This window comes from Arthrobacter sp. MYb221 (assembly GCF_002979835.1).
Taxonomy (GTDB): Bacteria; Actinomycetota; Actinomycetes; order Actinomycetales; family Micrococcaceae; genus Glutamicibacter.
This window is the reverse complement of record NZ_PCPW01000009.1, coordinates 1-57507: the sequence shown is the minus strand read 5'-3', so window position 1 is coordinate 57507 and position 57507 is coordinate 1. Positions and strand designations below refer to the sequence as shown.

Annotated in this window: 52 protein-coding genes, 3 tRNA genes, 1 pseudogene and 3 riboswitches (1 of these 59 only partly in view); of the genes and pseudogenes, 23 read left to right on the top strand and 33 right to left on the bottom strand. The window is 57.7% G+C overall.

The window, feature by feature from the left end; translation table 11 throughout:
- The 5 genes from CQ015_RS12110 to CQ015_RS12090 form a co-directional block, all read right to left on the bottom strand.
- On the bottom strand, positions 1-841 hold the 5' portion of the coding sequence (locus CQ015_RS12110) for a 3-hydroxyacyl-CoA dehydrogenase family protein (protein ID WP_096289149.1). The gene continues 20 nt to the left of window position 1, outside the view; 841 of the gene's 861 nt are visible here — the first part of the coding sequence; the start codon lies at positions 839-841; its stop codon lies off the left edge, out of view.
- A gap of 12 nt (positions 842-853) precedes the next feature.
- Positions 854-2311 (bottom strand): aldehyde dehydrogenase family protein, encoded by a 1458-nt coding sequence (locus tag CQ015_RS12105; RefSeq protein WP_105554188.1) that lies wholly within the window; start codon positions 2309-2311, stop codon positions 854-856.
- Positions 2312-2338: 27 nt separating this feature from the next.
- Positions 2339-3523 (bottom strand): acyl-CoA dehydrogenase family protein, encoded by a 1185-nt coding sequence (locus CQ015_RS12100; protein ID WP_105650209.1) that lies wholly within the window; start codon positions 3521-3523, stop codon positions 2339-2341.
- 14 nt (positions 3524-3537) lie between these two features.
- Positions 3538-4683: a CaiB/BaiF CoA-transferase family protein gene (locus CQ015_RS12095; RefSeq protein ID WP_105650208.1), complete on the bottom strand. Its 1146-nt coding sequence runs from the start codon at positions 4681-4683 to the stop codon at positions 3538-3540.
- A 105-nt stretch (positions 4684-4788) separates the two neighbouring features.
- Positions 4789-5508: a GntR family transcriptional regulator gene (locus CQ015_RS12090; protein ID WP_105650207.1), complete on the bottom strand. Its 720-nt coding sequence runs from the start codon at positions 5506-5508 to the stop codon at positions 4789-4791.
- 273 nt (positions 5509-5781) lie between these two features.
- On the opposite strand from CQ015_RS12090, the gene CQ015_RS12080 reads away from it, so the two are divergent.
- Positions 5782-6657 (top strand): inositol monophosphatase family protein, encoded by an 876-nt coding sequence (locus CQ015_RS12080; RefSeq protein ID WP_258138374.1) that lies wholly within the window; start codon positions 5782-5784, stop codon positions 6655-6657.
- A gap of 62 nt (positions 6658-6719) precedes the next feature.
- Positions 6720-6932 carry a hypothetical protein gene (locus CQ015_RS18765; protein ID WP_146112495.1) on the top strand — a complete coding sequence of 71 codons (213 nt, stop codon included), beginning with the start codon at positions 6720-6722 and terminating at the stop codon, positions 6930-6932.
- Between the two features lie 46 nt (positions 6933-6978).
- Here the strand turns inward: CQ015_RS18765 and CQ015_RS12075 are convergent, their stop codons facing one another.
- The 5 genes from CQ015_RS12075 to CQ015_RS12055 form a co-directional block, all read right to left on the bottom strand.
- On the bottom strand, positions 6979-8652 hold the full coding sequence (locus tag CQ015_RS12075; protein WP_105650204.1) for a thiamine pyrophosphate-binding protein: 1674 nt from the start codon (positions 8650-8652) through the stop codon (positions 6979-6981).
- Positions 8652-9638, bottom strand: a complete 987-nt coding sequence (gene speB, locus CQ015_RS12070) for an agmatinase (RefSeq protein ID WP_105554195.1) — start codon at positions 9636-9638, stop codon at positions 8652-8654. The genes CQ015_RS12075 and speB overlap by 1 nt, the downstream gene beginning before the upstream one ends.
- 236 nt (positions 9639-9874) lie before the next feature.
- On the bottom strand, positions 9875-10831 hold the full coding sequence (locus tag CQ015_RS12065) for an ROK family protein (protein WP_105650203.1): 957 nt from the start codon (positions 10829-10831) through the stop codon (positions 9875-9877).
- Between the two features lie 34 nt (positions 10832-10865).
- Positions 10866-11279, bottom strand: a complete 414-nt coding sequence (locus tag CQ015_RS12060; protein WP_105554197.1) for a hypothetical protein — start codon at positions 11277-11279, stop codon at positions 10866-10868.
- Between the two features lie 138 nt (positions 11280-11417).
- A complete protein-coding gene (locus tag CQ015_RS12055) occupies positions 11418-11981 on the bottom strand; it encodes a helix-turn-helix domain-containing protein (protein WP_105650202.1) in 564 nt (187 codons plus the stop codon).
- A 215-nt stretch (positions 11982-12196) separates the two neighbouring features.
- Between CQ015_RS12055 and CQ015_RS12050 the strand changes: the two genes are divergently transcribed.
- The 4 genes from CQ015_RS12050 to CQ015_RS12030 all read left to right on the top strand — a co-directional run bounded on the left by CQ015_RS12050 (position 12197) and on the right by CQ015_RS12030 (position 15242).
- The gene (locus CQ015_RS12050; protein ID WP_105570029.1) at positions 12197-12784 is read left to right on the top strand and encodes a DinB family protein; all 588 of its coding nucleotides are present in this window, start codon (positions 12197-12199) and stop codon (positions 12782-12784) included.
- Between the two features lie 355 nt (positions 12785-13139).
- Positions 13140-13523: a hypothetical protein gene (locus tag CQ015_RS19010; RefSeq protein ID WP_181150410.1), complete on the top strand. Its 384-nt coding sequence runs from the start codon at positions 13140-13142 to the stop codon at positions 13521-13523.
- Positions 13524-13677: 154 nt separating this feature from the next.
- A riboswitch (SAM riboswitch) is annotated at positions 13678-13790 on the top strand.
- An 18-nt stretch (positions 13791-13808) separates the two neighbouring features.
- Complete coding sequence (locus CQ015_RS12035) at positions 13809-14075, top strand: hypothetical protein (RefSeq protein WP_105554201.1); 267 nt, start codon at positions 13809-13811, stop codon at positions 14073-14075.
- Between the two features lie 63 nt (positions 14076-14138).
- Positions 14139-15242, top strand: coding sequence for a VIT1/CCC1 family protein (locus tag CQ015_RS12030; RefSeq protein ID WP_105650200.1), 1104 nt, complete (start codon positions 14139-14141; stop codon positions 15240-15242).
- A 68-nt stretch (positions 15243-15310) separates the two neighbouring features.
- On the opposite strand, the gene CQ015_RS12025 is transcribed toward CQ015_RS12030, so the two are convergent.
- Positions 15311-16438 carry an LOG family protein gene (locus CQ015_RS12025; protein ID WP_258138370.1) on the bottom strand — a complete coding sequence of 376 codons (1128 nt, stop codon included), beginning with the start codon at positions 16436-16438 and terminating at the stop codon, positions 15311-15313.
- 138 nt (positions 16439-16576) lie between these two features.
- On the opposite strand from CQ015_RS12025, the gene CQ015_RS12020 reads away from it, so the two are divergent.
- Positions 16577-19927 (top strand): DEAD/DEAH box helicase, encoded by a 3351-nt coding sequence (locus CQ015_RS12020; protein ID WP_105570028.1) that lies wholly within the window; start codon positions 16577-16579, stop codon positions 19925-19927.
- Positions 19928-20056: 129 nt separating this feature from the next.
- Positions 20057-20374, top strand: coding sequence for a hypothetical protein (locus CQ015_RS12015; RefSeq protein ID WP_105554205.1), 318 nt, complete (start codon positions 20057-20059; stop codon positions 20372-20374).
- Positions 20375-20458: 84 nt separating this feature from the next.
- Here CQ015_RS12015 and sucD read toward each other — a convergent pair whose 3' ends face one another.
- The 3 genes from sucD to pcrA all read right to left on the bottom strand — a co-directional run bounded on the left by sucD (position 20459) and on the right by pcrA (position 25166).
- Complete coding sequence (gene sucD, locus CQ015_RS12010) at positions 20459-21361, bottom strand: succinate--CoA ligase subunit alpha (RefSeq protein WP_105650198.1); 903 nt, start codon at positions 21359-21361, stop codon at positions 20459-20461.
- A 16-nt stretch (positions 21362-21377) separates the two neighbouring features.
- Positions 21378-22550, bottom strand: coding sequence for an ADP-forming succinate--CoA ligase subunit beta (sucC, locus tag CQ015_RS12005; RefSeq protein ID WP_105650197.1), 1173 nt, complete (start codon positions 22548-22550; stop codon positions 21378-21380).
- A 240-nt stretch (positions 22551-22790) separates the two neighbouring features.
- Positions 22791-25166: a DNA helicase PcrA gene (gene pcrA, locus CQ015_RS12000; protein WP_105650196.1), complete on the bottom strand. Its 2376-nt coding sequence runs from the start codon at positions 25164-25166 to the stop codon at positions 22791-22793.
- A gap of 63 nt (positions 25167-25229) precedes the next feature.
- Between pcrA and CQ015_RS11995 the strand changes: the two genes are divergently transcribed.
- Together CQ015_RS11995 and CQ015_RS11990 are read left to right on the top strand one after the other, a co-directional pair.
- A complete protein-coding gene (locus CQ015_RS11995) occupies positions 25230-25883 on the top strand; it encodes a hypothetical protein (protein WP_105554209.1) in 654 nt (217 codons plus the stop codon).
- Between the two features lie 56 nt (positions 25884-25939).
- A tRNA-Arg gene (locus CQ015_RS11990) sits at positions 25940-26016 on the top strand.
- 68 nt (positions 26017-26084) lie between these two features.
- Here the strand turns inward: CQ015_RS11990 and CQ015_RS11985 are convergent.
- Together CQ015_RS11985 and CQ015_RS19385 are read right to left on the bottom strand one after the other, a co-directional pair.
- Positions 26085-27068: an ROK family protein gene (locus CQ015_RS11985; RefSeq protein ID WP_258138404.1), complete on the bottom strand. Its 984-nt coding sequence runs from the start codon at positions 27066-27068 to the stop codon at positions 26085-26087.
- 81 nt (positions 27069-27149) lie between these two features.
- Positions 27150-27314, bottom strand: a pseudogene (locus CQ015_RS19385) (winged helix-turn-helix transcriptional regulator); the annotation flags it as partial.
- Positions 27315-27502: 188 nt separating this feature from the next.
- Here CQ015_RS19385 and CQ015_RS11980 point away from each other — a divergent pair.
- A complete protein-coding gene (locus CQ015_RS11980) occupies positions 27503-27916 on the top strand; it encodes an NUDIX domain-containing protein (RefSeq protein WP_181148547.1) in 414 nt (137 codons plus the stop codon).
- Between the two features lie 134 nt (positions 27917-28050).
- Here CQ015_RS11980 and CQ015_RS11975 read toward each other — a convergent pair whose 3' ends face one another.
- The 5 genes from CQ015_RS11975 to CQ015_RS11955 all read right to left on the bottom strand — a co-directional run bounded on the left by CQ015_RS11975 (position 28051) and on the right by CQ015_RS11955 (position 33855).
- A complete protein-coding gene (locus CQ015_RS11975; RefSeq protein ID WP_105650194.1) occupies positions 28051-29928 on the bottom strand; it encodes an ABC transporter ATP-binding protein in 1878 nt (625 codons plus the stop codon).
- A gap of 67 nt (positions 29929-29995) precedes the next feature.
- Positions 29996-30490 carry an HNH endonuclease gene (locus CQ015_RS11970; protein ID WP_105554213.1) on the bottom strand — a complete coding sequence of 165 codons (495 nt, stop codon included), beginning with the start codon at positions 30488-30490 and terminating at the stop codon, positions 29996-29998.
- A 225-nt stretch (positions 30491-30715) separates the two neighbouring features.
- Positions 30716-31567 carry a C40 family peptidase gene (locus tag CQ015_RS11965; protein WP_258133673.1) on the bottom strand — a complete coding sequence of 284 codons (852 nt, stop codon included), beginning with the start codon at positions 31565-31567 and terminating at the stop codon, positions 30716-30718.
- A 3-nt stretch (positions 31568-31570) separates the two neighbouring features.
- Positions 31571-31740, bottom strand: a riboswitch (cyclic di-AMP (ydaO/yuaA leader).
- 124 nt (positions 31741-31864) lie between these two features.
- Positions 31865-32896 carry a M23 family metallopeptidase gene (locus CQ015_RS11960; protein WP_105650193.1) on the bottom strand — a complete coding sequence of 344 codons (1032 nt, stop codon included), beginning with the start codon at positions 32894-32896 and terminating at the stop codon, positions 31865-31867.
- 2 nt (positions 32897-32898) lie between these two features.
- Positions 32899-33084: riboswitch (cyclic di-AMP (ydaO/yuaA leader) on the bottom strand.
- 78 nt (positions 33085-33162) lie between these two features.
- On the bottom strand, positions 33163-33855 hold the full coding sequence (locus CQ015_RS11955; protein ID WP_096289201.1) for a metal-dependent transcriptional regulator: 693 nt from the start codon (positions 33853-33855) through the stop codon (positions 33163-33165).
- A 261-nt stretch (positions 33856-34116) separates the two neighbouring features.
- Between CQ015_RS11955 and serC the strand changes: the two genes are divergently transcribed.
- Positions 34117-35238, top strand: a complete 1122-nt coding sequence (serC, locus tag CQ015_RS11950) for a phosphoserine transaminase (RefSeq protein ID WP_105650192.1) — start codon at positions 34117-34119, stop codon at positions 35236-35238.
- Positions 35239-35324: 86 nt separating this feature from the next.
- On the opposite strand, the gene CQ015_RS11945 is transcribed toward serC, so the two are convergent.
- Together CQ015_RS11945 and CQ015_RS11940 are read right to left on the bottom strand one after the other, a co-directional pair.
- The gene (locus tag CQ015_RS11945; RefSeq protein ID WP_105554217.1) at positions 35325-35945 is read right to left on the bottom strand and encodes a DUF3027 domain-containing protein; all 621 of its coding nucleotides are present in this window, start codon (positions 35943-35945) and stop codon (positions 35325-35327) included.
- A gap of 3 nt (positions 35946-35948) precedes the next feature.
- Complete coding sequence (locus CQ015_RS11940) at positions 35949-36332, bottom strand: cold-shock protein (protein WP_096289207.1); 384 nt, start codon at positions 36330-36332, stop codon at positions 35949-35951.
- A 244-nt stretch (positions 36333-36576) separates the two neighbouring features.
- Here CQ015_RS11940 and CQ015_RS18755 point away from each other — a divergent pair, with 244 nt between their 5' ends.
- The 5 genes from CQ015_RS18755 to CQ015_RS11920 all read left to right on the top strand — a co-directional run bounded on the left by CQ015_RS18755 (position 36577) and on the right by CQ015_RS11920 (position 40461).
- The gene (locus tag CQ015_RS18755) at positions 36577-36795 is read left to right on the top strand and encodes a hypothetical protein (RefSeq protein ID WP_146112497.1); all 219 of its coding nucleotides are present in this window, start codon (positions 36577-36579) and stop codon (positions 36793-36795) included.
- A 57-nt stretch (positions 36796-36852) separates the two neighbouring features.
- The gene (locus CQ015_RS11935; RefSeq protein WP_096289209.1) at positions 36853-37560 is read left to right on the top strand and encodes a response regulator transcription factor; all 708 of its coding nucleotides are present in this window, start codon (positions 36853-36855) and stop codon (positions 37558-37560) included.
- Between the two features lie 43 nt (positions 37561-37603).
- The gene (locus tag CQ015_RS11930; RefSeq protein ID WP_105554218.1) at positions 37604-39136 is read left to right on the top strand and encodes a cell wall metabolism sensor histidine kinase WalK; all 1533 of its coding nucleotides are present in this window, start codon (positions 37604-37606) and stop codon (positions 39134-39136) included.
- Between the two features lie 109 nt (positions 39137-39245).
- Positions 39246-39536 (top strand): WXG100 family type VII secretion target, encoded by a 291-nt coding sequence (locus CQ015_RS11925; protein ID WP_096289213.1) that lies wholly within the window; start codon positions 39246-39248, stop codon positions 39534-39536.
- A 34-nt stretch (positions 39537-39570) separates the two neighbouring features.
- Positions 39571-40461 carry a DUF4031 domain-containing protein gene (locus CQ015_RS11920; RefSeq protein WP_096289215.1) on the top strand — a complete coding sequence of 297 codons (891 nt, stop codon included), beginning with the start codon at positions 39571-39573 and terminating at the stop codon, positions 40459-40461.
- Between the two features lie 115 nt (positions 40462-40576).
- Here CQ015_RS11920 and groL read toward each other — a convergent pair whose 3' ends face one another.
- The 3 genes from groL to CQ015_RS11905 form a co-directional block, all read right to left on the bottom strand.
- The gene (gene groL, locus CQ015_RS11915) at positions 40577-42214 is read right to left on the bottom strand and encodes a chaperonin GroEL (RefSeq protein ID WP_096289217.1); all 1638 of its coding nucleotides are present in this window, start codon (positions 42212-42214) and stop codon (positions 40577-40579) included.
- Between the two features lie 289 nt (positions 42215-42503).
- Positions 42504-43106: a LytR C-terminal domain-containing protein gene (locus CQ015_RS11910; protein ID WP_096289219.1), complete on the bottom strand. Its 603-nt coding sequence runs from the start codon at positions 43104-43106 to the stop codon at positions 42504-42506.
- A gap of 45 nt (positions 43107-43151) precedes the next feature.
- The gene (locus CQ015_RS11905) at positions 43152-43442 is read right to left on the bottom strand and encodes a DUF3263 domain-containing protein (RefSeq protein ID WP_096256066.1); all 291 of its coding nucleotides are present in this window, start codon (positions 43440-43442) and stop codon (positions 43152-43154) included.
- A gap of 154 nt (positions 43443-43596) precedes the next feature.
- On the opposite strand from CQ015_RS11905, the gene CQ015_RS11900 reads away from it, so the two are divergent.
- The gene (locus tag CQ015_RS11900) at positions 43597-44370 is read left to right on the top strand and encodes a uracil-DNA glycosylase (protein ID WP_255248544.1); all 774 of its coding nucleotides are present in this window, start codon (positions 43597-43599) and stop codon (positions 44368-44370) included.
- Here CQ015_RS11900 and CQ015_RS11895 read toward each other — a convergent pair.
- Positions 44367-46037 carry a threonine/serine exporter ThrE family protein gene (locus CQ015_RS11895; protein ID WP_255248545.1) on the bottom strand — a complete coding sequence of 557 codons (1671 nt, stop codon included), beginning with the start codon at positions 46035-46037 and terminating at the stop codon, positions 44367-44369. The genes CQ015_RS11900 and CQ015_RS11895 overlap by 4 nt on opposite strands.
- A 198-nt stretch (positions 46038-46235) precedes the next feature.
- On the opposite strand from CQ015_RS11895, the gene CQ015_RS11890 reads away from it, so the two are divergent.
- The gene (locus CQ015_RS11890; RefSeq protein ID WP_255248546.1) at positions 46236-47291 is read left to right on the top strand and encodes an LLM class flavin-dependent oxidoreductase; all 1056 of its coding nucleotides are present in this window, start codon (positions 46236-46238) and stop codon (positions 47289-47291) included.
- Between the two features lie 76 nt (positions 47292-47367).
- Here the strand turns inward: CQ015_RS11890 and CQ015_RS11885 are convergent.
- A tRNA-Val gene (locus CQ015_RS11885) sits at positions 47368-47444 on the bottom strand.
- Between the two features lie 403 nt (positions 47445-47847).
- Here CQ015_RS11885 and CQ015_RS18750 point away from each other — a divergent pair.
- Positions 47848-48414, top strand: a complete 567-nt coding sequence (locus tag CQ015_RS18750; protein WP_141393627.1) for a GNAT family N-acetyltransferase — start codon at positions 47848-47850, stop codon at positions 48412-48414.
- A gap of 1 nt (position 48415) precedes the next feature.
- On the opposite strand, the gene CQ015_RS11880 is transcribed toward CQ015_RS18750, so the two are convergent.
- The 5 genes from CQ015_RS11880 to CQ015_RS11860 form a co-directional block, all read right to left on the bottom strand.
- Entirely contained in the window at positions 48416-49342 is a 927-nt protein-coding gene (locus tag CQ015_RS11880; protein ID WP_096289223.1) for a hypothetical protein, read from the bottom strand.
- A gap of 2 nt (positions 49343-49344) precedes the next feature.
- Positions 49345-50997 (bottom strand): class I SAM-dependent DNA methyltransferase, encoded by a 1653-nt coding sequence (locus CQ015_RS11875; RefSeq protein ID WP_105554223.1) that lies wholly within the window; start codon positions 50995-50997, stop codon positions 49345-49347.
- A 153-nt stretch (positions 50998-51150) separates the two neighbouring features.
- Positions 51151-52083 carry a DUF808 domain-containing protein gene (locus CQ015_RS11870; protein WP_105650191.1) on the bottom strand — a complete coding sequence of 311 codons (933 nt, stop codon included), beginning with the start codon at positions 52081-52083 and terminating at the stop codon, positions 51151-51153.
- A gap of 226 nt (positions 52084-52309) precedes the next feature.
- Positions 52310-52383 (bottom strand) — tRNA-Thr (locus CQ015_RS11865).
- A 161-nt stretch (positions 52384-52544) separates the two neighbouring features.
- On the bottom strand, positions 52545-53411 hold the full coding sequence (locus CQ015_RS11860) for a thioredoxin domain-containing protein (protein WP_096289229.1): 867 nt from the start codon (positions 53409-53411) through the stop codon (positions 52545-52547).
- A 399-nt stretch (positions 53412-53810) separates the two neighbouring features.
- Here CQ015_RS11860 and CQ015_RS11855 point away from each other — a divergent pair, with 399 nt between their 5' ends.
- The 3 genes from CQ015_RS11855 (at position 53811) to CQ015_RS11845 (ending at position 57222) form a co-directional block, all read left to right on the top strand.
- Positions 53811-55280 carry a trehalose-6-phosphate synthase gene (locus CQ015_RS11855; protein WP_105650190.1) on the top strand — a complete coding sequence of 490 codons (1470 nt, stop codon included), beginning with the start codon at positions 53811-53813 and terminating at the stop codon, positions 55278-55280.
- Positions 55281-55309: 29 nt separating this feature from the next.
- Positions 55310-56092 carry a trehalose-phosphatase gene (gene otsB / locus CQ015_RS11850; RefSeq protein ID WP_176484316.1) on the top strand — a complete coding sequence of 261 codons (783 nt, stop codon included), beginning with the start codon at positions 55310-55312 and terminating at the stop codon, positions 56090-56092.
- A 65-nt stretch (positions 56093-56157) separates the two neighbouring features.
- Positions 56158-57222 carry an ABC transporter ATP-binding protein gene (locus tag CQ015_RS11845; RefSeq protein WP_105650189.1) on the top strand — a complete coding sequence of 355 codons (1065 nt, stop codon included), beginning with the start codon at positions 56158-56160 and terminating at the stop codon, positions 57220-57222.
- The last annotated feature ends 285 nt before the right edge of the window (positions 57223-57507 follow it).

Genomic DNA, 57507 nt, shown 5'->3' with positions numbered 1-57507 from the left:
ATCCTTCACCGCTCTTACGGCCTAGTTTCCCCTCGGTCACTTTCTGCGTGATCAACGGGTGCGGTTGGTCCACCTCTTCACCGGTCTCTGCGTAGGTCGCTTGGGCAATGAAATCGATAACGTCCAGACCCACGAGGTCCATCAGCTCAAAAGGCCCCATCGGGTGCCCCAGCGCGGTACGCGCCGTGGTGTCTATATCTTTGATGCTGGCAACCTCCGCAGAAGCCAGATTGAGCGCTTCACGCTGTATTGCCCCCATCATGCGGTTAGCAATGAAACCCGGGATTTCTTTATTCACCAGCACCGGCTCTTTCCCTAGCGCGCGGGCGACCGCCGTCACCGCCTGGATGGTCTCATCACTGGTTTGCTCGTTGCGCACAATTTCTACGCACTTCATGACCAAGGCGGGGTTGAAAAAGTGCATATTGCAGACCTGGCTCGCGCGCCCGCTGGCCTCAGCCACTTGGGACGAAGCCAAGGTCGAGGAATTGGTTACCAAGATGGCATGAGCTGGAGCGTTTTTGCCCAGTTCGGCGAAGATTGAGCGTTTAATGTCTAAACGTTCGACTGCCGCTTCGATCACTAGGTCCGCTTGGGCCGCGCTAGCGTCCAGCTCGGTAGATTGGCTCAGCCGTGCCAAGGCGGCGTCGGCAAACTCTGCCTGCAGCTTGCCCTTAGCGACACGTCCGGCGGCCCAACTTTCCAGATCGCTGCGAGCCGCGTCCAAAGCGCTGCCCGAGATGTCCTGCAGGATCGTGGTGTAACCGCCCAGTGCGCAACTCATCGCAATCTGCCGGCCCATAGTTCCGGCGCCGATGATCAGAATAGTCCTAATATCCATTAGTTCCTCTTCCTAGCCGCGGAGATACACGGTAGTGGTGTGGGTATAAAACTCGCGGGCGGCGGCTCCCTGTTCTTTCGGCCCGTATCCGGATGCTTTCGCCCCGCCAAATGGTACGTGCGGATCGGCTCCCGCAGATTCGGAGTTCACATGCAAAATACCGACGTCCAGGCGTTCTTGCGCGCTAATCGCCGTAGCCAGGTCGCGAGTGAACAGCGCAAGACTCAACCCGAATTCGGAATCCGCGGCGGCTTCGAAGGCGGCCTCGGTTCCGGAAACGCGCAGCACACTGAGTACCGGGGCGAAGAATTCCTCACGCCAAGCGCAATTTTCCCGACCCCGAGAATCGCTTGGGATGCCAAGCACGGTCGGTGCCACGTAGTTTCCGCTGGCTGGAACTGCGCCCTCGAAGATAACGGTGGCGCCTTCCGACCTAGCTTTTGCGACGCCCGCCCTGACCGATTTCGCCGATTTGGCGTCGATGACCGGTCCCATCTGGACCCCTGGATCCAGTGGATTTCCGGTTACCCAGTTTGCCAGTCGCGAGGTGAGCTTTTCCAAGAATTCATCGGCAATCGAGTCATCCAAGATCAGTCGACTCGTAGCGGTGCATTTTTGCCCGCTGGAGCGGAATGCCCCAAAGAGTACCTGTTCGCTGGCCAGGTCCAGGTCTGCATCGGCCAGCACCACCGAGGCGTTCTTTCCACCCATTTCTGCTTGCACTGGGATGCCACGCGCAGCACCCATGGCGCAGAGCTTTCTCCCGACACCTGTGGATCCGGTGAATGACAAGCCCTCCAGATGGGGGTGGCTCATGATCGAGTCTCCCAGTGCGCCCGGACCGATCACCAGGTTGAGCACCCCGGCAGGTAGTCCGGCGGCTTCGAAGGCTTCGACCAACCGCACCGCCAGCAGCGGGACCAGGCTCGCCGGCTTGAAAACCACGGTATTTCCGAAGATCAGCGCGGGGGCGATCTTCCAGGCGGGGATAGCTATCGGAAAATTGAATGGGGTCACAATGCCCAACACGCCCAAGGGCTTATGCGAGACCAAGATCTGCTCCCCAGCGCGCGGAGATTGGAACATTGTTCCGGCGCTACGTTCGGCTTCACCTGCATAATAGGAGAGGATCTGTGCCGCACGGCGTACCTCGCCTATTCCTTCTGCGAGCGTTTTACCTTCTTCACGAGTAAGTTCCGTACCGATTCTCTCCGCATGCTCCGTGAGGTAGGCCGAAGCTCTCAGCAGATAACTGGCACGTTCGGCCATCGGGGTGGCCGCCCACCCTGCCTTCGCCGCGTTCGCGGCTTCAAAGGCTTCAACTACCTGGTTGGCATCTGCCGCTTGGCCTGCGGCAACAATCAAGGAGGAATCGGCGGCGCTGGTGGAGCTGAGCTCGCTGGCGTTTCCCGGAAGCCAGACACCGTTCAGGTACTGGCGAAGGCTTTCCACTTTCGTCTGCTGTGTCATATTCTAAGTTTTTCCTTGTACTGATTTTTAGCGGAAGGCCGGGACACCGGTGAGCTTATTACCCAAAATCAAGGTGTGTACCTCGTCGGTACCTTCGTAGGTGCGCACCGACTCGAGGTTATTTGCGTGACGCAGTGGCGAGTAGTCCAAGGTGATACCGTTTCCGCCAAGGATGGTGCGCGCTTCGCGGCAGATCGCGATTGCTTCGCGGCAGTTGTTCAGCTTGCCAACGGATATCTGGTGCAGGTCGAGGGTTCCTGCATCTTTCTGGCGCCCGATATGCAGGGCGAGGAGGAAGCCCTTGTTGATTTCCAAAGCCATATCCACCAGCTTCTGCTGGGTCATCTGATAACCGGCCAATGGCTTGTCGAATTGCAGGCGTTCCTGGGAATACTTCAGCGCCACCTCGAAGGAGTCACGCGCCGCTCCCATGGCGCCCCAGATAATGCCGTAGCGGGCTTCGTTGAGACAGGAGAATGGGCCCTTGAGACCGAGAACGTTCGGTAGCACCGCGCTAGCTGGCAGCCGCACATCGGTCAATTCGATCTCGCACTGGATCGAAGCTCGCATCGATAGCTTCGGTTCGATTGGTGTGGCCTTGAATCCAGCGGTCTCGGTAGGGACCACGAACCCGCGGATGCCTTCGTCGGTCTGCGCCCAGATGACGGCAACCTTTGCCACATTTGCCAAGCCAATCCAGCGCTTCATTCCGTTGATCACCCAGTCGTCCCCGTCGCGGCGGGCAAAGGTCGTCATGCTCGACGGGTCGGATCCGGCGGTTGGCTCCGTCAGGCCAAAGCAGCCGATTGCTTCGCCGGAGGCCAGCTGTGGCAGCCACTCTTGTTTTTGTTCCTCAGACCCATGTTTGTAAATGGCGCTCATGGCTAGCGATCCTTGGACCGAGACGAAGGTGCGCAGTCCGGAGTCGCCGGCTTCCAGCTCGGCTCCCGCAAGCCCATATTCGACAGCCGAACGTCCTGCGCAGCCGTAGCCTTGCAGGTGCATGCCCAGCAGACCGAGTTTGGCCATTTCTGGAACGATTTCCAGGGGGAACGTCGCTGTTTCGTACCAGCTGGCAATGTTTGGTTTGATGTTTTCGTTCACGAAGGAGCGGACCTGATTCCGCAGGTCAAGTTCTTCGCCGCTGAGCAGTGCATCAAAATTGATCAGGTCTGCTGGGTCAATGGCGGTGTTAGGTGAAGGGGCAATCATTTGAGCTGTCTCCTTTAGAGGCTGGTGGTGCTGAGGAAGATATGCTGGTGTTCGCCCAAGGCCGGGGGTACTAGCCGATATGTGGGCTTAGTTCGGGACAGGACGATCGGGTTGGCAATTTGCCGGGAGCTTCGTCCGGTTTTTAGATCGTTGATCGTTACCACCGGTTCCAGTCCTAGCTCGTCGGCGAACTCCAAGGCTTCAAGAACCGAGTTAACCTTTCCTGCAGGTACTCCGACCTCCATGAGTCGATTTGTCCACTGGGCCGCCGATCCTTGCCTGGTGACTTCTTCGATCAGGTCTTTGAGTTCCTGCCGGTGTTGCACACGCGAAAGATTGTCTGCGAACCGTGGATCTTGCGGCAGGTCGGTCAGCCCCAGCTCTGTGCCAAGGGCGGTGAACTGGCGGTTGTTTCCCACCGCGATCACCATGACACCATCAGAAGTTGCGAAGGTTTCATAGGGAGCAATACTTGGATGTGCGTTCCCCAAACGCGGTGGCGGATTACCGGTAACCGCGGTGCTGCTAGCTTGATTAGTCAATCCCGCCAGCAGGGAGGTCATCAATGAGATTCCTACATTTTGCCCCTGCCCGCTAATATCCCGTTCCCGAAGCGCCAAGAGTATTCCCGTCGTGGCGTTCTGTGCCGCGAGGACATCAACCAGCGCCACTCCCACCTTGCTTGGCGTTCCCTCGGGCTCACCGGTGATGCTCATCAGGCCTCCGACCGCTTGAACCAGGAGATCGAAGCCGGGCAGCGAGGCGCCGAGCCCATCGCCAAATCCCGAAATTGAGCAGTAGACCAACGCAGGATTCGATGCTCTCAAGGACTCGTAGTCCAGGCCGAACTTGGCGAGCACGCCCGGACGAAAATTTTCCACGACAACGTCGGCATCTCGGATGATCTCACGCAGCTCGGTTAGTTCCGCGGAGTTGTTGAAATCTACAACGATTGCCTGCTTATTGCGGTTCACTGCCGAATAGTAGGTACTCACCCCGTCTTCGGTGACCGGCGGCAACCATGCCCTGGTTTCATCTCCATCTCGGCTTTCAACTTTCAGCACCTCGGCGCCAAAATCGGCCAGCGTCATGGTGCATAACGGACCGGCGAGGATGCGGGAGAGGTCAACGACCTTGATTCCTTGCATTGGTTGAATCATCGGGTTACCTACGTTCTCGTCATCGAAAAAACGTTGTTACATGTTGCATGCAACTGTATGGCAAATGGTCTCTGTGTTCAAGACCACCCCTATATGTTTATGGCTCTAGAAGATCAATTCGTCCAAGCGCGTCAAATAGCGTTCGGCCTCAAGTCCCGGGGTCCGCGCGCAGACAGCCGTCACGAGCATCTGCGCAGTACGAAGCACATGGTTGCGCATCGCAGTAGCCGCGCCAGATGGGTCGCGTTCCAAGATGGACTTCATCAATTCATCTCGATCGCTGGCCAGGTCTTGGCTGGTTCTGGCCTGAGGAATCGTTACTTGTCCGTGCGCGAGCACCAGGTTGCGCAACTCCCCCACGATGCCGTCAAGTTTGGCGTTGTTTGCCAGGCTTAGCAGATAGAGGTGGAACTTTTTATCTGCCTCCAGCGTTGCCCGGCCATCCCCGGTCTGCCCCACCTCAAGCATTTCACGGTGCAGCTCACGAAGAGTTCCGAGGTCTTCTTCGCTAGCATTGAGCACGGCTCGTGCGGCTGCAGGTGGCTCGACGATCAGCCGGACCTGAAATACCTCCACGATGTCGTCTAGCGAAATCTGGTTCACGCGCACGCCACGATTTTTCGCGACGGTCACGATGCCCTCTTTTTCTAGTAGCTGCAGCGCTTCGCGGACCGGAGTGCGTGAAACTCCGAGCTTTTCGGAGATAGCAATTGCCGAATAATGGTTGTCCGGGGTCATTTCGCCGGACACGATAGCAGCGCGGATCTTCGTGGTGACTTGCTCGGTCAACGATTCTTTGGGCGAGATCGGTTGCATGCTACTCATATTTGAAGTCTATCTTCCCCTGTCAATGTGGGCGCTGAACACCCCGCTGCACTTTTGCGCTGCGGGATTTCGTTCCTCGCGGATTCCGGTGCCGGCGTTCGCCAATACCGCGGTGCACCAGGCTCCCATGCTCCTGAGATCCTGCGGTTTTGAACTCTATTGGGCGTCGTATTACTTGGTTCGTGAATGCTTCTTCTCAGACTTCGCTCTTCTGCCAGCGGTCTCAGTCAAAAAGATTAAGGTGCACTTAGAACACCAAGATAGGGTGGAACCGTGAATGCTCAAATGACTCCCACCCGACTAGCTCTGGCCGAATCGCTGCGTCAGGCAGCACTGATTGCCGCGCTCAAAGCTGCACCACAAGTTCGTGAAGCATTCCGCGGAAGTGTCGGCGCCGAAGAAAAAACGAACGCCCATGATCTCGTCACCGATGTAGACCGGCAAAGCCAAGAGATCATTACCCAGTCGCTACGCGAGGCCTTCCCAAAGTCTTGGGTACTCGGCGAAGAGAACATAGCCGCGGGCTCAGGCATAGCCTCCCCGACCGAAGTGCAATGGATTGTGGACCCTATTGACGGAACCAGTAATTTCGTTCACGGCGTCGCGTTCTTCTGCATTTCAATTGCCGCGGCAATCGACAACGAGTTGGTCGCAGCAGCAATAGTCGATCCGATCTCCGGAGATCAGTTCAGTGCCAATAGTCAGGCTGCTTATCACAATGGGGAATTGCTGAGCCCAGGCAATCGACCTGAACAAGCACGCGCAAACTTGATGACAGATTACCCGGGAGCCGAGTCCATGCTTAAGGACGGCCCATTGGCGCTTGAGCTCTTTGGGCAGTGGATTCAGGATTTCGCCACCGTGCGGCGCAAAGTTTCTGCCGCTCTGGGGCTCGCTCATGTGGCCGCCGGCTGGTGCGATGCAAGCGTGGGGTTCGATACGAAGCCTTGGGACGTGGCCGCGGGAGCGCACCTGATTCGAATGTCCGGCGGAAGTTACCGAGGCTTGGCTTTCGGCAAGCAGGTGGCCGCTGACCATCTCTGCGAAGGTTTCATCGCCCAAGGCCCAGGCGCCGACTACGAGTCGTTGGCTCGATCAGCCTCGCGGGTTCATCAGTTGAGAAGCCAGAGCCAAGTCAAACAAATCTGACAATACCCAGATTCTTATCCGGTGCACCGCAGATTGCTTGGCTTCGGTCGTACCATGAGTGCATGACACCACGTATCCAACGAACTGCACATTCCGCCGTGCAGCATCATGGTGGCGGAGGGTTGATCCTCGGAGGAATCGGAGCCATGTTGCTCTTCGGTATCTTCGCAGTGATGTTGGCAAGCCAGTCCCTAGACTGGGTGCCACTGCTCATAGGCATCAGCCTGGGCTTCTCCACATTAATGTTTGGCGTGGTTTACCACTTCACGCACTAACAAGAGTCACTTCGGCGCCCCCTTCGAAGGGCGCCGAAGCTATGCCTTACTCGCCTAAATGCGTCGGGGCGAACATGCGTAAGAGCGTCTGAACCACGATGACATTTGGGCCTTCTCCGGCGAATGACTCGCGTAACGCGTCACCGATCTGGTCAGCTTCGACCAGTCGCGCAGGAACTCCGAAAGCCTGGGCTAAGGCAACGAAATCCGGGCGTTCCAGCTCGGTGGCCGTTGCCTTGCCAAAAGCCCCTTCCATGTATTCACGCAGAATTCCATAACCACCGTCGTCAACGATCAGCCAAGTGACCGGCACGTTGTGCTGTTTTGCCGTGGCTAATTCTGCAATGGAGTACATCGACGAGCCATCACCGGAGACCGCGAGCACTCGCGCTTGCTCGGGCGTAGCTCCCTCGATCTGCAAGCCGATGGAACCTCCAATGGCCGAGGGGAAACCGAAACCTAGGCCACCGGCACCCTGCGCCGAATGGAACTCTCCCTGGCGCGAATCCCAGCAGCTCCAACCCCAATAAGCCGCAATGGTCATATCCCAGAAGGTCTGCATTTTCGCGGGCACTGCCTCGCGGATATCAGCCATGAACCTTCGTTCATGGTCCAGGCCCTGCTCCGCCAGCCGTGCCTGCACCTTTGCCAAGGTCTGGGTGACGACTTGAGTCGGGCTCTGCCCATGCCAATCTGGCCCGTTGGGCAGGCTTACTTCCTTAAGCTTCGAAGTTAGGAACTGCAACGCCGCCTTGGCATCCGCGCGGATACCCAATGCTGGCGTATTTGACTCAAGGACGCGCGGTTCGGCATCAATTTGGATTATGTGCCCACGAGGTGCGAGCGAGAAATAGTTGCTGGAGACTTCGCCGAGCGCTGAGCCCACGACCACCAATACGTCAGCATCTTCGAGAACTTCGGTGACATGCCGATCCTCCACCCAAGATTGCAAAGACAATTCGTGATCCCACGGGAATGCGCCGTTGCCTCCCGGGGTGCAAAGCACCGGGGCATTGAGCTTCTCGGCCACCTCCAGTAATTCGTTTTCGGCTTGGGCCCGACGGACACCTCCGCCCGCAACAACCACCGGTCGCTTTGCTTCCGAAAGCCAGCGAACCGCTTCATCGATCAATTCCACACGTGGTGGATGATCGTAGGCTTCGGCAAGGGCATCACGCACCGGAGGAATGAGTACCGATGCCAGCAAGACATCCTGCGGAACTTCGATCCAGACCGGTCCCATCGGCACGGTGATCGCCTGCGCCCAGGCATCTTGGATCGCCGAGGGAATACCCGAGGCGTGATGCACCGTCTGCTGGAACTTGGTGACGTTTGCGGCCGAGGCCTTCTGGTCATCGAGCTGGTGCAGCATGCCTTTTCGGCGAGCGCCCAGTCCATCCAAAGGAATCTGGCTGGCAATCACCACCATGGGCACGCCGGTGGCATAGGCTTCCTGCAATCCGGCGAGGGCGGTCAGCGCTCCCGGGCCGGTAGAGAGGAAAAGCACTCCGACCTCTCCAGTGGCCCTGCTGTAGCCGTCGGCGGCGAAGGCCGAGTTGTTTTCTACCCGGGAAGAAATGAATTGCAGATTGGAGCGTGAGAGCGCATCGAACAGCCCCAGCGCATGTTGTCCAGGAATACCGAAGACCGTTTTCGCGCCGAGCGCTGTCAGCGTCTCAACGACGAGATCTCCACCGTTACGTTGTACTTCGTTGCCCATTAGTTGTTCTGTCCGTTCAGCTGACGGTATTCGCTGATCAGGCTGATCAGGTCATAGGTGACATGTGAGGCAGCGACGCCGGTTAGCTCCGCATGATCGTATGCCGGTGCCACCTCCACGATATCGGCTCCCACGATTTTCAGCCCGCGCAAGCCGCGCAAGATTTCCAGCAGTTCGCGGCTGGTGATGCCGCCTGCTTCCGGGGTGCCGGTGCCCGGTGCGTGCGCCGGATCCAGCACGTCGATATCGACCGAAATGTACAATGGGCGGTTGCCGATGCGGTCCCGAAGTTTCGCGACGATCTCTTGCACGCCCTGATAGTAGACATCTGAGCTGGTGACGATGCCGAAACCGAAGCGCTTGTCGTCTTCGAGGTCTTTTTTGCCGTAGAGCGGGCCTCGGGTTCCTACATGGCAGATCGCCTCGGTGTCGAGAATGCCTTCCTCCACCGCCCGCCGGAAAGGGGTTCCGTGGGTGTATTCGGCTCCGAAGTAGGTGTCCCAGGTATCCAGGTGGGCGTCGAAATGCAACATTGCTACCGGCGCACCGGCACGTTGCGAGGCCGCACGCAACAAGGGCAATGCGATGGTGTGGTCGCCACCGATGGTCACCAGCGTTGAACCGTCTTCGGTCAGCTCCAGCGCATTGTGCTCGATGGTCTCGATGGCCTCGTTGATGTTAAACGGGTTGACCGCCATATCACCGGCGTCGGAAACCTGGCTCAAAGCGAAGGGGGAAACCTCGGTGGCCGGGTTGTATGGGCGGATCAACCGAGAGGACTCACGGACGTGGTTTGCTCCAAAACGTGCGCCGGAACGGTAGGAAACACCGGAGTCAAAAGGAACACCGACGATCTTGATATCGGATTTCTGGACTTGGTCCAGCCGCGGAAGCCGTGCATAGGTGCCGCCTCCGGCATAGCGCGGAATTACCGCGGCATTAATGGGTCCGATGTTCCCATTTTCTTCGATCCGGACTTCTTTCATGAGCGCTTCTTCCCGGCACACTCGACAAGAGTTGCCTAATATGAAACATGAGTTTCCTCCCATGCTATTTATCGGTGCGCTGACCGTCAAGGTGCAATCAACAGCGAAGCCACGAAAACCGGTTTTTGCTGGTTAAAACAGCGATCCCGCAACACCGATTGGGTTGCGGGATCAGGTCGCTGATTTGGAACGTGAAAATGCGATGAAGCGAATAGTGCGCATTCGCAGGAAACGAGTTACCCGTGCCACCGGGCCAAGTCCGCAGCGCCGATCAGCCCGGCATCCGAGCCAAGCTCGGCTCGTACAACGCGAGCAAACGGCCGGTAGCCTCGCCCCGGCAGTAACTGCCGGTAGGAGGCCTCCGCCTGTTCGACCAGGCAGGTAGAAGCAGACCCAAGTCCCCCGCCGATGACCACGACACCAGGATCCAGCACAGCCGCAAGATTCGAGATTCCCCTCCCGAGCCATCGGCCCATCTCATCGATGAGCTCCATGCAGGCAGGGTCGCCATTGACCGCCAATGCCGTCACCATCGCTCCGCTCACCTTGGCTGGATCCGCATGGCAGGCTTCACGCAGGCTATGCGCCCGCGGAGAATCCAACCGGACGAGCTCCGCGCCTTCACGGCCCAGTGCGTTGCCCGACGCGTATTGTTCCCAGCACCCTCGATTTCCGCACGGGCAACGATGGCCGTCCACCACCAAAGTCTGGTGCCCGAACTCTCCTGCGACGCCAAAACTGCCACGCAGAATACTGTTGCCGAACATGATGGCACCGCCGATACCCGTGCCAAGGGTCAGGCAGACGCTCAGCTCTTCGCCTCGCGCAGCTCCGAAACGATGCTCGGCCCACCCTGCGGCGTCGGCATCATTATTCAGGACGACCTGGCGGTTCATCTTCGACTCAAGACGTTCACGCACCGGCTCATCACGCCATGCAAGATGCGGGGAGAAGAGGACATGCGAACCGCTTCGGTTAATCCAGCCGGCGGCCCCGACGCCCACGGGCATATGAGCATCCCCGTCGCTGAGCTCGCTGACTACCTCGGCAATAGAATCTTCGGTCAAGGCTGCGCTCCGGCCCGGAGTAGGGCGGAAGCTTCGGCGAAGAATCCGGCCGTGGCCATCGACCACGCCCCCGGCGATCTTCGTCCCGCCGATGTCTATGCCGACCGCAAGGTTTTCGGTAGACATTTCACCCTCCCAATGCGTGCATGTAGTTCAGCAGCTAGCCTTCGAAGGACTTCTTGCTGCTCGCTACCAATGCCCGGTCCACCTCATGGAACCCAAAACAGAAACCTGCCGAAAGCACGAAGGACTTAATCGCAATCTCGTCGAGTTCATCCGCCACATATACCAGCTGGACGGGCCCGGCAAGCACTAGTAGCACCAGCGTCCACACCGCATATACCCAAGAGGTTTTCGCCTGTGCCATCTGCGGGTATTGAGAACGACGGTGAATAGTGCGTAAGCCGATGACCAGAATGACCCCCGCCAGAATCGCCGCCCCAGCGATGAAGAAATAACGTTGAGTGCGGATCAATGTCATGGTCACACCAATTAAGACACCGAGAATTGCAGACATCCACCAGCTCGCGGAGCGCAGTTCGACCAGTTCAGCCCGTGGCTCGCTTTCCGTCACGGAGCTCCCTTCGGTTATTTATCGGCGTCGAGAAAAGTTGTTGACGCTATGTCAAGGATACGCTTTGGGCTTTGCCCGGCCGAAACCCGGCACGGACGGAAAACGCGCAAGCCCTTCAAAAGCGCATTGCGGTTTTGGTCAGAGCAACAGCGTCCAGGTCACTACGGCGGTCCGGTCCGAAGTATTTTCCCAACTGTGCGGCTCACGGCCCGGGAAGGTTACCGTATCGCCCGCTTGCAGTTCAATGCGGTCCTCGGGCAGAACCAAGGTAAATTCTCCGGAAATCACGTGCAGAACTTCCACCTTGCAATCCACCGAATACAGCTCGGCTTCCCCCGAGCCCTGAGGCGCGATCTCTGCCCTAATCATCTGCACCCTGGTCTCGGCGCGGGGAGTGACCAGTTGTTCGGTGATCCCTTGACCACCCAAAGCGATTCGCGGCGCGTGCTCCAACCTGACCAATTTGGTTTCAGGTACTGAGAAGAGCTGTCCAACCTCTAAGCCCAACACTTCGCAGAGCCTGAGCAACGTCGACACCGAAGGGCTAGTCAAGTCTCGCTCCACGCGAGACAAGAACCCCTTGGTCAGTCCGGACATTTCGGCCACCTGGTCGATGGTCATTCGTCGGGTTTGGCGTACCCCACGCAAACGGGCGCCGATATTAATCGACGAGCCGGTGGGCTCTACGGGCAGTGTTTTCATGCTCTCCCACCATTTTGACACCGGCGCAGCCCTAGCTTGGCAGCACCCGGCCTACAATTCCGCTAAACCAATCCGGTTCAGGTTCCTACACTGCGTCAGTTTACCAATAGGCAACGAGAACTTCGCCGAACTCACGCTTCAGTCCTGAAGTCAGCAAACAAGCCCTCAATGCGCCGTCGCTGTTTATTCAATCGCCATGAAACTAGACTCGGCACATGGATACCGATAGCAATCCGTCCTCCAAGAGACTTCGGAACTATTTGAACGAGGCCCGAAACACCGTGCTCTGGAAGTGTCAGGGACTCTCCGAAGAGTTGGCCCGCCGTCCCATGACGGATACCGGAACACACATGCTTGGTGTCATCTACCATCTAGCAATCACCGAATACGGTTATTTCGGCGAGTGCCTAGGTCGTGTGCCCAACGATCGGCATGTGCTTCAACTACTGCAAAGCGATGATCCGCAGATCGACTTCCTGCCTCCCGCCAGCTTCTCCGTAGAAGATGTTCTCGCGTTGTATCGAAAGTCCATCGCATTCGCCGAGCAGACGCTCGATGAATTGAACTTAGAGTCCCCGGCTGAGGTCCCCTGGTGGTCAGTGCATCGGCATACCACCGTGGAGCATCTCATTGTTCATATGATCGCGGAAACCTCCCGGCATGCTGGGCATCTTGATATCGTCCGAGAGCTTCTCGACGGACAGGTAGGACTGCGTGAACAGGCGAGAAATATCCCCGGCTTTAGCGCTGAGCAATGGAAGCAACAGCGCTCCACCCTGCAGCGAATCGCCGAGCAGTCCTAACACCGGTCTTGGTTAAAGCTCGCTCAAACCCCTAGCCGGGCACCGCCTCAAAGTGCTCGCATAAGCTCGCACCAGCTCGGATGGCCTCATCCGAGCCCAGCGGCTAGAGCACCAGCTTTGAAATCCTCACCACGCAAATGATTCGGATCCCCTTCCCTTCCCCGCACGCCTGAAGATCTCGAAGGCCAAGGCCTCGCCTGCGACGATGGAACTCTGGTTGATCGCTGTAAGGAGCTGGCAGGCTTGGGACTTGGCCGTGACTTTCACCCTCGCAGCATGCGCTCCGGTAGACTCCGGGATCTCAGGCAATGCAACCGTGCCGGGGAAAACTCGTTGTCCTTCTCAGGATTGCAGAATGAGAATTACCTGCGCGGCGTACAGCTCACAGACGCGAACGGCATCGTGCGCTTCACCAGCATCTTCCCCGCGTATTACGCCGGACGCTGGCCGCATATCCACCTCGAAGATTGCCCGGCCCCAGAACTCGTTCACCGATTCGGCCAACGCTATCGCCAACTCAAAGGCAGCGCTGCCCCAAGAGGCCCGTAATGCGGTGCATGCAGCGACCGGTCGCGAGCGGTCGGCAACTAATCTGAAGGGCGTCACCTGCGGCGAAATCACCTCCGGTTACGCCGTAAAGCTCGAAGTCGAGGTCGACCCCTGGGCCAAACCCCGCGGCGGGGCATGCCTGGCGGTGGCCCCGGCAACGACGGCGGGTCGGCAGGAGAATCACCGGTAATGCCGGATGGGCAGGGCCCCGGCCAGCAATCTGCACCGTCGGCGAGCGCAGAATCCTAATCGGCACGGGGCCGTGCACCATGAGACCCGCGAGAGCTGCGTATGACGTTTCACTACGCGGCCGGATGGCGCACCGGTGTAACATCGTGGTGTTGCTTCACGAGATGCGGCGCCAAGCTCCGACTGGCCGCACACCAACCCCAGGTTCATGGGTGGTTCGGATGAAGAAGCGGTCCGTACGCCAATCGGCTACGGGCAAGAGCTCTTTTAAGGGTCCACGATAGTTATGGCTTTAAACGTCCTTCCCATTATCGACCTGCAAACCGGCCAGGTGCAGTTTCCGCTTCGCGGGGTCTGGGTCAGCTATTACGTCACGGACCCGCACCTGCTCACCCGTTTGCTAGCCAGAACCGTGGGTCCGCCGAGCTTCGATAGTCAGCGCGAGGAACTTTCGGTATTCGTGGCAGTTCGGGGGCAAAACGCTGGCACCGCCCACGTATTTAGTCTTGCCAAATTCCCAGTGCTTGAATCGCTCACTAAACTAGGGGGTTGAACCTAATCCGGATCATCTGCCCGTGAACATGATCCAATCTGCCGCAGGAGACGCATCCCCGTGATGGCCCAAACCTCAACTCCCGAACCAACCAAGGCGCAGATCCGCCGCTGGCGCCAGTACATGGCCGATGAGGTCGCCGAAGGCGCGATCTACCGTGAACTTGCCGAAAAGCGCACCGGACAAGAACGCCAAATTCTCCGTGGGCTAGCCGAAGCGGAAGAACGCCACGAAAATTACTGGCGAACCAAGCTCGGCGAACATGTACGCCCGGTCCGCCCGTCCATGCGGCGCACAATGTTGCGTTTCATGGCCCGTCATTTCGGTTCGGTGTTTGTCTTGGCGCTGGCCCAACGCGCCGAAGGCAACTCTCCCTACGCCACCGATCAGGACGCCGCTCCGCAAATGGCGGCGGACGAGCAGGTGCATGAGGAAGTCATTCGTGCTTTGGCTACGGCCGGTCGGTCCCGGTTGTCCGGCAACTTCCGAGCCGCAGTATTCGGGGCGAATGACGGTCTGGTCTCAAATCTAGCCCTGGTCATGGGCATCGGGGCCACCGGTGTGGCCTCGTCCCTCGTGCTCTTCTCCGGAATTGCCGGCCTGCTGGCTGGCGCGCTGTCCATGGCTGCCGGGGAATTCGTGTCAGTCCGTTCCCAACGTGAGCTTCTCACCGCGTCGCGCCCTACCCAGGTCACGCTTTCTGCCGCCCGCGACCTCGATCTAGATGCCAACGAATTGGTCTTGATCTACAAGGCACGTGGCATGAACAATGAGGATGCCGAACACCGCGCGGCAGAACGCATGGGGCTGTTTACCTGCGATTGCAACCCCTCCTTCTCGCTCCATCCAGAAGTTCGCAGCGCGGAGCTGGAACGCGAACATGAGGAGCTAGGTTCGGCACCGGGAGCCGCCATTTCTTCGTTCATGTTCTTCGCTTCCGGCGCAGTTATTCCGATCCTGCCTTACATCTTCGGGCTCACCGGGCTAGCTGCGGTGAGCGTGGCAGTCGCTTTAGTCAGCATCGCGTTGCTGCTCACCGGCGGCGTCGTTGGCCTGCTATCCGGCGCGTCCCCGCTCAAACGCGGCATCCGTCAGCTGGCCATTGGCTTGGGTGCGGCCGCTGTAACCTACTGCTTGGGTTTGCTCTTCGGCACCACCGTGGCTTAGCTCCAAGAAGCAGACTACTGGCCGTTGCCCCAACATGATGCGTCGTGGGGCAACGGCCGGTCTCGTTATTAGAACCGCGTGCGGCGCCGCAATGGAGTCATTGTTTCAATGAATTCGACAGCTTCTTGCACCGAGTCCACCAAAGCTATCCTGCTTTCCATGGCCCTCCCGGCGGCAAGCGCCTGCAGCAAGGGCCAGACTGGAAGCTTCCGGGTCCAATGCTCGCGGCCCACCAACACAATGGGAGCTACGCGAGCGCCAGTCGCGTAGTAGTTTTCGCAGGCGTCTTGGAATATTTCCTGGACTGTCCCGGCTGCACCGGGAAGCACAATGATTCCGCCATTTGCCTGTTCGAGCAGGATGGCTTCGCGAATCGAGTTCGTGAAAAACTTTGCTATATGCGTGGCGAACAGGTTCGGTGGCTCATGGCCATAAAACCAGGTGGGTACGCCCATTGAACTTTTCGTGCTGGGGAATTCTTCACGCACTCGCAATGCCGCACGCGCCCAGGCAGTCCGATGACGGATCGCGTCCGGAGCTTGTGCGAGGATATCCACGGCTCTACCGATAGCCGTTTCGTCATAGTCTGCAAGCCACGCGCCGGCGTTAGCCGCTTCCATGGCCCCTGGTCCCCCACCGGTAACAATCGAATAGCCTCGACCGGTCAGCATTGCACCGAGCCGTACTGCATCGGCGAATTCTTTCGTGCCACGTGCTACCGCGTGCCCACCCATGATCCCGATCATGGGTGTCTCGGCAAATACCCCGTCGTAAACAGCATTCAACATGGCCTGGCCAATATGGTGATCATGCAAAGTCGTTGCCATCGTGCTGTCATCGGTAGAAAATTCCGCCGGTGAATTTGCTTGCGAATAGGTATAGATCTGCGCGTCGAGCACCTGCGAGTAGGGCGCTTCCTTGATCCCCGCGTAGAGCTCTAGCGGGGAATAGAGCTCACGTTCGGAAATATTGAAGGGCAGTTGCGCTCCGGTACTCATGCATAGCCCGCCGGTTGCTTCCACGAGCGAACGTCCGGCCTTGGAGTAGACGCAATCAATAAAAAGGCAGTCGGCAAGGTCCAAAGCGCCTAAGACCGCGTCCCGAGCTTGAAGATCAACCCGGTGTACGCGCCAGTTTCGGGCAAGCGATGCTTGGGTTTCCATGGCTTCGGCGGCGAGCCTGTCGAACTCAATCACTGTGGTGATATTGACCGCTCGGGCGGGGAGGTGGGGCCACACATGAGACATGCACCTACGCTACCTTGAACACAAGTGATTATTCACAGTTAGCGTCCTCAACTTTCACCTACGCCCCGAACGTGAAACGATGAGAGGATGACTGATTCTGTGCCACCACTCATTGACGCAAGGCACCTACTGGCGTACCTGGGTGACGTTCCATTCTTCTTCGGGCAACAACTTGCCAAGAACGACGAATCAGTGACTGAGGTCGCCTTTGACGAAACCTCGAGTGTCATCTCGGGTACCGTCCTCGAAGATGGTCAGAAGTTCTCACCCACTCTCACGGTAATTCGCAGCGCTTCGGGTTGGTCCATCGACGTTTCGGCCTGCAGCTGCGACAAAGGCTCGATCTGCCCACATATCGCGGCGCTGTCCCTCACCGCCAATAAGATCGCAAAGCTGCCCCGCCCGGCGGTCGTCCAAGAGCAAAAGACCGTTGCCGCTTGGTCCCAGCAAGTGAACACCTGGTTTGAAGAACCCGAGCCGGGGCCCGCAGACGGACTCTTAGGGTCCCCAAATGACCCGGTCGTGGCCATGGCCTTGCAGTTCATGGTCTTTGATTCGAAAAATACCTCCCAGCAACAGCAGTGGATGCCTTCGGGAGCGGTCCCCCACCCCACGCGCAACAAACGCTTCCGTTTGGGCGTCCGCCCCATGGTGCGCAATTCCGAGGGACGCTGGGTTCGTGGACAACTGCGCTGGACTACCATAGCGTTCAAGACTTACGGCTGGAATATGCTGCGCAATCAGCACCATTGGTTCACCCGTTTTGCTGCGCTAGCTCGAAGCAACACTCAGCTGCAGTTTAAGGTCGACGAAGACTGGCTGTTCCTCGATGAGTATGCCTCGGATCTGCTGTGGCCAATGCTTGGCGAAGCTCAAGATCTTGGCATCGAGCTGATTAGCACCCGCAATGAGACCAGCGTGAATATTGACCGCCAGTCCAGATTTGAGTTGCTCGCCGACCTCGGCCAGGACAAATCGCTCACCGTGGCTGGACACTTGAACATTGCAGGTCAGGGCCTAACGCTCAACGCAGAGACTCCCAGCGGAACGATCTCGGACCACGGGTTCTATGTTGAATTGGAAGCACCTGAACAAATCTGGTTGGCGCCAAGCCAAGAGATCGTTCCCGCTCAGCACCGCCGCTGGTTTCAGAATCGCGAACCCTTGCAGGTTCCCGAAGATCAAATGCAGGACTTCTTCGCCGGTTCGTACGCGCGCCTTGCGCGCCGTTTCAATCTGCGCAGCATAAGCAAGGATCTGGTACTTCCCGCCCTGGCCCCGCCGATGGTCCACGCTGATGTGAAATTCATGCGTGAGGAAAAGGAAGATGGCAGCATCAAGGAATCTGCCACCATTGATTTCCAGATCCACTACCCGGGAGTGCCCAACGACCGCGAGGTCTATGACGCCCAGGCCGAGGATTCTTTGCGTAGCACGGTCAATGACGTCTTCGAGCGGCACACAGGCATCAGCAACCACGACTTGGACTCGAAGTTCTTCTCCGGTGAACACATGATTGTTTTTGTTTCGGAGCTGCTGCCCGCCCTACATGGCCTGTCCATCATGAAGATCACCGAAGAAGGTATTCGCCCGGTTTACCGTCAGCTACGTGAACTTCCGCGGCTGAAGATCAACGCGGTGAGCCACGAACGCAATGACTGGCTTGATTTGGGCTTGCTGATCGCCGTAGGCGACCATGAAGTACCTTTCTCCACCATTCTCGAGGCGCTCACCAGCGGTGCCATGAAGGTCAAGCTTCCGGATAACACCTGGTTCTCACTGGACCACCCGTTATTTGCCAAGCTGAAGGCGCTGGTCGATGAGGCTCAGGCGCTGAATGACAAGCCCAAGGATGCCGACCTGAAGCTCTCGGTCTTCCAAGTCTCGCTCTTCGATGAATTTGATGAGCTTGCCGAGGGAATCGAAGGTGCCGACCTATTTATCGGGCGCATGCGTTCGCTCCTGCGTGTGGCGGAAGGTGAAGAGGCCGAAGTGCCCGATACGCTCAATGCCACCTTGCGCCCGTATCAGGTCGAGGGCTATCAATGGCTTGCGCGCCTGTACCGAGGCGGTTTTGGCGGCATTCTTGCCGACGACATGGGACTGGGCAAAACCCTTCAAACCATCGCGTTAATGCTTCACGCACGCAAACTCTGGGATGACCCGAAGCATGTGGCGCAGCTACCAGCCGCTCAGCGAAACAGTGCCCCCTTCCTCGTCGTTGCTCCAAGCTCCGTTGTTTCCAACTGGGAGATGGAGATCAAACGGTTCGCTCCGAGCCTGAGCGTGATCACCGTAGAAGGTACCCTCGGTTCCGAACGCGAGCTGAACGAACTAGTGGCCAACTATGACGTCATCCTGACCACCTACACGCTGCTTCGGCTCAACGATGAGATGTATGAATCCCAGCGATTCGCTGGCCTGATCCTGGACGAGGCTCAGTTCGTGAAGAATCGTTCGACCAAGGCCCACCGCAGCGCGGTGAATATCCAGACGAACTTCAAGCTGGCGGTCACCGGCACGCCAATGGAGAACAACCTCGCCGAGCTCGGCGCGCTGCTTTCGTTGACTTCTCCATCGCTGTTCATGAATACCAGCCGGTTCAACCGCCAGTTTGCCCGCCCCATTGAAGTGCTAGGCGATAAGGAAACCCTGAAGTTACTGCAGCGCCGCGTGAAACCTTTCATGCTGCGCCGCACCAAGGAATCTGTCGTCTTGGATCTCCCCGCCAAGCAAGAACAGCAGGTCTTGGTGCGTCTGAGCGAAGAGCACCAGCATGTGTACGACACGCATCTGAACCGTGAGCGACAGAAGATCTTGCACCTTGTTGAGGATCTGGACCGCAACCGCTTTACGATTTTCCAGTCGCTGACCCATCTACGCATGCTTGCCTTGGAACCTTCGCTGGTTGACCCGGAACTTGCCGAAATCCCGGGCTCTAAGTTGGAAGCGCTCTTCGAGCAGCTTGAGGATGTGCTCAGCGAACAGCACCGCGCTTTGGTATTCTCACAATTCACTTCCTACCTGAAGGTCCTTGCGGCAAAGTTGGAAGCACGTGGTATCCCGTACGTATATCTGGACGGCAACACACGCAACCGTGCGAAGGTCATTGAGCAGTTCAAGGACGGCGAAGCGCCGCTGTTCCTGATCTCGTTGAAGGCCGGCGGTTTTGGCTTGAACTTAACCGAGGCCGACTACTGCTTCCTACTTGACCCTTGGTGGAATCCTGCCGTAGAAGCGCAGGCGATCGACCGCACCCACCGAATCGGGCAAACCCGCCAGGTGATGGTTTACCGGATGATTGCCCAAGGCACCATCGAAGAAAAGGTTGTTGCTCTCCAAGAATCCAAGCGGAAGCTGATCTCCACGGTTATGGACGAAGCCGATGGATTCTCGAAGGCTTTGACGGCTCAGGATATTCGCGGGCTGCTCGAATAACAGCTTTATTACATCTGCGTTGTTTGACGGGCTTTTACCAGCGAATCGCGCTATATTCAATATGTCTAGTTGCGTGTTCTCTGCCACACTGAGCGCAGGCAAAGAGGCAAGCCCCGGAGGTCTTCTCCGGTGGCACAACGCAAGATGAAGGCGGTTATAACCGTGTCCCTGATTAAATCGGAGACTCTGAGTACACCGAGTGACGACTGGATGAGCGCATCGGTGAGCACTGAACAAGATCGTGTGGTGATTGAAACCGAGCAGGAGCGTCTGTCTCTGGACAACGAGCGGCTCTTGGAAAAGATCCGGCGAGTTATCGCTTCGCCGCTCGAAGAAATTTTCTATAACCCAAAGCACCGGATGCTTTTGATACCTGGTGCTTTCGCGGTCATCGGCTCCTCGTTCTTGAGGGTCGACACGGACGCAGCTGCTGGCCTACGCGGCTAGGACATTGTCCGAGTACAGGTAAAGCCCCACGGCATCGAAAACCGATGCCATGGGGCTTTTTCGCGTCTGCGAGTTGCCTAGGACTTAGAGAGCCGCGAAAACTTCGCGCAACAGGACGGCAGTCTCCGAAGGAGTCTTGCCGACCTTGACGCCTGCAGCTTCCAGTGCTTCCTTCTTGGCCTGGGCGGTGCCAGCCGAGCCGGAAACAATAGCGCCTGCGTGGCCCATGGTCTTGCCCTCAGGAGCGGTGAAGCCAGCCACGTAGCCAACAACTGGCTTGGTGACGTTGGCCTTGATGTAATCGGCTGCACGCTCTTCAGCGTCGCCACCGATTTCACCGATCATCACGATGGCCTTGGTCTCTGGATCAGCTTCGAAAGCGGCCAGGGCATCGATATGGGTGGTACCGATGACTGGGTCGCCGCCGATCCCGATGGCGGTGGAGAAGCCCAGGTCGCGCAGTTCGAACATCATCTGGTAGGTCAGGGTACCGGACTTGGATACCAAGCCGATTGGGCCCTTCTTGGTGATGTTGTTCGGGGTGATGCCGACCAGTGCCTCGCCTGGGGTGATGATGCCTGGGCAGTTAGGGCCGATAATGCGGGTGATCTGGTTGCCGTCGGCGTCAACCTTCGACTGTGCCAGCGCCCAGAACTCGGCCGAGTCCTGCACTGGAACGCCTTCGGTGATGACTACGACGAGGCCAACTTCGGCCTCGATAGCTTCAACGACTGCGTCCTTGGTGAACTTAGGTGGGACGAAGACGATCGATACGTCTGCGCCGGTCTCGGCCTTGGCCTCAGCCACGGTGCCGAAAACCTTGATGTCCTGGTCACCGTGGGTCACGGTGGTGCCGGCCTTGCGGGCGTTAACGCCACCGACAATGTTGGTGCCAGCCTTGAGCATCAGGGCGGTGTGCTTGGTGCCTTCGCCGCCGGTGATGCCCTGGACGATGACCTTGGAGTCCTTGTTCAGGTAAATGCTCATTGTTCGCTTATCCCTCTTACTTCGCTGCGTTGGCGAGCTCGGCAGCCTTGTCGGCGCCCTCGTCCATGGTTGCTGCCAGGGTCACCAGTGGGTGGTTGGCTTCGGCCAGGATGGCGCGGCCTTCTTCAACGTTGTTGCCGTCAAGGCGGACAACCAGCGGCTTGTTAGCGGAATCGCCCAAGGTGTTCAGCGCGCCAACGATGCCGTTTGCTACGGCGTCACATGCGGTGATGCCACCGAAAACGTTCACGAAGACCGAATTGACCTGTGGGTCATTCAAGATGACGTCCAGGCCTGCAGCCATAACCTCAGCCGAGGCTCCACCGCCGATATCCAGGAAGTTAGCTGGCTTCACGTTGCCGTGGCTCTCGCCCGCGTAGGCTACAACATCCAAGGTGGACATAACTAGGCCAGCACCGTTACCGATGATGCCTACTTCGCCGTCCAGCTTGACGTAGTTCAGGCCAGCGGCCTTTGCCTTGGCTTCCAGTGGGTCTGCTGCGCCCTTGTCCTCAAGCTCTTCGTGAGCCGGGTGGCGAACCTCGGATGCGTTCTCATCCAGGGAAACCTTGCCATCCAGTGCAACGATGTCACCGGCACCGGTCTTCACCAGCGGGTTCACCTCAACGAGGGTGGCGTCCTCTTCCTTGAAAACAACCCACAGCTTCTGCAGGGTGTCGGCAACCTTTGCGCGCAGTTCTTCAGGGAAACCTGCTGCGGCAACGATTTCGTCGGCCTTGGCAGCGTCGATGCCAACCAATGGATCGACGGCGACCTTTGCCAGTGCGTCCGGACGCTCAACTGCGAGCACCTCGATCTCCATGCCACCTTCTACCGAGCACATGGCCAGGTAGTTACGGTTTGCACGGTCCAACAGTACCGAGAAGTAGAATTCCTCAGCAATGTCGGCGCCCTGGGCGATCATGACCTTGTTGACGGTGTGGCCCTTGATGTCCATACCGAGAATGTTGGAAGCGTGCTCGAAAGCCTCGTCTGCGGTCTTGGCAACCTTAACGCCGCCAGCCTTACCGCGGCCACCGACCTTGACCTGTGCCTTAACTACAACAACGCCGCCGATCTTCTCAGCTGCGGCTTTGGCTTCTTCCGGGGTGTAAGCGACGATACCGGCAAGCACGGGAACCCCGTGTGCCTCGAATAGATCGCGCGCCTGGTACTCATACAGGTCCACGGGTTTGTGTCCTTCGTTCGAAGTTCATGCTGACTCGCGACATGGCCATAAATCGAAATCCATGCCACGCCCTAGAGAGCGCAACGTAACTATCGGCAGTCATACGGCGCCGTAGCCGTGCGCACCTCTCAGACTATCCCTACTTTTACAAACTTCCCACTTTTACAGGCTGTAGAGAACCGCCGAGCAGCCTGTCGCCGGTTTCAAGAAACCTCAAAGCGCGCGCCAAAGATTCTTCGGTTAGTCAACCATTTCTAATGGCGCGTAACGCAATAGAAGCCGTTTTTCCGAGTCAGCAAATTGCACTTTTGCAACCGTCTTATCACCGACACCTTCGATCGCGATAACAACACCCAAGCCAAAGCCAGAATGTTTCACGTTTTGACCAACCTTTGGAATGACAATTTCTTTGTTCTGCTGCACGCGCTGCTTGGCCACCGGAGCGGCGTTGTGCCCACGAGATGCAAAATTCGAAGCATTGCCGGCACCCCAATGAGATCCACGGTCATACCGACTCGTGGCGAAATTCACCGTTCCGTTACTCGCACCCCACCCTGAAAGCTGGGCTCCTTCACGCTTCCAGTCCAACAAGTGGGAAGGAATTTCATCGAGAAACTGACTTGCAGGGTTATATTGCGACTGTCCCCACAAGCTACGCTGTTCGGCACGCGTCAGGTACAACCGTTCCCTAGCCCGCGTTAGCCCCACATACGCTAAACGTCGTTCCTCTGCCAATTCCTTTTCGTCGGTCATGGAACGCTGGTGCGGAAAGACTCCGTGTTCCATGCCGGTCAGGAACACTACCGGGAATTCCAGCCCTTTCGCGGTGTGCAGCGTCATCAGCGTGACCACACCTTCACGAGCCGCCATTTCTGCGCCTTCGCTATCCGTAGGCGCCTCGGGAATCTGATCTGCGTCGGCCACCAACGCCACCCGCTCCAAGAACCCTTCCAGGCCCCCCTCCGGCTCATCATTCACATAGTCACGGACCACCGCGACGAGCTCTGCAAGGTTTTCTACCCGGGATTCATCCTGCGGATCGCTCGACGCGCGAAGCACCTCGAGATATCCGGTCTGCTCCAGCACCGCTTCCAGCGCTTCGGCCGGGCCGGAGCCTTCTGCAACAGTCTTCAAATCGTCCATCAAAGACACAAAAGCCGCGGTCATCTTGATGCCACGAGTCCCTAGACCCGGGGCTTCATCGGAACGGCGCAACGCTTCCATAAATGAGATCCGGTCGCGTTCGGCTAGCGCTGCCACCGCTCCTTCGGCTCGGTCGCCGATGCCGCGTTTGGGCTCGTTGAGGATGCGGCGAACGTTAATGTCGTCTTCGGGATTCACCAATGCTCGCAAATAAGACAGGGCGTCTTTGATTTCCTTGCGGTCGTAGAATCGGGTGCCGCCAACCACCCGATACTTTAGATCTACGCGCATGAGCTGCTCTTCGAGAGCTCGGGACTGAGCGTTGGTGCGATAGAAAATGGCTACATCGCCCGGTCGCACGTCTTCTTCGTCGTTGAGCCGAAGGATCTCCTCTGCGATCCAGCGCGCCTCGTCCCCCTCGGATTCGCCCACGTAACCGGTGATCTGATCGCCGTCCCCGCTGGCCGTCCACAGTCGTTTATCGTTGCGGTCCGGGTTCCGTTTGATCACTTCGTTCGCTGCCGAAAGGATGTTCTGGGTGGAACGGTAGTTCTGTTCAAGTTTGATCGTCGCCGCGTCTGCGTAATCCTTTTCGAATTCCACAATATTGCGAATATCCGCTCCACGAAACGCATAAATCGACTGATCGGAGTCGCCGACCACCGTCAGTTCGCCAGGCATGGTCAGCCCATCAGGTCCGGTTAGTTCTCGTATCAACGAGTACTGCGCGTGGTTCGTATCCTGATACTCGTCAATCAGCACATGGCGGAAGCGGCGACGATAGTTGTCCGCCACCGCTGGGAAGGCCCGGAACATGTAAACGACCTGTCCAATCAGGTCGTCAAAGTCCATCGCGTTCGCCGCGCGCAGCCGTCGGGTATAGCCCCGGTAGACCTCTGCCACGGCTCGCGCGAACGGATCATTGGTGTTCATGGTGGAGGCGAAATCTTCTTCGTCGATAAGTTCGTTCTTCAACGACGAGATCTTGTGGGCGATGGCCTTGGGCGTGAACCGCTTTGGATCAATGTCCAGTCCCTTGGCAATAAGCGTGATCAAGCGCAGGGAGTCGGCCGAATCGTAGATCGAGAAGTTCGACTTCAAACCGATAGTTGCCGCCTCACGGCGCAGAATGCGTACACATGAGGAGTGGAAGGTAGAGATCCACATCTTTTTTGCCCGATCTTCACCGATCAGCTCGGAAGCGCGCTCACGCATTTCCGCTGCGGCTTTGTTGGTGAAGGTGATAGCAAGAATTTCGTGCGGTCGGGCCCGTCCGGTAGCTAGCAAATACGCAATGCGATGAGTCAGCACACGGGTCTTACCAGAGCCAGCACCAGCAACGATCAAGAGCGGACCGCCGTGATAGCGAACTGCCTTGTCTTGCTGTTCGTTCATCCCCACCAATAGCTCTTCGGGCGTTGGTAAAGTGCGCTGTGCCGGCTCCGCGGCGAAGTCATCGTTAAGGAAATCCATGGTGAAGCCAGTCTACGTGGGCTCTGCGACGGTTTCACCGACCTACCCGGCATAATGGACGGTATGGCAAAGAACGTTAAGAAGAGCAAAGAGTACCGCAAGCCAGCGCATTTCCAAGATGAGCAGGCCAAGAGGCTCGGTCAAGGACTGCGAGATTCTGCGCAGCAACGTGAATCCACTTCCAATCCGATGCTGTTGATATCGGCGGGGTTGGTCACGTGCGTGTTCCTCTTTGTGTACTACCACCTGCTCACGATGCACCAGATGACCGATCTCAGCAACGGGTTAGCCATGCCAGATCAGCGTGTCTTCGGTTACACGGTGTCGGATATTGAAGCGCTACGTGCAGCCATGGATTCGGATGCCACCGGACAGCTAAATTATCTTCACAAGACCGCCGGATTGCTGTTCCCGTTGCTGACCGGGCTGTTTTCCATGCTGATCTTCATTCGGTGGATCCCCAACCGTCAGATGCGCTGGCTGGCCTGGCTGGCACCGTTGCTGTTTGCGGTGACCGACCTGTGGGAGAACTTTGCCATTGATTCGCTCTTCGGCGCGGAACTCAACGAAAGCACCGTCGTGCTCGCTTCGATCCTGACCACGATTCGGTGGGCCACGCTATTCATCACGGCTGCGCTAGTCTTTGGCTTGGCGGCTCGTCGTGCGAACAAGGCGATGATTAAGAAAATGGCTCAGATTCGACAGCAGTCATCCTGACAAATTCATCATCAACTTCCTAGTAGGATAGTGTTGATGGCGCGCTTAGCGCCTGCGCCCCTGTAGCTCAGTAGGATAGAGCGACCCTCTCCTAAAGGGTAGGCCGTCGGTTCGATTCCGGCCAGGGGCACCAACAAAAAGTTGAGGTCCCGCTCCTAACCGGAGCGGGACCTCAACTTTTTGTTGGTCTTATCGAACGACTTAGCGCAGTAGCAGTGCGGTAGCCTTCGGCGAGAGCGAGGCATCCATGACGACGCATGCGCCACCGATGGCGCCAACCTGCGAGCCTAGGCTCGAGGTGCGGGTACCGACCTCGTGGACTGCACGTAGCCCGAAGCGACGCTGAACTGCTTCATCGACTTCATCAGCAACGAGCTCGCGAACCTTGTCCCACTGTGGACCGCCGAAGACGATCTCGCGGACGTCCAGCGCATTGGCCAGCTGTCCGGCGACTTCACCCACCCGAATCATCGATTCAATGATCAGCTCCTTGGCGACGGCGTTGCCTTCCAGCGCAAGTTCGGTGAGACGGTTGATGCCTTCGGAGCGCTGCTCCGGGCCCATGATTTCGTAGGTCGGCAGTTCCAGTCCGCGTTCCTTAGCCTGGGCGGCCATGAACTCGTAGGAGGTGCCTGTAGCCAAGCAATCGTCGGCGCCGCACTCTTCGCAGGCGACGGCCTTGCGTCCGGTGGAGTAATGCCCGATTTCGCCAGCGTTGTTGCTCGAACCGTGGTGGACTTCGCCGTCGATGACGATACCTGCGCCGAAGCCGTGGCCGCAGTAAACGAAGACGAAATCATCTGATTTCTCTTCCTTGGACTGCCAAAGCTCACCGACCGCAGATGCGATGGTGTCCTTTTCGATGATTACCTGCAAGCGCAGTAGCTTACGAAGTGGATTGACCAGCTCTACATCTGCCCAGCCATCGAGCAGCGGTGGGTTGAGCACCACACCGTCTTCGACGTTAACCGGTCCGGGTACGGCAATGCCGACACCGACGATGTGTTTTTTCGGCACACGAATCTCGGAAATCAATTCCTTGACCGTGTCTGCCATCAGCTGGATGGTTTCCGCGGCTACTTCGAGATTCGGTACATCGATACTGCGCTCACGCAATACTTCGCCGCGCAGGTTCATGGCCACGAAGGTCAGCACGCTTGGGTCAAGATGGATGCCGATGGACACTAATCGGTTTCCCTCTAGTTCCAGAACGGTTCTCGGCTTACCTGGACCGGACACAATGGTTCGGTCTTCGCGAACGATGCCATCGTCAAGAAGACGACGAACGACGTTTGAAATTGTCTGTGGTGAAAGTCCAGTCGAACCTGCGAGCTCCACACGGCTGATGCCGTCCGGGGCTCGTCGGATGGACTCAAGGATAACCGCCTGGTTAAAATCGCCAAGGCGGCCTAAGTTTGTTCCCCGTCGCATTAAAGCTCCATAGATCTATGAATTTGATGGATCGATCTCTCTATTCCAACATCCGGCCAAGACGTCGTCGTACGATCTGAAACTGCGAGTTCTCTAATCACGACGTTACTCAACTAAAAACGTTGGAGATCCAATAATGCACGTTACCATTCGTCACGAGTTTTCACACGCGATATTGTGTTTTGGTGATGAAAAATTTAACTATCTCGGCAGCGTGTTTAATCAACGATCAGGGACAAATTCTTCTTGTTCGGAAGCGTGGGACTTCAAAATTCATGCAACCCGGCGGAAAACCGGAAGCGGGCGAGACACCCTTAGAGACCGTGATGCGCGAGGTACATGAGGAATTAGGGGTGAAGTTCGAGGAAAAAGACTTTGCAGAGTACGGCCAATGGCTTGGACCGGCGGCCAATGAAGCAGACACCTCAATACAAGCCTATTTGTTCGGCGCAAGATATAACGGTTCCCCCAAACCATTAGCCGAACTCGAAGAGCTCATGTGGATCCACCCCCACGATGCCCTATTGCGTGATGACATCGCCCCACTATTACGCCAGCACGTATTGCCTACCCTTCTCGCTCGGAGAAACGCTCCCAACTAACGAGCAGATATGTAGAAGAGTTTGTCACGTGGCGTTGAGGACCGACCTCGAACCACTTTCATTGGTGCCCGCGGCCGGTTCTCTGGCATCGCCACGAGTTCCGCGTAGTGCAGGAATATGGCGCATAAGCTGCTTTAGTTACGATCCGGGTCCTGGGCCGAATTGAACTGAGTTTCATAGAACTTTGAGTAGGCGCCTTGTGCGCTTAGCAAGCTCTGATGCGTTCCACGTTCAACGATGCGTCCACCGTCGATCACTAAAATTTGATCCGCTTGCCGGATCGTTGAAAGCCGATGGGCAATGACCAAAGCCGTGCGGTTTTCCAGCGCCTGGGACAGCGCCAGCTGCACAGCAAGTTCACTGCGTGAATCCAAAGCTGCAGTTGCTTCGTCGAGAATGACCAGTCCCGGATTCGCCAAAATCATTCGGGCGATCGTCAGGCGTTGGCGTTCACCGCCAGATAGCCGGTATCCGCGTTCCCCGACCACCGTAGCCAGTCCGTCCGGGAGGGCTTCGATTTGGCTCCGCAACTGCGCGTCTTCCAAAGCCGACCAAAGTTGCTCTTCGCTGGCGTCAGGGTTTGCCAGCAATAAATTGGAGCGTACGGTCTCGTGCAACAAGTGCCCGTCTTGGGTGACCATGCCCAGTTCGCCATATAGGGACTTGAGGGTGATATCGCGCAGGTCGTGTCCGTTGAGCGTGATAGCACCGCCACGCACGTCGTAGAGCCGTGCGAGTAGCTGCGCGATGGTCGATTTACCAGCGCCGGAAGAGCCGACCAACGCGACGGTGTGACCGGGCCGAATTTCAAAGGAAATATCGTGCAAAATCTCTTCGCCACCGCGTTTGTCGAGCACCGCAGTATCTTCCAGCGAGGCTAGCGACACTTCCTCGGCACTCGGGTAAGCGAAGTTCACCTTGTCGAATTTCACTGCCACAGGCTCTACTGGAAGGGCAATCGCGTTCGGGGCGTTTTTGATCAGCGGTTCGAGGTCTAGCACCTCAAACACCCTGTCGAAGCTAACCAGCGCGCTGGTGATCTCCACGCGGGCGTTAGCAAGTCCCGTAAGCGGCGTATACAGGCGGATAATGAGCATCCCGAGCACTACCACGTCACCCGCCGCCATCTCGCCACGCAAGGCATAGAACCCGCCCAGTCCGTACACTAGGGCCAGCGAAAGCGCCGCGACCAGCCCTAGCACCGTTACAAATGCGAATTGCCGCATGGTCATCTTGATGCCGATGTCGCGTACTCGCGCAGCCCGCAATCCAAATTGCTCGGATTCTTCGTTGGGACGCCCATAGAGTTTGATCAGCGTAGCTCCGGGTGCGGAGAATCGTTCGGTCATCTGGGTGCTCATTGAAGCGTTCAGATCTGCCGACTCCTTGCGCAGCCCAGCTAGGGACTTTCCGAAGCGTCTTGCCGGCAGCAGGAACAGCGGGAAAAGGACCAGCGCCAGGATCGTGACCTGCCAGGAGGTAGTGAGCATGACGATAGCGGTCAGGATCAGTGCAACTGCATTTGAAACGATTCCGGATAAGGTTCCGGCGAAAGCGGCTTGGGCCCCGATAACATCTGAATTGAGCCGGGAGGTCAGTGCTCCGGTGCGAGTTCGTGCGAAAAACGCGATGGGCATCTTCTGCACGTGGTCAAATACCTTGGTGCGAAGATCAAAGATGATTTGCTCACCGAGGTTAGAGGACTGCCAGCGTACGAGCATCGCGAATATCGAATCGAAAACGGCGACTACCACCATAACGATCGCCAAGTTCCGCACGGTCTCCCAACTGCCTTGCGCCACGATTGCGTCAACGACTCGTCCGGCAAGCACCGGTGTGATGACAGCAATTGCCGCTGACAATACAGAGAAGATCACGAAGATTATCAGACGTGCTTTATAGCTGAGTGCGAAGTCGAAAACACGCCGCGGGGTCTCTGGACGATATGCACGTCGCTGTTCGCTCTTTGAGAGCTGCCACAGCGTACTCCACGCCGCGCCTTCCATACTCACGAGTTACCTCCGTGATTTGTTCAGATTAGTACTAACGTCTCAACATCTCACGGAGTCCGAATATTTCCTAGCTGGCATGAAGGTATTGAGCCCATGAAGAATCAATATGGTCAAGTCCGGAAACCAGATGCCCTCCCACCCTTGGCTGATGCGGTGTGAGCAACAATTGCCATCCCAATTGCGAGAGCATCTTGTCGGCCTTGCGGCTGTTACACGACAAGCAGGCCGCTACGAGGTTCTCCCAGGTATTCTGCCCGCCTCTGCTGCGCGGAATTACGTGGTCGATGGTGTTAGCGGTTTTTCCGCAGTAGGCGCAGCGGAAGTGGTCTCTACGAAGAACGCCCCTACGGGTCACATGATTCATGTTCCTGTAGGGGCGTCGCACATATCGTTTTAACACGATCACGGTGGGGCGCGGTAAGTCGCCGTGCGAGCTGCGCACGGGTGACTCGTGATCTTGCAAAATGATTGTTGCTTTCTCGGCAAGCACAAGGAGCAAGGCGCGACGGAAAGTCACCACCGCTAATGGCTCATAACCTGCGTTCAAAACCAACGTTCGCATTCGCATATTTCCTTCAATGAGCTTGTGTGCATCTCTAGAAGTTGATGACGACGAGCTCGTCGCAGTTAGTTCTCTTGCCGTTAGCCTATGCGATATATTGCCGATTTGGCTTCAAGATTAGGAAGATATTCGTTGATTTTCATCGCGAAGTAGCCCGTAGTTCACCCGGTTAAACGACCATTGGCCACCGAACATTACGTTCGATGGCCAATGGGAGCAGGCTGCTTAGCCAGCTAGAGTGTAGTAACCGTACATCGGGTTGCGGGTCACCGAGTGGATCATGGTATCCACGGTTGGGTTCTGCGCGCCGATCATCTGGCCTCCACCTAGGTAGATGCCTACGTGGCCGCCACCGTTCTGGAACACCAAGTCGCCCGGCTTCGGGCTGCTGGTGCGCTTGAACTGGCCGGATCCGAGGATCGCGGAGGTGCCACGAGCGATGTTGATGCCGTGCTGCGCGTAGACGTACTTCACGAAGCCAGAGCAGTCCCAGCCGCTTGGAGTGTTTCCGCCCCAGACGTATGGAACGCCCGAGTACTTCGAAGCCGTAGCCGCGATACCGGTGAGGTTCTTGCTCGGGACCGAGGATTCCTGCTTGGTGGATTCCTTCTTGGTCTCAGTTGGCGCGCTCTGCTGGCCATTGCCGCCGCGGTTCTGGCGGGTCATTGGTGCCATGGAGTCCGAGCTACCCGAAGAATCGGAGTTGCCCGAGTTTTCGCGAGTGGTTGGCTCGATGTCATCAGCGACAGCGATAACGACCGGCTCGGGCTTTGGCTCAGCAGTGAAGCTGGCGCGCTCGATCTCGACGTTATCCGCCTTCTTGGTGGATACCTTGACTGCCTTGACAGCAACGCGTTCCGGGTTGATCGTGTCAACCGGGGAAGCTGATACGTCACGTGGGGCGGTTGCCTGACCTGGTACGCCCAGGGTGACGATCAGACCGGACGCAGCAGCAACAACGGCTGCCTGACGTCCGACCGAGCCTGCATTCGAGGACACTGCCTGCGAAATGCTAGCAAGTGGGTTGGTACGTGCTGCTGGGGCGCGGTGGCGTCCCGGCGCTTGACGCTTGGTCACAATAAAGCCTCTCCTTGATACCTACGAGGTAAGCTGTCGGGTTCGAAGTGGAGTTACCTCGGTGGATTCGAAGTTTCCTTCTCTTCCACTTAACCCCTAGGGTTGTTAGCCAAAACTAACGACCCGATGTTGGTTCCCCCGTCACTGCCGTACGAGTTGTGTATAACTGCTCATTGCGCGTTGGCAGTGCTCGGTTCTCACGCAATGTTGCTCAAGGATTCCCCTTGGCACGCTGTTTAGCCTATAGGACTATCTTTCAAATGTCACGTTTTGATCACGGTAAGGTGACGAACGTCGTTATAACCAGCCGGCGGGGTCTTTGAACTGACCGTCGACAATTACTTCGAAGTGCACATGCGGTCCGGTGGAATTACCGGTGCTACCAGCCAAAGCGATGACATCTCCGCGCTTGACGGTGTCTCCCACGTTGACTAGTAGTTGCGAATTGTGGCTGTACCCGGTTTCCAGGCCGTTTCCATGGGCCAAGGTGACCCGCTGACCGGAATGACCTGCCCATCCGGAGACTGTGACCTTGCCCGATGCTGCGGCATAAACCTTTGTGCCGCTCGGCACACCGTAATCTGTGCCACTGTGGATCATGAAGCCGGCGCCAGTTGGGTTCTTGCGGTGCCCAAAGCTTGAGGTAATGCGGTTGCTATCCACCGGACGCTCGAGCAATCCACCGGTCGAACCGACCTTCTGAATGTCGCCGCCGGAAGCGGTGAGGATTTCAGAGAGCTTTTCTTCGTTGGCCACCTTGGGGTTGATGTCGGACTTCAAAGCCGCACGCTGCACATCTAAGCCAGCATCGCTTGGAGCTTTAACATCGACCACTGCGGAAGTTGCGGTGCGCTGCGCGCCCGCTACCACTGGGCCCTCTTCAGACACGGCGCTACTGAGCTGCGGAGAAACCGCGGCTAGTGCCAAACCCGATACCGCGGCAACAGCAGCGATCTTGTGGGTAAACCCAAGTCGGGAAGTCTTTTTTGGCGAAGCGCGAAGGCTCTGAACGAGCTCTTCGTTACTTGCTACTACGCCTTCAGGCGCAACAACTGGCTTAGCTGTAGGTAGGGCAATGACGTTTCCGTCAACATCCTGGGTAGCAAGAGTTTTCTGCGTTGGCGCAATGCCGTAACGCTGACCCGACTCAAAGCGGCGCCCGACATAATCGGCGCAAAGCGGCTCTGGAACTGCTACTGCTTCGACAGCGGCTGCGCGTGATGCGCGGCGACCAACGGATCGTTCTGTGGCGGCCGCTGCGATCTCAGTGATCGCATCGATCTCGACGTCTGCGGCACGGCGTCGACCCGTCGTCCTGGTTTCTGCCAAAACATTCCTCTCATATCTACACCTGCGAAGTTAGCTGTCGGGTTCGGCCCTGAGATTGGTCCGGTCCTGCCTGTTGGCATGACTTCACCCCAAGACGAAGTATTCGTCGAATGAGTGGGTTCCCCGCTATTGCCCTTAAAAATCATTTCGCATCCAAGAGGCAGGACAATACTCGGCGTTTGCGCTCTCGGAATCGGCACCAGTTAGACAACTGGCACCCTTTGATAACCCTACCGTTCGATCGGAAAAGTTACAATTTCGTTACCTTATTTAGTGCGTACAAAAACGTGCGCACTGACTTCGACTGGCAGTTCCAGCGCACCTTCGACGCCCTGCACGCGAACCACGACGTAATCATCTGCGCGCTCTAAACTAACGATCGCTCCGGGCCGGATTCCGCCTTCGTTCAGTTGTCCGAGCAGGATTGGGTCGGTCTGGATCGGCTCTGCAAGACGCTCAATGGCCACCGGGCCAATGTTCCCGGAGAGCAACGCGTTATCTAGATTCTCGACCTCATGTGAGATTTCGGTTACTTTTGGCCCGCCAAGGACTTCAAGCCCGGGAATTGGGTTGCCGTACGGAGAGACCGTGGGCTTGCCCAGCAGGTCGTATAAACGACGCTCGACACGCTCGCTCATCACGTGCTCCCAGCGACACGCCTCATCATGTACATATTCCCATTCAAGACCGATCATGTCCGATAGCAAGCGTTCGGCCAGCCGGTGCTTACGCATCACGCCCGTTGCCAGTTCGTGACCCTTTTCGGTTAAGGCAAGGTGACGGTCGGTGGAAACCACAACGAGCCCATCGCGTTCCATTCGAGCGACTGTCTGCGACACGGTGGGGCCGGAATGCCCCAGACGTTCTGCGATTCGCGCGCGCAAAGCCACGATCTCCTCTTCTTGAAGCTCAAGAATGGTACGCAGGTACATCTCGGTTGTATCAATTAGGTCAGACACGTTAGCCACTCCTGGAAGTCACAACAGTTAGGTTCGCATAAGAAATCGGAACGTCAGTATGCAACTCTACTTGGTATAGCCGCAATCCCTGCGACGGCCTCGTAGTTTGCATGTCGTAACCGACGGTCTCGTTTTTCTCTCATCTCCCGCAGTTTGCGAAGATGTTAACTGAAACGTCGTAACTATCCTGAACTATTCCTTCGCGCTCGCGATCGGTCGGGAAGTCAGCACCTTCAATCAAAACGCTATTAGAGGAGCGAGATGAGCACCGGCATCAACATTCCAAGGAACCTTCTGCCAGCCGACGGACGATTCGGCGCAGGACCGTCCAAGGTTCGCCCCGAGCAAATTCAGGCAATCGTGGACGCAGGTGCCGACCTATTGGGCACCTCCCACCGTCAGGCGCCGGTCAAGAATCTGGTTGCGTCCGTGCAGGATGGCTTGAAGGAAATGTTTAGCGCACCCGAGGGTTATGAGGTGCTTCTCGGAGTTGGCGGCGCCACCGCATTCTGGGACGCTGCAGCATTCTCCCTAGTGCGCAATAAAGCTCAGCACCTGTCCTTTGGTGAATTCGGCTCGAAGTTTGCCAACGCTACCGACAAGGCCCCATTCCTTGCGGCCTCCTCGATTATCACCTCCGAGCCTGGTTCGGTTCCGAGCCCCGTTGCCGAAGCTGACGTGGATCTCTATGCCTGGCCGCATAATGAAACATCCACTGGCTCCGCTGCCCCGGTCAAGCGCGTTCCGGGTGCCAACGAAGATTCACTGATCGTCGTTGATGCAACGAGTGCCGCTGGCGGCTTGGATGTAGATCTGGCGCAGACCGACGTGTACTACTTCGCCCCGCAGAAGAACTTTGCTTCCGACGGTGGCCTCTGGATTGCATTCGCCTCCCCCGCAGCAATTGCACGCATCGAGGAGATTGCAGCTACCGATCGTTGGATCCCAGACTTCTTGAATCTGAAGACTGCGCTGGACAACTCGTTGAAGAACCAGACCTACAACACGCCGTCGTTGACCACCTTGGTGACTCTCGATGCGCAGATCAAGTGGATCAATTCCAATGGCGGCTTGAAGTGGGCGGCGGCTCGCACCGCCGAGTCAGCTGGCCAGATTTACGCATGGGCCGAGGCTTCAAAGGTTGCCACGGCATATGTAGCCAACCCGGATCACCGCTCAAACGTCATCGCCACGATCGACTTCGACGACTCGGTGGACGCGACGAAAATCTCCAAAGCGCTGCGCGCCCACGGCGTGGTGGATGTTGAGCCATACCGCAAGCTCGGCCGAAACCAGCTGCGTATCGCGACCTTCGTGGCTATCGATCCGAGTGATGTCGCGGCACTGCTGAAGAGCATTGATTATGTCATCGAGCAGCTCTAACTTCTGAGCGAGCAAAAGCGATCCGCGGTTTCACCCCATTGGGGCGAAACCGCGGATCGCTTTCGTTTTTCTAATGCCTCGCTCCGCTAGCTTTCCTTGCGTGTCCGGTTACGCTGGGCTGCGCGGCGACGAGCCGCCGTGCGTTGCGCGGTGCGTCGCCGACGCACCTGACGGCGCGCAGGGGTTTTGATTCCCTGTTCGGACGTCGCCTCCTGTTGGCCGGTTGCTTCGTGTTCGGCTGTGGCATTGGTCGGCTCCGACAAGTCCTCCAGGGTTTCGTTCCCAGCGGGATCGGCAGCGGTGTTCTCTGCGCCGGAGTTCTCAGTTGCGGTTGCACTAGGGTCAGGTTCATCCTTGGGCTCTTTGGCCTCGGCTTCCGCCGCCTCGATTTCTTCTTTGACTAAGCGCTCGGCCCACGGGACCCATGCCGGTGCAAGAAGTGCGTCTTCACCGGCAACAATGCCAGCTTCGCAAACGGTTAGGTCTTTAGCTTTTGCTCGTGGCACCCGTGCGATTGTCGCGAACCAAGTCCAGCCCCGATAACCCTTTTTCTGGGAGACAAATCGATGGGTGACTAATCGTTCACCTTCGGGCGTGGCTCCGAGATACTCACCGATCTCCGTTTCTGCCGCGATCTCGATGAGTGCGTTGCGCGCAACATCAACCGCTTCCGCGAGGGTGGTGTCTAACTTGGGTTTACGGGCCATTATTTAAACGTCCAGATCATCGGCTACCGCGCGTAGCACGGTAGCAACCTTTTTGCCGTGTGCTTGTTCAGGATATCGCCCCTTGCGCAAGGTATTGGATACCTGATCAAGAACCTTGATCAGATCCTCGATCATTGCGGCTTGCTGCTCGGGATTCTTCCGTTTTGCGCGAGCCACCGACGGAGCTTCCTCCAAGATGCGCAGGCTCAGCGCTTGAGGACCACGGCGGCCTTCGGCCACGCCAAACTCCAGGCGTGTGCCCGGGCGCAGATCATGAACGCCTTCCGGCAGCGCCGCGGCGTTCACGTATATCTCTTTACCATCTTCGGTGGTAATGAATCCGAAGCCCTTGGCCTTTTCGTACCACTTAACCTTGCCGCTAGGCATGATCCCTTACCTCGTTCGTTTCTCGTGCTGTAGCGCAAATCAGTGCAACTAATTTACTTCACGCTACGCCTTTTCATATCTCCGGATCCATGGAGCATTCATCCGGGTCGTACATATACTTCTACCGGGTGCTCAACGTACGGATTCGAATTAAGTCGAATACCTTAGATTATGACACCTTGAGGCCCGCAACTTCACCTTGAGTCACGGCGGCTGCATTAGAAGCGCTGTATCGTTAATAGCCGTGAGCGCTTCATCGATTACCTTGACCGTCATTTCCCGCACCGCAATTACACTCGCGGTCCTCTCGGCATTGTCCCTCATGACGGTCCTCGTGTTGTATTTCAAGGAAATTTCAATCCCGCCGATCATCATGGCATTCGGCGTTTTCGGTTTACCTCTGGCCTTCATACTGGCCGGCGTGGTCATCATCGGTAATATCCGAAAACGCCGCAACAGCTAACCGCCCCTCCCAGAGGGCTCTCAGCAGACTCCCAGTCTCCGCGTGCACACTGGGTTTATGAGTGCAAAAACCCCAGAGGCCAAACTCCTTGTCGTGGATGACGAACCAAATATCCGCGAACTTCTATCAACGTCCCTGCGATTCGCCGGTTTCCAGGTGGTCGCCGCAGCCAACGGCCGCGAGGCTCTCGCAGCCGTTGAAGCAGAAGAACCAGATCTCGCGGTTCTGGACGTCATGCTTCCAGACATGGACGGCTTCACCATCACCCGCAAGCTACGCGCTGCCGGACGGCACTTCCCCGTGCTGTTTCTGACTGCTCGCGATGACACCAGTGACAAGGTCACCGGCTTGACTGTCGGTGGAGATGATTACGTCACCAAACCATTTAGTCTTGATGAAGTTGTCGCCCGCATTCGTGCGGTGCTACGCCGCACCGCGACGGGCGAAGAAGAGAACGCCACCATAGTGGTCGCCGACCTTGAACTTGATGACGACGCACATGAGGTGCGTCGAGCAGGCGAGGTCATTGATCTATCGCCTACCGAATTCAAGCTGCTGCGCTACCTGATGATGAACCCGAACCGCGTACTGTCCAAGTCACAAATCCTGGACCATGTCTGGGAGTACGACTTCAACGGCGACGCTTCGATCGTTGAATCATATATTTCCTATCTGCGTCGCAAGGTCGACCGCCCCGAGTGGCCTGCTCTGATTCAGACCAAGCGCGGCGTCGGTTACTTGATGCGTACCCCGGACCGCCGCTAGGGCCGATGCCGCTTGGTGGCCCAAGGGATTGTAAAGTCATTACATGCAGGCATTTAGAACGCTGTGGCGTCGCACTTCGTTGCGCACCAAATTGGTGATGTTGATGTGCGCGCTGATGATCTGCGGCGTCGGCGCCACGGCGTTCGGCTCCGCACACACACTTCGCATCTCGATGACCAACCAGATCGATGATCAGCTCAACGTTGCTGGCCCCACCATGGGCTTTGGCCTGAACAAGGCCTACCAGTATTCCTTGGACAATGATCAATCTGGCAGAAACGCTGGCATCGATTCAACGTTGCTGGGGCTGAACCGCTCCTATGCGGACATTCGAGATATAAACGGCAAGATCGTCTACATCATGCCTCGAAGCCGGGTTACCCCCGGTAACACCAGCGACACTCCCCTGCTCGCGCCAGTGCAAATGGCCGAGCTGGCTAAGACACCGTGGGCACCCGTGACCATTCCGGGCATCCACTCCGGCTCGGCCGGCTGGCGTGCCATGATCGTTCCGCTGCCTACCAGCGAGATGAATGTTTTCATTGCGCTTCCGTTGGAAAACGTTAATGACACGGTTCAAAAGACCGCCATCCTCGTCTTATCAACCGGCCTGTTGGCGACCTTGCTCATGTCAATGATCGCCTACGGATTAACCTCCCGGTCATTGCTTCCGCTGATCCGCGTCGAACGCACCGCAGCCATGATTGCCGAAGGAGATCTATCCCAGCGTGTACGCAATTATCCGCCGGAAACCGAAGTCGGCAGACTCTCCCGCTCCTTGAACGCAATGCTTGCACAGATCGAGCGGGCCTTCCGCGACCGTGAGGCCTCGGAAAACAAGATGCGTCGTTTTATCCAAGACGCCTCTCATGAGCTGCGCACCCCCCTAGTGACCATCCAGGGCTATTCGGAGTTCTACCGCCATGGGGGACTTGCCGACTCCGAAGCGCTGGATTCAGCTATGGGACGTATCGAAGCCGAATCCAAACGCATGGCTCACCTGGTCGAAGACCTGCTTATGCTGGCCCGGCTCGATGAGCAGCGCCCCCTCGAAAAGCAATCGGTCGACCTGCTGGTACTCGGACAGGACGCCGCCGAGGACACCAAGGTCCGAGCGCCACTACGCAAAGTTACCTTGGTCGGATTGGACACCAAGTATCCTTCTCCAGCCAGCACGGTCGGCGATGACGCGCGCATCCGCCAGGTCATTGCCAATTTGATCACCAACGCACTGCGCTACACCCCCGAAGACTCAGCTATCGAGATCGCCGTGGGAGTTCGTTCTCTCGTGGCAGGTGCCATGGATGCGGTGCTCGAGATTCGAGATCACGGACCGGGCATTCCAGAGGATGACGCAAACCGTATCTTCGAGCGCTTCTACCGCACCGATAGCTCGCGTCAACGCGAAACCGGCGGCTCGGGCCTGGGGCTGGCGATCGTCGCCGCGATCGTCCAGCAGCACGGCGGTTCGGTTGCGCTGAGCGAAACTCCTGGCGGGGGCGCAACCATGGCCATCTGCCTGCCCTATGTGCCGATGCAGGAGCCGCGTGACCACGAGCAGCAGGACGAGGACTAGAACCCGCGTTTATGTTGTCCACAGTATGTGGGAGCTTCGCGCTGCGCTTGTGCTGCCCGCCCTATGGTGATCTCATCTATCGGATCTCCCCGTAAGGCAGGATCACCCCATGAGTACCTTTTCAACCAACACCGGCGAAATGCAGGTCAAGTCGCAGGCGGTCATGAACACCATCGACAGGTTGCGCTCCGAAGTTTCCACGATGCAGATGAATCTGGATCAGCTTCAAAGCACCTGGCAGGGTTCGGCCGCCGCTTCCTTCCAGTCGATTGTGGCCGAATGGCGCAGCACTCACGTACGCATCGAAGAGGCCTTGAGCAGCATCGCAACGGCGCTAAACCATGCGTCCATGCAGTATGAAGAAGTCGAACAGGTCAACACCTCGCTGTTCCGCTACTGAGCCGTTGGAGCGGGTCACTCGGTACGCTTAGATCATGAGCATACTGATCGACCCGCCACGCTGGCCCGCTCACGGGACACTCTTTTCCCATTTAGTCTCCGACACCTCGCTGCTGGAGCTGCACCAGTTCGCCAGCCGCATGGGCATCCGGCAGAGAGCCTTCGACAGGGACCACTATGATGTGCCGCAGGAACGCTACGAAGAGTTCGTGGCGGCCGGAGCCCAGGAAGTCTCTGGTAGCGACTTGGTCCGCGCCTTAGTCCATTCCGGACTTCGGATCCCTGCCCGGTTCCGCCCCGAACGGCTCAATCCCGCATTGCTGAAACGGTGGGAGCGGACCTTGCCCGGGCAACGGGCCATGGCTGAGGATTTATTGCTTCGCTGGAGCCAGAAGCACCGCCGCTATCACGATCGAGTACACCTGCTCGCGGTCCTTGAGTCATTGGACTGGCTCTGCGGCACACAGGTTGAGGCGCAGGATCGGCAAATATTGGAGTTGGCTGCTTGGTTTCATGATGCCGTCTACGATGGCACCGCCGAGGACGAAAAAGATTCTGCAAACTTAGCAGCGCGCAGCTTGCATGGGCTGATTACCGATAGGGCTCTTGCCAAGGTTCAACAATTGATTCTGCTGACCATCGAGCATCGACCTGCCGAAGGCGATCTGCTCGGAGCGTTGCTCAGCGACGCAGACCTAGAGGTTTTGGCACGACCAGCCAAGGCCTATCAACGCTATGCCCAAGCTATCCGGGACGAATACGATCATGTGCCGGCAGCAGACTTTGCCCGAGGCCGAGCAAGCATTCTTCGTGAGCTCCTGCGAAAAGACCGGCTGTATTGCACCGCGTCTGCTCAGGAACGCTGGGAAAAACAAGCACGGGCGAACCTTGAGGCCGAGCTTGACCGACTCCACGTGCAAGCCTGAGAACGCTCAAACGCACTCTGCTTGCCGGTTAACGACCCGAGGGCCTGCTTCGTGGTGAAGCAAGCCCTCGGGTTCAGGTTGTCCTGCGAGACAGGTGCCTGGGAAGTACGGAAGCTTAGAAGCCGCCCATTCCGCCCATGCCACCCATGTCGTCGCCACCTGGCATGGCAGCGCCAGCAGGAGCTGGCTTATCTGCAACGACTGCCTCGGTGGTGAGGAACAGACCTGCGATAGATGCAGCGTTCTGCAGGGCCGAACGAGTCACCTTCACTGGGTCATTGACGCCGGCTTCCAGCAGGTCAACGTACTGACCGGTGGCAGCGTTCAGGCCGTGGCCAGCTGGCAGGCCCTTGACCTTGTCGGCGACTACGCCTGGCTCCATGCCGGCGTTCAGTGCGATCTGCTTCAGTGGTGCTTCGATGCCAACACGAACAATGTTCGCGCCGGTGGCTTCGTCGCCTTCCAACTCAAGCTTGGCGAATGCTGCGGCGCCTGCCTGAATCAGAGCCACGCCACCACCGGCGACGATGCCCTCTTCAACAGCTGCCTTAGCGTTACGCACAGCATCTTCGATGCGGTGCTTGCGCTCCTTGAGCTCCACCTCGGTTGCGGCGCCGGCCTTCAGCACAGCGACACCACCGGAAAGCTTTGCGTGGCGCTCCTGCAGCTTCTCGCGGTCGTAGTCCGAATCGGTGTTCTTGATTTCGGCTGCGATCTGCGCCTTGCGGCCCTCGATAGCGTCGGCGTCGCCGCCGCCTTCAACGATGGTGGTCTCGTCCTTGGTGATAACGACCTTGCGGGCGGTACCCAGAACTTCGAGGCCAACGGTGTCCAACGACAGGCCGATTTCCTCGGAAACAACCTGGCCACCGGTCAGCAGTGCGATGTCGGTCAGCATTGCCTTGCGACGATCGCCGAAGCCTGGAGCCTTGACGGCTACAGACTTGAACAGGCCACGGATCTTGTTCAGGATCAGGGTGGCCAGTGCTTCGCCCTCTACGTCTTCGGCGATGATCAGCAGCGACTTGTTCGACTGCATGACCTTCTCCAGCAAGGAAACCATATCCTTGACCGAGGAGATCTTCGAGTTGACGATCAGGATGTAAGGGTCTTCCAGCACGGTCTCCTGACGCTCAGCGTCGGTGACGAAGTATGCGGAAATGTAGCCCTTGTCGAAGCGCATGCCCTCGGCCAGCTCCAGCTCAAGGCCGAAGGTGTTGGACTCTTCTACGGTGATAACGCCCTGCTCGCCAACCTTGTCCAGTGCTTCGGCGATCAGTGCGCCGATTTCTGGATCGCCAGCGGAGATCGAAGCGGTAGCAGCGATCTGCTCCTTGGATTCGATCTTCTTAGCAGCGGTGAACAGCTCGGCGGTGACGGCTTCTACAGCCTTGTCGATGCCGCGGCGTAGCGCGATTGGGTCGGCGCCGGCAGCAACGTTGCGCAGGCCTTCCTTGACCAGAGCCTGAGCGAGCACGGTAGCGGTGGTGGTACCGTCACCGGCGACGTCGTCAGTCTTCTTGGCAACTTCCTTGACGAGCTCGGCACCGATCTTCTCGTATGGATCCTCGAGCTCGATTTCCTTGGCGATGGACACACCGTCGTTGGTGATAGTGGGTGCGCCCCACTTCTTCTCCAAAACAACGTTGCGGCCGCGTGGGCCCAAGGTCACCTTAACGGCGTCCGCCAGAATGTTCAGGCCGCGCTCAAGTCCGCGGCGTGCTTCCTCGTCAAATGCAATCATCTTGGCCATAGTGGCTTTCGGTCCTTTCGGGGACGATTTTGCGAAAATGCAACCGACAGACAGCGCCCGCGACGGACGAGCACACCGTTGCCGGCATCGGGCCGACAATTCGGATTAGCTCTCGCTATCTGAGGTATTCTTCACGCTCCGTGCGTTGAGCAACCGCCGAGACGAAAGGGTTCGATTCTAAAACGAACAACCGATCGGCATTAGCAGTCGTAACGCATGAGTGCTAATACAAATATTGGCACTCTCGCATGGCGAGTGCAAGCTGATCGGCTGTGAGCGAAGCTAATTATTACTTCGAGTTCAACGTATCGTCAGCGCCAAGGACGACCGAAACTCGGTTGGGGATGTTCCGGGTCTGCAGAACCTCATCGATGTTCAAGACTTCGGCGGCTTTTTCCGCGGTGGTCCGGTAGGCCTCGGACATGTAATACACCGTCGAGGTCTCGGCGTCTCGGGTCCAATTATCCGTCACGATATTCGTGAAATCAGCCTCGGCAAGCAATTCTTCGCCTGCCCCTGCAGCTCCTGCAATACTTGCGCCGTTGTACACGCCGATGAGTTGTCCGTACAACACGTCAGCGTCATCGATGGTGCTAGACGGAGTTGCGCTTTCGGATGCGGCTTCGCTTTGGTCAGAAGAGCCTTCGCTCTCCGCCGGTGCCGAGGTTTGCCTCGGTTCGGACCCTGCTAGACGATCGGCAACGCCTGGACCAAAGAAGAATCCGGCACCACCAATCAACAACACCGCAATCGCGGACAGAACTACCCAACGAAGCTTGCTGTCCTTGCCCTTGGCGGCGGCAGACTGCGCCCAGCCGTGGGCATGATGCGACCCAACGCGGGTACTAAACTCCGGAACGCGATCGAATTCGTCACGTGGGTAGTTGGTCATTCTTGTCCTTGCTCGAGGTCTGGCTGGCCGAGGCCGGCTATGAACTTAGCGTTCCCCGCCGACGGTACCGCTCACACGACGCTTAGTAGATCGAAGTCTACGCAACCGCTTTACCAGCATTGGGTCATAGGCCATCGCCGCATCCGTGTCGATCAGCTGGTTGAGTAGCTGATAGTAGTTTGTCGGCGAGATAGAGAACTGCTTGGTAATAGCTTGTTCCTTGGCTCCGGCATACTTCCACCACAGCTTCTCCATGTTCAAGATCTGTTGCGAACGCTCATCCAGCTCGGAATCGGGGTTCATCACGAAATCCACTAAAACCTCATTGCCAGCCATACGTTCACCTCATCCTAGAACTTCGAAAAGTCGGGTTTATTCATGCATATTTATCCACGCGTGGTGGACACACCACCGATATTCTAACCAATCAACCAACGCCGTGCCGTGTAACGCGGCACAACCGCGCCGGAAAACCGGCAGAATGATTGCCATGAACAACGAGCAGCCCGCCCTTTTCGACGCTCCCGAGCCTACCGCGCCGCCGGCATATTCCACCGAAGACTTCCCCTTCTTCTTTGGTGCAAAATCGCTGGCAAGTCGCGGGTTTATCGCCGCGGATTGGGTTTCCACTTTGGAACCGCTCGATGGCGTGTTGCAGGAAATCGCACGTAAGTTGGCGGCACGCTCACAGGCTGGCGAGCAGATACTCCCGGCCCCAGAGGTGATGTTGCGCGCACTATCGCTACCCGTAGCCGAGATCAAAGTCCTGATCATGGGTCAAGACCCCTATCCGACGCCCGGACAGGCGAATGGCTTGGCCTTCGCCGCAGCGAAGAACGTGCGCCCCCTGCCGCGTAGCTTGCGCAACATTTACAAGGAGCTGTTCGTAGATCTTGGCGTGCCCGAAGCTGGGCATCCAGACCTCGGCGCCTGGCATGAGCAAGGGGTCATGCTGCTCAATCAGGTTCTCTCTGTGACTGCGTCTAACGCCGGCAGTCACCAGAAGCTTGGCTGGGCACCGGTAGTTGAAGCGATTATCGCTACGCTCAATGCCCGCAAGGTGCCGGTGGTGGCTGTTCTGTGGGGTGCCCACGCACAGAAGCTTGGTACCCTGATGAACAATATGCCCCAGCTTCGCAGCGCTCATCCTTCCCCGTTGTCCGCTTCACGTGGATTCTTTGGGTCAAAGCATTTTTCGCAAATCAATAGGCGCCTGGCCGAAATCGGCCAGGCGCCTATTGAATGGAAACTGCCGGCCGGCTAGCGGCGGCGGATGCGTCGGCGTTCGCGCCGTGCGTTGGAGGTCAGCGGACGGCACAGTGTGTCGCCGAAGACCACACCACCGGCGATGGACAGCATGATTGCAAACGCGTTGAACATTTCCACCAGGCCGGCGAACATTTCATCCACCTCGAAAACGATGCCGTACATGGCCCGGAAGATCATCAGGCCAGGCAGCATGAACATGACCGCGGGGGCTGCGATCACCAGCTGAGGTGAATTCAGCTTGTCCGCCAGGAAGCGCGCAGCGAAGCCAATGGCCGTGGACACCACCGCTGGCGTTGCCCGAGCGCCAAGCCCGACCTGCTCCGCCAAGAGCAGCACCAGATAGCCGCCGACCGCGATCAACGCGGTAGGCAGCAACAAGCGCTGTGCGGTCTGCTCGGTGACCGAACCGGCCAGAATGGCGACTGCTACCAAGGCGATCAGCATCCATGTCGGATAATCGGTGGCGACGATTTTATGGACATCCACCTTGTCCCCGCCCAATACGGATGAAACCACCAACGCCGCGGAGATCCCGGAAAGTATTGCCGTATAGGTCAACCCAGCGGAAAATAGACGTCCGACCGCGGTGACCGGGAAGCCATTGATTGCGTCTTGCAGCGCCGAAACAAATCTGCCAGAAGGCAGCAGAAGCAAGATGCCACCAGAGACTACCAACGCCGGATCCAATGGTGCGTGGACCTGATGGCTAAGCAAGGCTATTCCGGTGACGGTAAAAGTCGAGGTCGCCACGGTGAAGAACTCTGGGACCCGCCATCGGGATCCATACCGGCCTATCTGCGAGATCAGCCAGGACGAAGCCATCGCGACGAGTGCACCGAGCCATGAACCGCCGATGAACAGGACGAAGGCGGCGGCGAAAACCGATTGGCCAACCGCAACGAACCAACGCGGGAAAGGCTTCGGCTTCCGTGTGATCCTTTTAAGCCGCTTGGCAGATTCGGTCCGCGAAACACCGCCAGCGATGATGTCCGAAACCAGCTCGTGCACCATCACCATGCCCGCGTAGTTCGTAGTGTACGAACGCACCACGCGCAGGATAGAGTAGCTCTCAGCTTCTGGCGGGCTGTAGTTCAGGTGCAACGATTGATTGGTGATATCCACGTCTAGGTGGCTAAGCCCTAGGGCTGCGGTCACCGCGATGATGCTGGTTTCCACTTCCAAAGCACCAGCCCCATAGCGAATCAGCGTTTCGCCAAGGTCCAGCGCAAACTCCATGGTTCGCCGCGCCGAAGCATCTTGATCGACGTTGACCCTAGGGTTCGCGTAGGGGGTGCCGCGCAATCGGTCAACGACCTTCAGCGCCTCAGTCGGCGGCGTATCCGAGATCCACATTTTTGCCAGCAAACGGCGAGCCACCGGGTTGGCCCGTGTAGGCATCAGTGTAATGCCGTCATCAGAGGTGTAGACCTGGCCGGTACGCGACTCGATATCCGCCACGTCCGCTGACGCAACGCTCGCACTTACCGCGGTATTTAGCGGTAGCTCGGAGGCCATGGTCGTCTCAAAAGACGCCGTCTCGGGAAGGTGCCCCATGTTGATTTCACTCGTCGAAATACGAGGTAGCGACCCGGCCAATGGCGAAGGATCTTCTCCTGGATTTTTCGAATCCGCGTGCTTCTCACCATGGTCTTGCTGCGCCACGAATCACTCCCCCTAGGCTCTTGTTCTATTCGTCATCCTCACGATACAACCACGGCAAGTAAAGCGGGAGAATGGAATCAAAATAGGCCGAGTATCCCTGAACACATCTGGCATTTTTGCTGTCGGAAATAAATTTATCGGTGGACTGGTTACCCACTTAGATGCAATTGCATGGAAATCTAAGAGAAGAGGATCATTGTGAGTTCCATCGGTCAAACAAGCCTCCGGCCTGAAATTGGTGTTGAAACTTTCGGGGATCTCTCCGAAGACCAGCAGGGCAAGCAGTTATCGCACGCTCAGGTTATTCGCAACGTCATCGTCGAAGGGCAGAAGGCCGAAGAAGTTGGCCTTGATTTCTTCGGCGTCGGTGAACATCACCGAGACGATTATGCTGTATCGTCGCCGGAAATAATTCTCGCGGCGCTGGCGCAAGTCACCGACAAGATCCGCCTCGGTACCGCGGTAACGGTGCTCTCCAGCGATGACCCGGTTCGGGTGTACGAGCGCTTCGCAACGCTCGATGCCATCGCGCAGGGACGTGCCGAAATTATCGCCGGACGCGGATCCTTCATCGAGTCCTTCCCGTTGTTTGGGCTCAACCTCGAGGACTATGAGTCTCTCTTCGAAGAAAAACTCGATCTCCTGGCTAAGGTCCGATCCGGAGAGCCCGTGACCTGGTCTGGAGAACACCGCGGCGCTTTGAACAGCCAACAGCTGTACCCGCTATTGGAAAACGATGCGCTCACCACTTGGGTGGGCGTCGGCGGCAGCCCGCAGTCGGTACTTCGCGCCGCTCGCCACGGCCTTCCACTCTTTCTCGCAATCATTGGCGGCCAGCCATCAGCCTTCGAGCAGCTAGTTCAGCTTTACCACCGCGCGTTGAAAGAGCTGGGCAAGCAACCTCAAAAGGTGGGTGCGCACTTCCACGGATTGGTTGCACCGACCGATGCGGAAGCTCTCGAACTGTTGTGGCCGCACTATCAGCGCACCATGAATCGCTTGGGCGCCGAACGCGGTTGGCCGCCGGTTAGCAAAATGCGCTTGGAGGCCGCTATGGGGCCTGAAGGTTCCATGATGGCCGGTAGTCCGCAGACCGTCGCCACCAAGATGGCGAAGGTCACCAGAAGCCTCGGACTAAGTCGAGTAGACATCAAATATTCGGCAGGCTCTTTGCCACACGAGACCATGCTCGAGAGCATCGAGCTGCTTGGCAACGAAGTCAAACCGCTGGTTCACGAGTTACTCGCCAAATAACCACCGGCTACGCGCGATCCACTAAAAGCAGTTAAATAAAGAGAAAACCACCGCCGGCGGTGGTTTTCTCTTTATTTGGTGGATCTTACTGGACTCGAACCAGCGACCTTTCGCGTGTGAGGCGAACGCTCTAACCAACTGAGCTAAAGATCCATCTTTGCGTCAACCTCCCGGTCAAGCACCTAAACGATCTTAGCGGTCTTTGCCTTGGCCGCAAAATCGGCGCCAGCTGCCCCACAGCTAGCGGCTACGTCGCCCATCACGCCACCGTCCTAGGGCAGGAGCTCAAGAGAAAAGCCGACTACGGCAGACCTAAAATAATAGTGCCTTTCGTTTATCTAGATTTCACTTTATTGCCCCTATTTTCTCTTGCTAACGAGCAGAGATTGAATGCATAATTTTTTTAGTTCCTCGAGCTCATACTGGGCCCTGCAAGGACGTTGCCGTAAGCCACCGGCTGCGGTCCCCTGAAGGCCAACGAAACCCATTGCTCTGCGTCCCACACAACAGCAATAGCCAGATAGTTCGTTCGTCTTAGCATTTAGGACGGTTCCCAGTGCGCCCTACCCTTCGCTATGCCCTGTCATCAACAGCTCCTGCTGGTGCCGCACGCACCGAGATGGCGACTTTGTATCCGGAAATTGATGATCGATGGAATCAAAAAATTGACCGCGCACGTTGTGTGGTCAGCGTCCGTGACTCAGGTGTTCTGGTCGCAGCCGGAGTCGTGCACGACGCGGTGCTGGCTCCAACTAGCGCCATGGGCGCGCTTGAATTAGGTTGCATGGCGGTCCGCCCGGAATATCGGCGCCAAGGCATACGCCAGCAAGTGACAGACCTACGCCTGGAGTATGTGGTGCAGGCAGGCTGCATACCCATCACCGTCATCGATTCGGCAAATCCCAGCTCCTGGGCAGCCTACGAACGCTCCGAGCGATGGGAACGCGAACGAACTTTCGAATCCGACGGGCGGACCAAGTACATTTATCGCGCCACTGCTCTCGCATCGGATTGGTTGTCTCCCCCACCGCAGCGTGACATCGCCTCCAGCACACTGGCTGGCCACTCGGTTCGACCTTTGCCGAGCTCTTGGCATTCGCCACAAGTTCACACAACCAGATGAGCTAAAAGAGCGCTTCTTGTAGCTCATCGACGAGCTCATGCCCTGGCACTGGCACGACCTCACCGGCTCGGCGAGCGCGCGCCGACTCATGCAAGTCGATCGGAGTAACTTTCAACACCGAGTCAACCATGGCATTTAGGAACTGAGCGGTGCCGACATCTTCGGGCACCGGGTGGTGCACCGCCTTGACCTCTGGCTGCTCGGCACTGTCATCCCAGTCCACAAGCAAAAGTCCGGTCGCTGTATAGCCAAAGCCATCGCCGAAATCGCGCAGCTTGCGGATCATGTCCACGGTACGTCGGAAAGCTGCCGGTTCGGTTTCTAAAATGGTGGCGCGTTGCACGAAGTAGAAGCCGACGGCTGCCAGCGGGTAGCGGGCACGCAGGTTGGCCGCGTCCCCGTAGGCTTCTTCGTACCGATTGGACAGGTTCTTGCCGAAGGAAGAAGTCATTGCCTTGGTGCTTAATAGCAACTCCGGTCCCGTGGACCAGTGGGTCATCACCACGTCGGTCTGCTTCATGTAGGCGCGGCCCAGAATCCTGGCGTCGGTGCTTCCGGCCTTGCCGGCCAGGATTGCTTCATGCAGCTCGTCGGAGAGCCGTTCGGGGAGCTTGCGCAGCAATTCGAGGATGTCCGAAGACAACACCCGTGGCGCTTCCGCGCGCGGCCAGACGAGGTCTGCGTCGAACCCCGCCCGGCGGAGTTCATGGGCTAGCCAAGCGTCGACGCCCTGGGCAAAACGACCGGAACGGGTCGCGGCCTTAGAACGCACCGGAATGCTTAGCAACCGCTCGAGGACGTCGAAAGAAGGGTTGAACTCCTCGGTGACGGCGCCGTTAAGGATCCACGGCGAATCTTTGAGCGCAGATATCAACGTCGCGTCGTATTCGGCGAAGGCCAGGGATTTCTCGACTGTGCCTGATCCCATGATTAGTTCTCCACTGCCTTAGCTCGGGACTTGCGTCGTTCCAGCATGTCTTGGCGTGCGCCGCGTAGCGCACCGATCGCGGCAGCGTCTAGCTCCAGCATCATTCCCAACACTATTTCGTCTACCAGCTCCGTAGCTTCTTGCTTACGGCCATGCAGCAGATGTTCGCGGACCTCGTTTTTGATGGATCGCAGCGGTATTGCATGCTCGGCGACCAACTGGGTTGAGGGCACTGGAAGCTTATCCGCCTCGCCGGGTTCCAGCTTCAAGATGCCTCCCCCGTAGGAGCGTCCCACCATTTCGGCACCCAGCATAGTCAAGGTATTAAGCGAAGCCAGAGGCAGCAGCTCACGTCCCAGCTCACGCACATCGGCCCCGAGGTATACCCCATGGATTGAATTGATGTGATGCACACCTGCATGGTTAGTCGTCAGCCGGGGAGTGTCAGCATTCATATAGGTCATGAACAGATCAGGCACCGACAACAACGGGACCCGCCACCAGGGAGTACGCATCCGGCACTTATAGGCTTGGTCCACCGACTCCAGCTCGCCGCGGCCAATTAAGCGCTCTCCCGCGGTGGAGGCGCCACCCTGGGGCCGGAACATCAAGGTCGCCAAGCCGTGCTCCCCGAGTCGCTGCCATTGCTTAGCGTCTAGTTCCAAGCCGCGAAGATGCCTAGAACCGGGAGGCGATATTTCCACCAGGTCGCTCGCGTCCAAACCTAATTCCTCGGCCCGCGCCGGGCTGAGCGTAAACCATTTATTGTTGCCGGTCACCGCGCCCAGCGAGGTCTCTCCCCAGCCCTGCAGATCAATAAACCCGCCGGTAGCATGCGCCTGGTTGAGTATCCCCTGAGCTTCAAAAGTCACCAAGGACCCGGTCCAACGGTCACTTGGACGCTTCGGAGTGTGGATTGCTCCCTCGCCGAGTCCAATCAGATCCTTGGCATTACGAAATTGGTGCAGGCTGAAGGAGTCGCTGGAACCGGTCTGATAACCCTCCGCAAGCAACAGCACCACTTCTTCCTGCGCGTCGACGAATAGCCGCTGTTCGAAGACCGCGAGATGCACCTTGGCGAAACGTTCAAGCAGCATTGCACGCACGGGCCCCGCATAGTTCACGAACATCAGCTCTGCCGGGAGCACTAGGGCCAGACGACCGCCGACCTTCAGGAAGCTGGTGGCGTGCACGACGAAGGCCGCCCACACGGAGGCAAGCTCGTTCAGCTCGACTCCGGAGCGCCGTGCGGCTTCGCGCGAGATCTTGCGCTGGGCTCCGCGGTGCAGCTGATAACGTACGTACGGGGGGTTGCCAATCACCGCATCCATATCCGCGGTGCCTGGGATATCAAAGAAATTTGCGTGCTGGATCCTAGCCTGTGCGCCTTGTTCCGCGAGGATTGCGCGTGCCGCCAGCACCGAAGGCTCGTGAAGCTCCACCCCGAATAATTCGCTGGCGCCGCGCCCATCGTTGGTGACTTGGGCAGCGGTCGCCAAGAATTGGGCTTCGCCACATGAGGGTTCAAGCACACGACGACCCTGCTCGCCTAGCGCCCACTCGGTCATGAACCGGGCTACCGGCTCGGGGGTGAAGTAGGCGCCCCGCTCATGCCGAGCGGCGCTCCCTACAATATTTATCTTGCTCTTCAACACACATCGATCTTTCCATGGCCACCAGACGTTTTGGCAGGGCCAAGACGATCGCCGCACACCGTGCGAAACACCGGCAGACTTCGCGACTGGCAGGTTTTACGGCGGGGCAAGTTTCTTATCTGCCTATTCTACGTGGCCGGCCTGCAAAGCTCGTTAGTGCTTGGCACGCAGCTTGTTGATGCCCACGACAGCGGCGGCAACCACGCAACCAATCAAGAATCCGGCGATGCAAGAAAAGGCGGTATTCGTCACCCAGCCCAAGATCGCCCCGGCCGAACCGGTAGCCTCGTGCACCAGCAGTTCCATATGATGCACAAAACCGTAGGGGGCGTGCCAGCCCAGCTCGTCCATCCCGACCAGAATTAGGTGGCCGCCGACCCAGAGCATCGCCACCACACCTACCTTGCCGAGGATCGACATCACGATCGGCATGGCCTTGACCAGGCCACGGCCAACCTTCTGCGACAGCTTGGATGCCTTCTGCGCCATGTGCAGTCCAATGTCATCCATCTTCACGATCAGCCCCACCGCACCATAGACCACCACGGTCATCAGGGTAGCGATCACAATCAGGATTAGCGCGCGATTCAAGAATGGTTCGTGGGACACTTCGTTCAGCGAGATGACCATGATCTCCGCTGAGAGCACGAGGTCTGTCCGCACCGCCGCGCCGATGATCGCTTTTTCGTCGCGCACTCCCTCCTTGCCGCCCGGTGTGTGGTGCTTGACCACGCCCATCGCTTCAAGCAGCTTTTCGGCCCCTTCAAAAACAAGATAGGCACCTCCGAGCATCAGGATCGGGGTGAGCGCCCACGGAGCGAACTGCGAAAGGATCAGAGCCACCGGAAGGATGAACAGCATCTTGTTCCGGATTGACCCAACGGCGATCTTCCAAATGATCGGAAGCTCCCGCTTGGGCGATAGCCCGGCCACGTATTGCGGGGTGACAGCCGCATCGTCGATGACGACTCCAAGCGACTTGGTGCTTGCCTTCGCAGCTCCCATAGCGATGTCGTCGAGTGACGCCGCCGTGACCTTTACGAGGGCTGCGACGTCATCCAGAAGAGCCACGAGTCCACCGGCCATGCCAAAACTCCTTGAGATATTGTTCGGTCGTTTTGGTGCCACCGTACAGGCGCCAGAAACGACAAGGAAATACACCTGAAGTTTAGCGCCCTGGGTTGCCCAGAAACTGTGAGACACCAAAAGAATGCGGATTTTTCGGGGCAAGCCACGGTCGATCCGCAGATGCGGTTGGGAAATAAAAGACCCTCGCCGATGTTCAAGCTTGAACATCGGCGAGGGCCATCCGAGCCCCCTATCGGATTCGAACCGATGACCTACGCTTTACAAGAGCGTTGCTCTGGCCAGCTGAGCTAAGGAGGCGTACTGCATAAGAATATCCGAAGACTGCGCCCGACTGCGAATCGAGACTTTGGCGGCGTTAACCACCCGTGGGGAGCGCACCGCTAGCGATGCACTCCCCACGGGAATCGTGTCAGAGCGGCAGAAAATTATCGACCACAGTTCACGCAGCTTTAGGCAGTCTAGGCGTTGGCCTTGATGGCCGCCTCAACTGCTTCGACAAAGTCCTGATTGGCAAGGTCCATAACCTCGCCCTGGATGAAGATGCTCGGAGTGCCCAAAACACCGTCGTAGCCGGCAGCTAGTGTTGCAGTTTCCACGAACGGACGGTAGGTTCCCTTGTCGATGCAGGACTTCACCGAGTCTGAAGCGCCGGCGGCAATCGCCATTTCGGAGATCTCAGCATTCTTCATTTCGCCCTGATCGTAGTGCCCCCACAGAGCGCTGGCAAAGTCCAAGTAGGCTGCTGGGCTCTGGTCAGCTACACAGGCCAGCGCGTTGGCCCCACGCGAGGAGAAGTTCGTTGGCGAGTTTCCATCGAGGAAGCCGACGTTGCGGTATTCCAAGGAGATCTTGCCGTCCGCCAACCACTGCTTCATCTGCGGCCCATACTTGCTTTCAAATTCAGCACAGTGGACGCAGTTCGCATCAACAAACAAGGTCACGTTGATCGGCTCGCCCTTGGCGCCCACGGTCAGATCGCGTGGTTCGGGAGTCGCCGGCTTCGAATCGGGAGCGACAAGTTTGGTGTTGTCGATCTTCACACCCGAGGTATTTGCAACGGTGGTCGGCGACGTCAACAGAATACCGCCAGCGGCGTTGCCGCCCTGAGGCGCGGCTCCGGCGTCCGGAACCTTGGCGTTGTTATTCTGCACGATGAGCACAACCACCAGGACCACGACCAAAACGACAGCAGCCAGCACGCCAAGCTTGACGAAGAGCGACTTGCGTTTCTGGGCCGAGGCCTGAGCAGCCTGCAGCTGCGCGGCCTTTTCACGGGCGCTAGCGTTGCGCTCCGCTTTGGACGGACGCGAGTTGTTTGTAGACATAAGTTCGAATGTTCCTTGGCTCAACGGAAATACTGTAATCTGCTTCCAAGCTTAGCCAATGGAATGGCCGCCCTCCCCCGTAATTGCCAGATTCCCCAACCTTCACAGGTTGCGCATAACATTCGCCAACATGATGCAAAGCCCCATTTTGGGGTTATTTGAGACTTCAACCAAGTCATGCCGGATAAGTTCATCTTTGGGCCTCATTCGGCGTTAAAAGCCCATCCGCGCCGCTTCTCACGTACATTGAGTGATGGAACACAGTTTCCTTCCGCTTCCGGCTAGCATCCGGAATCCGGGATGACAGTGAAGTTGAGCTGACAAAGAGGTCATTCACTTACAACCGACAAAGCTGCGAGGTTTTCTTCTCGCAGTAAGTACGTGGCCAGGAGGTTTACGGTGGGTAATGAACTAGCAGGCGTAGCGGAAAGCAATTCCCATGACTTTGTAGTGGTGGCTAACCGGTTGCCGGTGGATCGGATCACGCTTCCGGATGGCACCCAAGGGTTTCAGCGTTCTCCTGGCGGTCTGGTCACCGCGCTCGAACCGATCATGGCTGCCGCGGATGGCGCATGGGTCGGCTGGCATGGCGGAATCGACGAAGAGCTCGAAGAGTTCGACAAGGACAGCATCCACCTCGTTCCGGTCCCGCTCAGTGAACAGGACCTAAGCCTCTACTACGGCGGATTTTCGAATTCCACCCTCTGGCCGCTCTATCACGACGTGATCATACCTCCGGAGTACCACCGCACCTGGTGGGACCGTTACAAGAAGGTCAACCAACGTTTCGCTGACGCGGTGGTGCGAACCGCCGCGCACAATGCCACCGTGTGGGTCCACGACTACCAGCTGCAGCTGGTTCCACAGATGCTGCGGATGGCACGCCCCGATCTGAAGATCGGCTTCTTCCTGCACATCCCTTTCCCCGCCGCCAGCCTGTTTTCTCAGCTGCCTTGGCGCACCCAAATCCTGGAAGGTCTGGCCGGAGCCGATCTAGTCGGCTTCCAGCGCGAGACCGATGCGTCCAATTTTCTACGCTGCCTGCGACGGTTCACCGACTATTCGACCAAGGGTCACGAAGCTACCCCGTCGTCGACGCATAAGATTCAGAATCTGTGCCGCGCTGTGGCCCATCCGATCTCAATCGACACCGAAGAAATCGCCAAGCTGTCGCGTGATCCGCAGATCATTGCCCGCGCCGCACAGATTCGTTTGGAATTGGGCAATCCGAAGACAATCATGCTTGGCGTGGACCGGCTGGACTACACCAAGGGCATCAGGCACCGGCTGAAAGCCTATGGCGAGCTGCTCAACGATCAGGCACTTCGCGCCGGAGATGTCTGTCTGATCCAGGTAGCCAGCCCAAGCCGTGAAAACGTAGATTCCTATATGGAGCTGCGCGATCAGGTAGAACTGATGGTCGGCCAGATCACCGGCCAACACGACACGCTGAGCCACACCACGCTTCGCTACTTACACCACTCCTATCCGCTGCGCGAGATGATCGCCCTATACCTAGCCGCCGATGTGCTACTGGTGACAGCCCTGCGCGATGGGATGAACCTAGTGGCCAAGGAGTTCGTGGCATCCCATCAGGATGGTCGTGGAGTCCTTGTGCTTTCCGAATATACCGGTGCGGCCGATCAGTTGACCCAGGCGGTGCTGGTCAACCCTCATGACATCGATGGCATGAAGGCAAGGATCGTCGAGGCGGTCAACATGGACCAATCCGAACAGGCACGACGCATGCGTCGAATGAATCGCCATCTGCTGGAACATGACGTGACCCGTTGGTCCGCTCGCTTCTTGGAAGAACTCGCCGAAATCAATTCGCGAGCGAACCAAATCAACGCCGTAGCCAGCCGTTAATAACATCGCCTAGTCTGAACGGAACGACAGTGCCGAATCTCGCGCCCGAATTACGCGCCGATCTCTCCACCTTCGCCGGGCACCGGCGAATCCTGGTTGCTTTGGACTTCGACGGTACGCTCTCGCCGCTCGTGGACCGCCCCCAAGACGCCAGGCCTTCCACGCGGGCCGCACAAGCCTTTGACGAACTTGCGCGACAATCCGGCGTGCACACGGCGGTGGTCTCCGGCCGGAACCTTGAATCGCTCACGGCGGTGTATCCGGCCCCCAGACCGGATAACTTGATCGGTTCCCACGGAGCCGAACGGCGCGTTCCGTCCGTAACCCCGGATGCGCCAGAACAACGGGAACTCACCGATGCCCAGCGGGAGAACCTCACGGAAATCACCGCCCGATTGAGCGAAGTCGCGCAGCGGCATGAGGGAGTCAATCTGGAGCACAAACCCTCGGCTACCGTCCTGCACGTACGCCAAGCCCAAAGTCCTGGCATTGCCGAGGCCGCCTTGGCCGAGGGGAACCACGCCCTCGCACACTTGCCGGAAGTGCGCCTCATGGCAGGAAAGGCCGTGCTAGAGGCCTCGGTCCATGCAGGCGACAAGGGACAGGCTTTGCAATGGTTGCGCCAGGTTCTCGATGTTGATGCGCTGCTCTTCGTCGGAGATGACGTCACCGACGAGGATGGCTTCCGGATCCTCACCCGTGAGGACCTCGGAATCAAGGTAGGCCCAGGCCCTACACTGGCCGCGCACCGCATTTCTGGGCCGGAGATACTGTCCGAACTTTTGGAATTGCTGCTTTCTATGCGAGACTAAGGTGTCCCATATCACTTTCACTACGGATCGTCGGGCACGTACCTGCCCGTGAAAGGATTGTCATCATGGCAACTGTGACCTTTGAAAAGGCCACCCGAATTTACCCGGGCGCACTTGTGCCTTCAGTCGACGCAATTGATTTGCAGATTGAAGACGGGGAATTCCTTGTTCTAGTTGGCCCATCGGGCTGCGGCAAATCGACTACCTTGCGCATGCTAGCTGGTCTCGAGGAAGTCGACTCCGGGCGAATTCTCATTGGCGATAAGGACGTGACTAACGTTCCGCCAAAAGACCGCGATATCGCCATGGTCTTCCAGAACTATGCTCTTTACCCGCACATGACGGTCGCTGAAAACATGGGCTTCGCCCTGAAGATCGCCGGCGTCGATAAGGAAGAACGCAATAAGCGCGTCCTCGAAGCTGCAAAGCTGCTGGATCTAGAAAATTATCTAAGCCGCAAGCCGAAGGCGCTCTCCGGCGGCCAGCGCCAGCGCGTCGCCATGGGACGAGCAATCGTTCGCTCGCCTCAGGTCTTCCTGATGGACGAGCCGCTGTCGAACTTGGACGCCAAACTTCGCGTGCAGACCCGCACGCAGATCGCATCGCTGACCCGCCGACTCGGTGTCACCACCGTGTATGTCACCCACGACCAGGTGGAAGCGTTGACCATGGGTGACCGCGTGGCGGTGCTCAAGGACGGCGAAATCCAACAGGTTGGCACTCCCCGTGACCTCTACGACCGCCCACGCAATGTTTTCGTGGCCGGATTCATCGGATCTCCGGCAATGAATCTCATTGAATTGGAAGCCTCTAACGGTCAGGTCGCCTTTGGCAGCACTTCCTTGCCCGCTCCTGGCGCGCAGGGTGCAACCACCATGGGCATCCGACCGGAGGATCTGACTCTCGCCGCCCCAGGCGAGGGTGCAGAGCTGATGGTGGATGTGGTCGAGGAGTTGGGTGCAGATGCTTATGTCTATGGCACGGCCCAGCTAGGCGGCAAGAGCCAAACCATCGTGGTCCGAGTCAACGGCCGCACCCCGCCTGCCCGCGGCCAGAAACTGCATATCCTGCCGCTAGGGCAGCACGTGCACCTCTTCGACACCGCCTCGGGCCTGCGTCTAGCTGATTAGTCTCCGAAAGCAATAAGACCGGTTGTAGGACTCGTTAGAGTTTCACAACCGGTCTTTTGCGGTCCGTACGGGAGGACGTGGAACGGTGGTTAAACATCGGGTTAAGTGCCAAAAAGTGTGTACAGAACTCCCCGAAAACATGTAACCACTAGGAATAACACCACAAACACATGCTTTGAAAGCATGTATCGTGGCAACAATTGCAAACTGAACCGTCCCGGAAATCATGCCGCCGTCTTATGTGCGGCAGCGTCGGGTAACGAGCCTGTCATTTCATCATAGTAG

Excerpts from the sequence above, each read along its gene's own strand:
- CQ015_RS12105 (WP_105554188.1), bottom strand. The coding sequence starts at position 2,311 with ATGACACAGCAGACGAAAGTGGAAAGCCTTCGCCAGTACCTGAACGGT.
- CQ015_RS12100 (WP_105650209.1), bottom strand. The coding sequence starts at position 3,523 with ATGATTGCCCCTTCACCTAACACCGCCATTGACCCAGCAGACCTGATC.
- CQ015_RS12095 (WP_105650208.1), bottom strand. The coding sequence starts at position 4,683 with ATGATTCAACCAATGCAAGGAATCAAGGTCGTTGACCTCTCCCGCATC.
- CQ015_RS12090 (WP_105650207.1), bottom strand. The coding sequence starts at position 5,508 with ATGAGTAGCATGCAACCGATCTCGCCCAAAGAATCGTTGACCGAGCAA.
- CQ015_RS18765 (WP_146112495.1), top strand. The coding sequence starts at position 6,720 with ATGACACCACGTATCCAACGAACTGCACATTCCGCCGTGCAGCATCAT.
- CQ015_RS12075 (WP_105650204.1), bottom strand. The coding sequence starts at position 8,652 with ATGGGCAACGAAGTACAACGTAACGGTGGAGATCTCGTCGTTGAGACG.
- speB (WP_105554195.1), bottom strand. The coding sequence starts at position 9,638 with ATGAAAGAAGTCCGGATCGAAGAAAATGGGAACATCGGACCCATTAAT.
- CQ015_RS12065 (WP_105650203.1), bottom strand. The coding sequence starts at position 10,831 with ATGTCTACCGAAAACCTTGCGGTCGGCATAGACATCGGCGGGACGAAG.
- CQ015_RS12055 (WP_105650202.1), bottom strand. The coding sequence starts at position 11,981 with ATGAAAACACTGCCCGTAGAGCCCACCGGCTCGTCGATTAATATCGGC.
- CQ015_RS12050 (WP_105570029.1), top strand. The coding sequence starts at position 12,197 with ATGGATACCGATAGCAATCCGTCCTCCAAGAGACTTCGGAACTATTTG.
- CQ015_RS19010 (WP_181150410.1), top strand. The coding sequence starts at position 13,140 with ATGAGAATTACCTGCGCGGCGTACAGCTCACAGACGCGAACGGCATCG.
- CQ015_RS12035 (WP_105554201.1), top strand. The coding sequence starts at position 13,809 with ATGGCTTTAAACGTCCTTCCCATTATCGACCTGCAAACCGGCCAGGTG.
- CQ015_RS12030 (WP_105650200.1), top strand. The coding sequence starts at position 14,139 with ATGGCCCAAACCTCAACTCCCGAACCAACCAAGGCGCAGATCCGCCGC.
- CQ015_RS12020 (WP_105570028.1), top strand. The coding sequence starts at position 16,577 with ATGACTGATTCTGTGCCACCACTCATTGACGCAAGGCACCTACTGGCG.
- sucD (WP_105650198.1), bottom strand. The coding sequence starts at position 21,361 with ATGAGCATTTACCTGAACAAGGACTCCAAGGTCATCGTCCAGGGCATC.
- pcrA (WP_105650196.1), bottom strand. The coding sequence starts at position 25,166 with ATGGATTTCCTTAACGATGACTTCGCCGCGGAGCCGGCACAGCGCACT.
- CQ015_RS11995 (WP_105554209.1), top strand. The coding sequence starts at position 25,230 with ATGGCAAAGAACGTTAAGAAGAGCAAAGAGTACCGCAAGCCAGCGCAT.
- CQ015_RS11980 (WP_181148547.1), top strand. The coding sequence starts at position 27,503 with ATGAAAAATTTAACTATCTCGGCAGCGTGTTTAATCAACGATCAGGGA.
- CQ015_RS11970 (WP_105554213.1), bottom strand. The coding sequence starts at position 30,490 with ATGCGAACGTTGGTTTTGAACGCAGGTTATGAGCCATTAGCGGTGGTG.
- serC (WP_105650192.1), top strand. The coding sequence starts at position 34,117 with ATGAGCACCGGCATCAACATTCCAAGGAACCTTCTGCCAGCCGACGGA.
- CQ015_RS11945 (WP_105554217.1), bottom strand. The coding sequence starts at position 35,945 with ATGGCCCGTAAACCCAAGTTAGACACCACCCTCGCGGAAGCGGTTGAT.
- CQ015_RS11940 (WP_096289207.1), bottom strand. The coding sequence starts at position 36,332 with ATGCCTAGCGGCAAGGTTAAGTGGTACGAAAAGGCCAAGGGCTTCGGA.
- CQ015_RS11935 (WP_096289209.1), top strand. The coding sequence starts at position 36,853 with ATGAGTGCAAAAACCCCAGAGGCCAAACTCCTTGTCGTGGATGACGAA.
- CQ015_RS11930 (WP_105554218.1), top strand. The coding sequence starts at position 37,604 with ATGCAGGCATTTAGAACGCTGTGGCGTCGCACTTCGTTGCGCACCAAA.
- CQ015_RS11925 (WP_096289213.1), top strand. The coding sequence starts at position 39,246 with ATGAGTACCTTTTCAACCAACACCGGCGAAATGCAGGTCAAGTCGCAG.
- CQ015_RS11920 (WP_096289215.1), top strand. The coding sequence starts at position 39,571 with ATGAGCATACTGATCGACCCGCCACGCTGGCCCGCTCACGGGACACTC.
- groL (WP_096289217.1), bottom strand. The coding sequence starts at position 42,214 with ATGGCCAAGATGATTGCATTTGACGAGGAAGCACGCCGCGGACTTGAG.
- CQ015_RS11910 (WP_096289219.1), bottom strand. The coding sequence starts at position 43,106 with ATGACCAACTACCCACGTGACGAATTCGATCGCGTTCCGGAGTTTAGT.
- CQ015_RS11905 (WP_096256066.1), bottom strand. The coding sequence starts at position 43,442 with ATGGCTGGCAATGAGGTTTTAGTGGATTTCGTGATGAACCCCGATTCC.
- CQ015_RS11900 (WP_255248544.1), top strand. The coding sequence starts at position 43,597 with ATGAACAACGAGCAGCCCGCCCTTTTCGACGCTCCCGAGCCTACCGCG.
- CQ015_RS11880 (WP_096289223.1), bottom strand. The coding sequence starts at position 49,342 with ATGGGATCAGGCACAGTCGAGAAATCCCTGGCCTTCGCCGAATACGAC.
- CQ015_RS11870 (WP_105650191.1), bottom strand. The coding sequence starts at position 52,083 with ATGGCCGGTGGACTCGTGGCTCTTCTGGATGACGTCGCAGCCCTCGTA.
- CQ015_RS11860 (WP_096289229.1), bottom strand. The coding sequence starts at position 53,411 with ATGTCTACAAACAACTCGCGTCCGTCCAAAGCGGAGCGCAACGCTAGC.
- CQ015_RS11845 (WP_105650189.1), top strand. The coding sequence starts at position 56,158 with ATGGCAACTGTGACCTTTGAAAAGGCCACCCGAATTTACCCGGGCGCA.